The organism is Nocardia sp. NBC_01499 (assembly GCF_045040275.1).
Classification (GTDB): Bacteria; Actinomycetota; Actinomycetes; order Mycobacteriales; family Mycobacteriaceae; genus Nocardia.
This window is the reverse complement of sequence record NZ_CP109426.1, coordinates 6,551,666-6,608,356: the sequence shown is the minus strand read 5'-3', so window position 1 is coordinate 6,608,356 and position 56,691 is coordinate 6,551,666. Positions and strand designations below refer to the sequence as shown.

56 protein-coding genes and 1 pseudogene (1 of these 57 running past the window's edge) are annotated in these 56,691 nt (G+C 67.8%); 29 read left to right on the top strand and 28 right to left on the bottom strand.

The genetic code is table 11. From position 1 onward, the window contains the following. Positions 1-184, bottom strand: the 5' portion of a protein-coding gene (locus OG203_RS30195; protein WP_405160630.1) for a type B 50S ribosomal protein L31. It extends 80 nt beyond the left edge of the window; 184 of the gene's 264 nt are visible here — the first part of the coding sequence; its start codon is at positions 182-184; its stop codon lies off the left edge, out of view. Next, the gene (gene mrf / locus OG203_RS30190) at positions 181-1,494 is read right to left on the bottom strand and encodes a ribosome hibernation factor-recruiting GTPase MRF (RefSeq protein ID WP_405160629.1); all 1,314 of its coding nucleotides are present in this window, start codon (positions 1,492-1,494) and stop codon (positions 181-183) included. Before mrf ends, OG203_RS30195 begins: the two co-directional genes overlap by 4 nt. Positions 1,495-1,598: 104 nt before the next feature. Here mrf and rpmB point away from each other — a divergent pair, with 104 nt between their 5' ends. Genes rpmB through rpsR form a run of 4 tightly spaced genes read left to right on the top strand, consistent with a single transcriptional unit; the run spans position 1,599 to position 2,651 of the window. Next, positions 1,599-1,835 carry a 50S ribosomal protein L28 gene (rpmB, locus tag OG203_RS30185; protein ID WP_405160628.1) on the top strand — a complete coding sequence of 79 codons (237 nt, stop codon included), beginning with the start codon at positions 1,599-1,601 and terminating at the stop codon, positions 1,833-1,835. A gap of 13 nt (positions 1,836-1,848) precedes the next feature. Then, positions 1,849-2,019 carry a 50S ribosomal protein L33 gene (rpmG, locus tag OG203_RS30180; RefSeq protein WP_150402028.1) on the top strand — a complete coding sequence of 57 codons (171 nt, stop codon included), beginning with the start codon at positions 1,849-1,851 and terminating at the stop codon, positions 2,017-2,019. A 39-nt stretch (positions 2,020-2,058) separates the two neighbouring features. After that, positions 2,059-2,364 carry a 30S ribosomal protein S14 gene (gene rpsN, locus OG203_RS30175; RefSeq protein WP_405160627.1) on the top strand — a complete coding sequence of 102 codons (306 nt, stop codon included), beginning with the start codon at positions 2,059-2,061 and terminating at the stop codon, positions 2,362-2,364. A 32-nt stretch (positions 2,365-2,396) separates the two neighbouring features. Beyond that, positions 2,397-2,651, top strand: coding sequence for a 30S ribosomal protein S18 (gene rpsR / locus OG203_RS30170; protein ID WP_405160626.1), 255 nt, complete (start codon positions 2,397-2,399; stop codon positions 2,649-2,651). A 75-nt stretch (positions 2,652-2,726) separates the two neighbouring features. Here the strand turns inward: rpsR and OG203_RS30165 are convergent, their stop codons facing one another. Beyond that, positions 2,727-3,290, bottom strand: coding sequence for a LysM peptidoglycan-binding domain-containing protein (locus OG203_RS30165; protein ID WP_405160625.1), 564 nt, complete (start codon positions 3,288-3,290; stop codon positions 2,727-2,729). Between the two features lie 210 nt (positions 3,291-3,500). On the opposite strand from OG203_RS30165, the gene OG203_RS30160 reads away from it, so the two are divergent. Beyond that, entirely contained in the window at positions 3,501-3,962 is a 462-nt protein-coding gene (locus OG203_RS30160; protein ID WP_405160624.1) for a hypothetical protein, read from the top strand. A 12-nt stretch (positions 3,963-3,974) separates the two neighbouring features. Here the strand turns inward: OG203_RS30160 and OG203_RS30155 are convergent, their stop codons facing one another. The 11 genes and pseudogenes from OG203_RS30155 to OG203_RS30105 all read right to left on the bottom strand — a co-directional run bounded on the left by OG203_RS30155 (position 3,975) and on the right by OG203_RS30105 (position 15,704). Then, on the bottom strand, positions 3,975-4,310 hold the full coding sequence (locus tag OG203_RS30155) for a hypothetical protein (protein ID WP_405160623.1): 336 nt from the start codon (positions 4,308-4,310) through the stop codon (positions 3,975-3,977). A gap of 34 nt (positions 4,311-4,344) precedes the next feature. Further along, the gene (gene purH / locus OG203_RS30150) at positions 4,345-5,922 is read right to left on the bottom strand and encodes a bifunctional phosphoribosylaminoimidazolecarboxamide formyltransferase/IMP cyclohydrolase (protein ID WP_405160622.1); all 1,578 of its coding nucleotides are present in this window, start codon (positions 5,920-5,922) and stop codon (positions 4,345-4,347) included. Continuing rightward, complete coding sequence (gene purN, locus OG203_RS30145; RefSeq protein WP_405160621.1) at positions 5,919-6,668, bottom strand: phosphoribosylglycinamide formyltransferase; 750 nt, start codon at positions 6,666-6,668, stop codon at positions 5,919-5,921. Before purN ends, purH begins: the two co-directional genes overlap by 4 nt. A gap of 6 nt (positions 6,669-6,674) precedes the next feature. Continuing rightward, a complete protein-coding gene (locus tag OG203_RS30140; RefSeq protein ID WP_405160620.1) occupies positions 6,675-8,183 on the bottom strand; it encodes a DUF6350 family protein in 1,509 nt (502 codons plus the stop codon). A gap of 75 nt (positions 8,184-8,258) precedes the next feature. After that, positions 8,259-9,311 (bottom strand): DUF5336 domain-containing protein, encoded by a 1,053-nt coding sequence (locus OG203_RS30135; RefSeq protein WP_405160619.1) that lies wholly within the window; start codon positions 9,309-9,311, stop codon positions 8,259-8,261. Between the two features lie 241 nt (positions 9,312-9,552). Continuing rightward, positions 9,553-9,816 (bottom strand): hypothetical protein, encoded by a 264-nt coding sequence (locus OG203_RS30130; protein ID WP_405160618.1) that lies wholly within the window; start codon positions 9,814-9,816, stop codon positions 9,553-9,555. A gap of 81 nt (positions 9,817-9,897) precedes the next feature. After that, complete coding sequence (locus OG203_RS30125; protein ID WP_405160617.1) at positions 9,898-11,148, bottom strand: hypothetical protein; 1,251 nt, start codon at positions 11,146-11,148, stop codon at positions 9,898-9,900. A 547-nt stretch (positions 11,149-11,695) separates the two neighbouring features. Beyond that, positions 11,696-12,868: pseudogene (locus OG203_RS30120) on the bottom strand (BTAD domain-containing putative transcriptional regulator); the annotation flags it as partial. 213 nt (positions 12,869-13,081) lie between these two features. Further along, a complete protein-coding gene (gene sucD, locus OG203_RS30115) occupies positions 13,082-13,996 on the bottom strand; it encodes a succinate--CoA ligase subunit alpha (protein ID WP_405160616.1) in 915 nt (304 codons plus the stop codon). 11 nt (positions 13,997-14,007) lie between these two features. Next, a complete protein-coding gene (gene sucC / locus OG203_RS30110; RefSeq protein ID WP_405160615.1) occupies positions 14,008-15,174 on the bottom strand; it encodes an ADP-forming succinate--CoA ligase subunit beta in 1,167 nt (388 codons plus the stop codon). A 392-nt stretch (positions 15,175-15,566) separates the two neighbouring features. Then, positions 15,567-15,704, bottom strand: coding sequence for a hypothetical protein (locus tag OG203_RS30105; protein ID WP_405160614.1), 138 nt, complete (start codon positions 15,702-15,704; stop codon positions 15,567-15,569). Positions 15,705-15,719: 15 nt separating this feature from the next. Here OG203_RS30105 and OG203_RS30100 point away from each other — a divergent pair, with 15 nt between their 5' ends. Both OG203_RS30100 and OG203_RS30095 read left to right on the top strand, forming a co-directional pair. Beyond that, on the top strand, positions 15,720-16,946 hold the full coding sequence (locus OG203_RS30100; protein ID WP_405160613.1) for a M23 family metallopeptidase: 1,227 nt from the start codon (positions 15,720-15,722) through the stop codon (positions 16,944-16,946). Between the two features lie 288 nt (positions 16,947-17,234). Then, a complete protein-coding gene (locus tag OG203_RS30095; protein ID WP_405160612.1) occupies positions 17,235-18,614 on the top strand; it encodes a DUF1731 domain-containing protein in 1,380 nt (459 codons plus the stop codon). 101 nt (positions 18,615-18,715) lie between these two features. Here OG203_RS30095 and pcrA read toward each other — a convergent pair whose 3' ends face one another. Then, the gene (pcrA, locus tag OG203_RS30090) at positions 18,716-21,337 is read right to left on the bottom strand and encodes a DNA helicase PcrA (protein ID WP_405160611.1); all 2,622 of its coding nucleotides are present in this window, start codon (positions 21,335-21,337) and stop codon (positions 18,716-18,718) included. Between the two features lie 385 nt (positions 21,338-21,722). On the opposite strand from pcrA, the gene OG203_RS30085 reads away from it, so the two are divergent. Then, on the top strand, positions 21,723-22,016 hold the full coding sequence (locus OG203_RS30085) for a chorismate mutase (protein WP_378723176.1): 294 nt from the start codon (positions 21,723-21,725) through the stop codon (positions 22,014-22,016). A gap of 125 nt (positions 22,017-22,141) precedes the next feature. On the opposite strand, the gene OG203_RS30080 is transcribed toward OG203_RS30085, so the two are convergent. Beyond that, positions 22,142-23,596, bottom strand: a complete 1,455-nt coding sequence (locus OG203_RS30080) for an NAD-dependent succinate-semialdehyde dehydrogenase (RefSeq protein ID WP_405160610.1) — start codon at positions 23,594-23,596, stop codon at positions 22,142-22,144. Positions 23,597-23,690: 94 nt separating this feature from the next. Here OG203_RS30080 and pgi point away from each other — a divergent pair, with 94 nt between their 5' ends. Then, positions 23,691-25,328, top strand: coding sequence for a glucose-6-phosphate isomerase (gene pgi / locus OG203_RS30075; protein ID WP_405160609.1), 1,638 nt, complete (start codon positions 23,691-23,693; stop codon positions 25,326-25,328). A 6-nt stretch (positions 25,329-25,334) separates the two neighbouring features. Here the strand turns inward: pgi and OG203_RS30070 are convergent, their stop codons facing one another. Continuing rightward, a complete protein-coding gene (locus tag OG203_RS30070) occupies positions 25,335-26,015 on the bottom strand; it encodes a nucleoside/nucleotide kinase family protein (protein WP_405160608.1) in 681 nt (226 codons plus the stop codon). Between the two features lie 130 nt (positions 26,016-26,145). Here OG203_RS30070 and OG203_RS30065 point away from each other — a divergent pair, with 130 nt between their 5' ends. After that, positions 26,146-26,550 carry a nuclear transport factor 2 family protein gene (locus tag OG203_RS30065; RefSeq protein ID WP_405160607.1) on the top strand — a complete coding sequence of 135 codons (405 nt, stop codon included), beginning with the start codon at positions 26,146-26,148 and terminating at the stop codon, positions 26,548-26,550. A 71-nt stretch (positions 26,551-26,621) separates the two neighbouring features. On the opposite strand, the gene OG203_RS30060 is transcribed toward OG203_RS30065, so the two are convergent. The 3 genes from OG203_RS30060 to OG203_RS30050 form a co-directional block, all read right to left on the bottom strand. After that, the gene (locus OG203_RS30060; RefSeq protein WP_405168054.1) at positions 26,622-28,160 is read right to left on the bottom strand and encodes a M4 family metallopeptidase; all 1,539 of its coding nucleotides are present in this window, start codon (positions 28,158-28,160) and stop codon (positions 26,622-26,624) included. A 513-nt stretch (positions 28,161-28,673) separates the two neighbouring features. Beyond that, entirely contained in the window at positions 28,674-30,293 is a 1,620-nt protein-coding gene (locus tag OG203_RS30055; RefSeq protein ID WP_405160606.1) for an acyl-CoA dehydrogenase family protein, read from the bottom strand. Beyond that, entirely contained in the window at positions 30,280-30,930 is a 651-nt protein-coding gene (locus OG203_RS30050; RefSeq protein ID WP_405160605.1) for a TetR/AcrR family transcriptional regulator, read from the bottom strand. The genes OG203_RS30055 and OG203_RS30050 overlap by 14 nt, the downstream gene beginning before the upstream one ends. A 65-nt stretch (positions 30,931-30,995) precedes the next feature. Between OG203_RS30050 and OG203_RS30045 the strand changes: the two genes are divergently transcribed. Together OG203_RS30045 and OG203_RS30040 are read left to right on the top strand one after the other, a co-directional pair. Next, a complete protein-coding gene (locus OG203_RS30045; RefSeq protein ID WP_405160604.1) occupies positions 30,996-31,790 on the top strand; it encodes a crotonase/enoyl-CoA hydratase family protein in 795 nt (264 codons plus the stop codon). Positions 31,791-31,854: 64 nt separating this feature from the next. Then, positions 31,855-33,102: a hypothetical protein gene (locus OG203_RS30040; protein WP_405160603.1), complete on the top strand. Its 1,248-nt coding sequence runs from the start codon at positions 31,855-31,857 to the stop codon at positions 33,100-33,102. Positions 33,103-33,114: 12 nt separating this feature from the next. Here the strand turns inward: OG203_RS30040 and OG203_RS30035 are convergent, their stop codons facing one another. Continuing rightward, a complete protein-coding gene (locus OG203_RS30035; protein WP_405160602.1) occupies positions 33,115-34,314 on the bottom strand; it encodes a PucR family transcriptional regulator in 1,200 nt (399 codons plus the stop codon). A gap of 203 nt (positions 34,315-34,517) precedes the next feature. Between OG203_RS30035 and OG203_RS30030 the strand changes: the two genes are divergently transcribed. After that, complete coding sequence (locus OG203_RS30030; protein WP_405160601.1) at positions 34,518-35,912, top strand: lipase family protein; 1,395 nt, start codon at positions 34,518-34,520, stop codon at positions 35,910-35,912. A gap of 1 nt (position 35,913) precedes the next feature. Here the strand turns inward: OG203_RS30030 and OG203_RS30025 are convergent, their stop codons facing one another. Together OG203_RS30025 and OG203_RS30020 are read right to left on the bottom strand one after the other, a co-directional pair. Next, a complete protein-coding gene (locus tag OG203_RS30025; protein ID WP_405160600.1) occupies positions 35,914-36,774 on the bottom strand; it encodes a DUF4436 domain-containing protein in 861 nt (286 codons plus the stop codon). Positions 36,775-36,885: 111 nt separating this feature from the next. Continuing rightward, positions 36,886-37,578, bottom strand: coding sequence for a pyridoxamine 5'-phosphate oxidase family protein (locus OG203_RS30020; protein WP_405160599.1), 693 nt, complete (start codon positions 37,576-37,578; stop codon positions 36,886-36,888). Between the two features lie 80 nt (positions 37,579-37,658). Between OG203_RS30020 and OG203_RS30015 the strand changes: the two genes are divergently transcribed. The 4 genes from OG203_RS30015 to OG203_RS30000 are packed head-to-tail and all read left to right on the top strand — an operon-like array spanning position 37,659 to position 42,243. Continuing rightward, entirely contained in the window at positions 37,659-39,026 is a 1,368-nt protein-coding gene (locus tag OG203_RS30015; protein ID WP_405160598.1) for a PLP-dependent aminotransferase family protein, read from the top strand. A 10-nt stretch (positions 39,027-39,036) separates the two neighbouring features. After that, a complete protein-coding gene (locus OG203_RS30010; RefSeq protein WP_405160597.1) occupies positions 39,037-39,282 on the top strand; it encodes a DUF2630 family protein in 246 nt (81 codons plus the stop codon). Between the two features lie 5 nt (positions 39,283-39,287). After that, positions 39,288-40,724 carry a dihydrolipoyl dehydrogenase family protein gene (locus OG203_RS30005; RefSeq protein WP_405160596.1) on the top strand — a complete coding sequence of 479 codons (1,437 nt, stop codon included), beginning with the start codon at positions 39,288-39,290 and terminating at the stop codon, positions 40,722-40,724. A gap of 13 nt (positions 40,725-40,737) precedes the next feature. Next, positions 40,738-42,243 carry a carboxylesterase/lipase family protein gene (locus OG203_RS30000; RefSeq protein ID WP_405160595.1) on the top strand — a complete coding sequence of 502 codons (1,506 nt, stop codon included), beginning with the start codon at positions 40,738-40,740 and terminating at the stop codon, positions 42,241-42,243. A gap of 5 nt (positions 42,244-42,248) precedes the next feature. Here OG203_RS30000 and OG203_RS29995 read toward each other — a convergent pair whose 3' ends face one another. Both OG203_RS29995 and cobF read right to left on the bottom strand, forming a co-directional pair. Further along, positions 42,249-43,118, bottom strand: coding sequence for an Fpg/Nei family DNA glycosylase (locus OG203_RS29995; RefSeq protein WP_405160594.1), 870 nt, complete (start codon positions 43,116-43,118; stop codon positions 42,249-42,251). A gap of 40 nt (positions 43,119-43,158) precedes the next feature. Beyond that, on the bottom strand, positions 43,159-43,896 hold the full coding sequence (gene cobF, locus OG203_RS29990) for a precorrin-6A synthase (deacetylating) (RefSeq protein ID WP_405160593.1): 738 nt from the start codon (positions 43,894-43,896) through the stop codon (positions 43,159-43,161). A 43-nt stretch (positions 43,897-43,939) separates the two neighbouring features. Here cobF and OG203_RS29985 point away from each other — a divergent pair, with 43 nt between their 5' ends. The 7 genes from OG203_RS29985 to OG203_RS29955 all read left to right on the top strand — a co-directional run bounded on the left by OG203_RS29985 (position 43,940) and on the right by OG203_RS29955 (position 49,691). Then, the gene (locus OG203_RS29985; protein WP_405160592.1) at positions 43,940-44,740 is read left to right on the top strand and encodes a thymidylate synthase; all 801 of its coding nucleotides are present in this window, start codon (positions 43,940-43,942) and stop codon (positions 44,738-44,740) included. After that, positions 44,737-45,237, top strand: a complete 501-nt coding sequence (locus tag OG203_RS29980) for a dihydrofolate reductase (protein WP_405160591.1) — start codon at positions 44,737-44,739, stop codon at positions 45,235-45,237. The genes OG203_RS29985 and OG203_RS29980 overlap by 4 nt, the downstream gene beginning before the upstream one ends. Positions 45,238-45,437: 200 nt before the next feature. Continuing rightward, complete coding sequence (locus tag OG203_RS29975; protein WP_405160590.1) at positions 45,438-45,764, top strand: cupin domain-containing protein; 327 nt, start codon at positions 45,438-45,440, stop codon at positions 45,762-45,764. Between the two features lie 60 nt (positions 45,765-45,824). Then, entirely contained in the window at positions 45,825-46,844 is a 1,020-nt protein-coding gene (locus OG203_RS29970) for a Dyp-type peroxidase (RefSeq protein WP_405160589.1), read from the top strand. Beyond that, a complete protein-coding gene (locus tag OG203_RS29965) occupies positions 46,841-47,641 on the top strand; it encodes a family 1 encapsulin nanocompartment shell protein (RefSeq protein ID WP_405160588.1) in 801 nt (266 codons plus the stop codon). The genes OG203_RS29970 and OG203_RS29965 overlap by 4 nt, the downstream gene beginning before the upstream one ends. A 113-nt stretch (positions 47,642-47,754) precedes the next feature. Then, the gene (locus OG203_RS29960; protein WP_405160587.1) at positions 47,755-48,285 is read left to right on the top strand and encodes a hypothetical protein; all 531 of its coding nucleotides are present in this window, start codon (positions 47,755-47,757) and stop codon (positions 48,283-48,285) included. A 47-nt stretch (positions 48,286-48,332) separates the two neighbouring features. After that, on the top strand, positions 48,333-49,691 hold the full coding sequence (locus OG203_RS29955) for a TerD family protein (RefSeq protein ID WP_405168053.1): 1,359 nt from the start codon (positions 48,333-48,335) through the stop codon (positions 49,689-49,691). Positions 49,692-49,694: 3 nt separating this feature from the next. Here the strand turns inward: OG203_RS29955 and OG203_RS29950 are convergent, their stop codons facing one another. Beyond that, positions 49,695-50,363 (bottom strand): TetR/AcrR family transcriptional regulator, encoded by a 669-nt coding sequence (locus OG203_RS29950; RefSeq protein WP_405160586.1) that lies wholly within the window; start codon positions 50,361-50,363, stop codon positions 49,695-49,697. A 210-nt stretch (positions 50,364-50,573) separates the two neighbouring features. Here OG203_RS29950 and OG203_RS29945 point away from each other — a divergent pair, with 210 nt between their 5' ends. From OG203_RS29945 to OG203_RS29930, 4 genes are all read left to right on the top strand, one after another. Beyond that, on the top strand, positions 50,574-52,106 hold the full coding sequence (locus OG203_RS29945; protein WP_405160585.1) for an amino acid permease: 1,533 nt from the start codon (positions 50,574-50,576) through the stop codon (positions 52,104-52,106). 80 nt (positions 52,107-52,186) lie between these two features. After that, positions 52,187-52,939: a DUF1989 domain-containing protein gene (locus tag OG203_RS29940; protein ID WP_405160584.1), complete on the top strand. Its 753-nt coding sequence runs from the start codon at positions 52,187-52,189 to the stop codon at positions 52,937-52,939. Beyond that, the gene (locus OG203_RS29935; protein WP_405160583.1) at positions 52,936-53,556 is read left to right on the top strand and encodes an urea amidolyase associated protein UAAP2; all 621 of its coding nucleotides are present in this window, start codon (positions 52,936-52,938) and stop codon (positions 53,554-53,556) included. Before OG203_RS29940 ends, OG203_RS29935 begins: the two co-directional genes overlap by 4 nt. Positions 53,557-53,618: 62 nt before the next feature. Next, a complete protein-coding gene (locus OG203_RS29930) occupies positions 53,619-55,625 on the top strand; it encodes a 5-oxoprolinase/urea amidolyase family protein (protein ID WP_405168052.1) in 2,007 nt (668 codons plus the stop codon). A 101-nt stretch (positions 55,626-55,726) separates the two neighbouring features. Here OG203_RS29930 and OG203_RS29925 read toward each other — a convergent pair whose 3' ends face one another. Next, positions 55,727-55,879, bottom strand: a complete 153-nt coding sequence (locus OG203_RS29925) for a hypothetical protein (protein WP_405160582.1) — start codon at positions 55,877-55,879, stop codon at positions 55,727-55,729. 53 nt (positions 55,880-55,932) lie between these two features. Between OG203_RS29925 and OG203_RS29920 the strand changes: the two genes are divergently transcribed. Continuing rightward, positions 55,933-56,190, top strand: coding sequence for a hypothetical protein (locus OG203_RS29920; RefSeq protein WP_405160581.1), 258 nt, complete (start codon positions 55,933-55,935; stop codon positions 56,188-56,190). On the opposite strand, the gene OG203_RS29915 is transcribed toward OG203_RS29920, so the two are convergent. After that, positions 56,179-56,682 (bottom strand): MarR family winged helix-turn-helix transcriptional regulator, encoded by a 504-nt coding sequence (locus OG203_RS29915; RefSeq protein ID WP_405160580.1) that lies wholly within the window; start codon positions 56,680-56,682, stop codon positions 56,179-56,181. The two genes, OG203_RS29920 and OG203_RS29915, sit on opposite strands and share 12 nt — an antisense overlap. Between the last annotated feature and the right edge of the window lie 9 nt (positions 56,683-56,691).

Below are 56,691 nucleotides of genomic sequence, written 5' to 3'. Positions count from 1 at the left end.
GCGCGCCGGTCCAGAACGGGTGTGAGTCCGAGGTCACGTCGACGGTCAGCAGCGGGTAGGTGTTGCCGTCGGTCCACTGCACGGTGCGCGTGCTGGTCGCGGTGGACCTGGTGAAGAACCGCTTGCCCGTGCCCGCGTCCTCGAACACCACCGGGTGGTAGTCCGGATGAATTCCTGTCTTCATTTCGCTTCTCCTCTCGGGCTTTTCACGTCTTCGATCGGCAGCGTGGTGTCGGCGGTCTCGCACGGGTCGGCATGCCAGGCACCAAAAGGGTCCTCCCACTGGGCAACTCGCTCGGGTGCGCGTTCGACCAGCCGCAGCTCGTCGTCCTCGACCAGCGCCCAGTGCAGCGCCTCGCGGATCTCGTTGGGGTCGGCGTCGTGCACCAGGATCACCAGCGAGATGTCCCGGTCGCCGAACTGGTCGTCCCAGCGCAGCGCGGCCATCGCCCGTCGGTCCGGATCCGCCTGCGCCAGTTCGGCTTCCGACATCGCGGCCAGCCAGCGGCCCGCGCTGCCGACGCGCAGGCCGCCGCCCGCGGACTCCAGCCAGGTCACCTCGTCGGGCTGGGTGGCAAGCCACATGCGCCCGCGTGCGGTCACCACGCCGTCGAAAAGGACGTCGAGCGCCTCGTGCAGTCGGCCGGGATGGAACGGCCTGCTCGCGGCGAATTCCAGAAGGGCGACACCGTAATCGCTGGTGAGCGGCGGCTGTCCACGTAGCAGCGGTGCGTGTGCGTCGAACACTGTACCGCGGCGGGAGTGGGCGGGAATTCGGTTGAGCAGCGCTTCGATACGTGCCGCGGTGAGCATGTTCGGATCGTCCACCCACGCCACCGGAGCATCGGGAACGAGGCGGCCGAGCACCGCGCCGAGCTTGCCGCGATCGACGTCGCCGCCCGCGGCAGCAGGGCCCAAAGCTATTACGGCGTCGGCGAATTCGACCTGACCGACGGCCACCTGCGCCACCGTGCGCTCGTCGTCGGCGCGGGCGAGCCCGCGCTCGGCAAGGGTCTCCTCGCCGGTGGCGTCGGCGAGCCACGCACCCGCGTCCAGGAACGTCAGCACGGCATCGATGCGCACATCGCGCCCGGCCGGTCCGTCGACGCGGCCCAGAATGCCTTCCACCACAACGTGTTCGATGGCATGACAGACCGCCTCGGCCTCGAAGGCCGGATCGAGCGCGAGCACGATGCGCTCGACCGCGTCCCGCGCGGCGAGCGTGCGCAGCAGTGGGAGCAGGTCGATCCGCAGGGTGCAGGAGACGCAGCCGTGCGCGAGTTCGAGCACGTCCGATGTCTCGTAGGTCGCGCTGCGCACCGTGCGGTGCACGATGCCCTCGCGCAGCTGGCCGAGGTCGTGGTGGACGACGACGGTGCCTGGCGCGTCATTGCACAGCGCGGTCGCCGCGTGGTCGGCGCCCGCCGCGGCCGGTCCGGCGAATCCCGCGAGCACCACGACCGGTGTTCGCCGGTCGGTCTCAGATGGGAGCACTGACAGCACCCCTTTCGATAACGATTTTCATTTGCGTCAGGGCAACGGTACATTGTCGATCAGCCGTTGTCGAAAATGATTGTCATCTACCGGAGGGAGCCCGCATGTCGGCCCACTGCCAGGTCACCGGGCGCAAACCCGGGTTCGGCAAGTCCGTCTCGCACTCACACAAGCGAACGAATCGGCGCTGGGATCCCAATATCCAGCGCAAGACCTACTTCCTGCCCAGCGAGGGACGGCGCGTCACGCTGACCGTCTCGGCCAAGGGCATCAAGACCATCGACCGGGACGGGATCGAGGCGGTAGTCGCTCGGATCCGGGCCCGGGGCGACAGGATCTGACCAGGAGAAACCCATGGCGTCCAAATCGACCGAGCTGCGGCCGATCGTCAAACTGAAGTCCACCGCCGGCACCGGATACACCTACGTGACCAGGAAGAACCGCCGCAACGATCCCGACAGGATGGTGCTGCGCAAATTCGACCCCGTCGTCCGCAAGCACGTCGATTTTCGCGAGGAGCGTTGAACACGATGCCGGACAACATCTTTCCCGAGGAGCGCTGACGTGGCGAAGAAATCGAAGATAGCCCGCAACGCGCAACGCGCGGCCGTCGTCGCGCGCTACGCCGAGCGAAGGGCCGCGCTGAAAGAGCTCATCCGCAAGCCGGGCACATCGGCCACCGTGCGCGCCGAAGCCGCCGCTGAACTGCGACGACAGCCGCGCGATGCCAGTCCGGTACGATTGCGCAATCGGGACGCCGCTGACGGACGACCGCGCGGTCACCTCCGGAAGTTCGGATTGTCCCGTGTGCGTGTGCGCGAGATGGCCCATCGGGGCGAGTTGCCCGGTGTGCGCAAATCGAGCTGGTAGACAACCACCGTTCTCGTACGAAGGATCCGTATATGGCAGTCAAGCGAGCACCGTCGAAGAAGGTTCGCGCCGAGCAGGCCCGCCGTCCGAAGAAGAACCCGCTCATCGCCGCGGGCATCGAGCGGGTCGACTACAAGGACGTCAACCTGCTGCGCACGTTCATCTCCGATCGCGGCAAGATTCGCAGCCGCCGGGTCACCGGGCTCACCCCGCAGCAGCAGCGTCAGGTTGCCGTCGCGGTGAAGAACGCCCGCGAAATGGCGTTGCTCCCCTTCACCAGCCGGTAGGCGCACCACCCTTAACGAAAACGTGGGGCCCCGAATGCGTTCGGGGCCCCACGTCTTGTCTTGCGCCGCAATAGATTACGGGATGGTCAGCACCTGGCCCGGGTTGATCGCGTCCGGGTTGTCGATGCCGCTGGCATTCGCGATCTCCTGGTAGCGGTTGCCGTCACCGTAGAAGCGCTCGGCGATCGCCCAGAGGGTGTCGCCCGGCTCGACCGTGTAGGTGCGCTGCTCGGGGGCGGGCGGCGGAACCTCCTCAGCGGCAGGGGCCTCGGCGACCGGCTCCGGCTCGGGGGCCTGCAGCGGGTTGTCGGTCTTGGTGTCCGAGGCCCACAGCGCGCTGCCGTCCTTGCCGTACAGCACCACGTTGCGGTCGGCCTGCACGACCAGCCGGTCCGCGTCCTTGCCATTGGTCTCGGTGGACCAGGCCGAACCTTCGCCCTTGTACAGCACGAAGTTGCCGTCGTCCTGCAGGGTCGCGCGCTCGACACCCTGATTGTGAGTCAGGGTGGACCACACCACATTTCCGCCCGGCTCGGACAGCACGAGGTTGCCGTCGTCCTGCAACGTCAGGGTGTAAGCACCACCCTGCAGGGACTGGCCCAGTCCGAGTTCTTCACCAACGCGCAGTGTGTCGCCCACGGTTCTTCCTTTCGAAGGTTCTGAAGAGCATCCGACAATCGACGCGGGCCGAAGACACAGGCGCGCATCTAGGCCGAAGATACTGCGCTGGACCGGGCTACGTAGGGATTACGCGCATGGTTCGCGGAAAGTTCACTGTGGGGTGTGTCCTATTGCCGTGTCATGTTCTCTGTGAGATGTCGGCGGGCTTTGCCCACTAGGGTGGTCGCCATGACTCGGATGTCCGGCGGGCGTGCCGCCGCAGCTGTTGCCGTTGTGCTCGGGTGCCTCGTCGCTACGGGGTGTGGCGGGTCGGATGATGCTGGGACGCAACCGAAAACCAGCACGACCACCAGTGCCGCGCCGAGCACGCCGAGCGAGGACTCCGGCGGCAACCGCGGCAACGAGTTCACCGCCGACCCGACCATCGTCAACGCGCGCCCGATTCCGTTCACCTCGTGGACGCGGCTGGCAGACGACCGGATCGCGGTCAACTTCCAGACCGGAACGCCCGAATGCTACGGCGTGGACGCCACTGTGCGCGAAACTGATTCGACGGTCACCGTCGAGCTGCGAGCGGGCACCCGCGCCGACGCGGTCGGCCGGATGTGCACCATGAACGCCGTGTTCGGCTCGCTCGAACTGCCGCTGAAGGCACCGCTGGGCAACCGGCAGGTGCTGAGCGCAGTGTAGGGCGCGACCGCGCTACGCCGCAGGTTCGCCGACGGCGTCGGCCAGTGCCGCGAATTCGAGATAGCTGACCGCTTGCGGCGGGAAGCCGAAGGTGTCGACAGGTGCAGGTGCAGCAGGTTCGGTTCGGGTATGCCTCAGGCGTTCCGGCGCGCCTGGCACCGGGTCGGTATCGATCACGATGTCGCCCGGACTGCCGGTCGAACCAGCCTGGGCGACAACATCATTACCGGTGAACGCCCGCAGTCCGGCGGCGAAATCCGTTGCGGTGTCCCGCAATGCGGCGTGCGTGTACAACACTCGCGCCCGCACACCGAGGACCGCAGCCGGGGCCGAAACGCCGAACGCCACGTCGGCGGACCGGCGTGGCGTTCGGCGTTGTGAGTCAGTGGGCGAAGTGGCGGGATCCGGTCAGGTACAGGGTCACTCCGGCCTCGCGGGCAAGGTCGATGGTTTCCTGGTCGCGGACCGAACCGCCGGGCTGCACGATCGCGCGCACGCCCGCCTGGATGAGCTGCTGCGGGCCGTCCGGGAATGGGAAGAACGCGTCCGAGGCCGCGACCGAACCCTTGGCACGGTCACCGGCGCGCTGCACGGCCAGTTGCACCGCGTCGACCCGGTTGACCTGGCCCATGCCGACGCCGACCGAGGCGCCGTCGTGCGCCAGCAGGATCGCGTTGGACTTCACGGCACGGCAAGCGCGCCAAGCGAATTCGAGGTCGGCGAGGGTCTCGGCGTCGGCCGCGGTACCGGTGGCCAGCGTCCAGTTGGCCGGATCATCGCCCGCGGCGTCGAGCACATCGCGCTGCTGCAGCAGCGCGCCGCCGCTGATCGGGCGCAGTTCGGCGCCCGAGCGACGCGGCGGCTCGGCGATCAGGATGCGCACATTCTTCTTGCGCTGCAACACTTCCACCGCACCGTCGGCATAAGACGGCGCCACGATCACCTCGGTGAAGATCTCCGCGACCTGCTCGGCCATCTCCACGGTGACCTCGCGGTTGGCCGCGATCACGCCGCCGAACGCGCTCACCGGATCGCAGGCGTGCGCCTTGCGGTGCGCCTCGGCGATGTCGGCGCCGATCGCGATGCCACAGGGGTTGGCGTGCTTGATGATCGCCACCGTCGGCGCGGTGTGGTCATAGGCGGCGCGCCAGGCAGCGTCGGCATCGGTGTAGTTGTTGTACGACATCTCCTTGCCGTGCAACTGCCGCGCCTGCGCGAGGCCGAGGCCGCCGTCGTTGTTGGTGTACAGCGCCGCCGCCTGGTGCGGGTTCTCGCCGTAGCGCAGCATCGCGGCCCGCTCCCACGTACCGCCGAGCCAGGTCGGGAACCGCTCGCCGCTGTCCTCGACCGGCTCGGTGACGCCGGCGACGAGCACCGAGGTCATCCAGCTCGCCACCGCGACATCATAACTCGCGGTGTGCTGAAATGCCTTGGCCGCCAACGTGGTCCGTTCGGCCAGCGTGAAGCCGCCGGACTTGACCGCGTCGAGCACGTCTTCGTAGTCACCGCTGTCGACGACCACCGCCACCGACGGATGGTTCTTCGCCGCGGCCCGCACCATGGACGGTCCGCCGATGTCGATCTGCTCGACGCACTCGTCCGGGGTCGCCCCGCTGGCCACGGTCTCGGTGAACGGGTACAGGTTCACCACCACCAGCTGGAACGCGTCGACGCCGAGCTCGACCAGCTGGTCGACGTGGTCCTGCTTGCGAGTGTCGGCGAGGATGCCGGCGTGCACCCGAGGATGCAGCGTCTTCACCCGCCCATCGAGGGTCTCCGGGAACCCGGTCAGCTCCTCGACCTTGGTCACCGGGATGCCGGCGTCGGCGATCTTGCCCGCGGTCGAACCGGTCGACACCAGCTCGATGCCGGCGGCATGCAGACCGGTCGCGAGCTCGATGAGGCCCGTCTTGTCGTAGACGCTCACCAGCGCCCTCTTGATCGGCTTGCGCTCACTCACCGGAATACTCGCTCATTCGGGATAACTGCCTTTCGTCCGTCGGAAACAATGCCCCGCGTCGCGACGGCGGCGACGACCTGCGCCAGCAACCGCCTTTCGACAACCTTGATGCGCTCGTGCAGGCTGGCCTCGTCGTCGTCGGGCAGCACGGGCACCGCCTCCTGCGCGAGGATCGGCCCGGTATCGACGCCCGCGTCGACCAGGTGCACGGTCGAGCCGGTGACCCGCACCCCGTAGGCGAGCGCGTCGCGCACCCCGTGCGCGCCGGGGAAGGCGGGCAGCAGCGCGGGGTGGGTGTTGATGATTCGGCCGCCGAACCGGTCGAGGAAGGCCGGGCCGAGGATCTTCATGAACCCGGCGGAGACCACGAGATCGGGTGTGTAACCCGCGACCGCGTCGGTCAGCGCGGCATCCCAGGCGGCGCGATCGGGAAAGTCGTTCAGCGCCACCTTGAACTGCGGCACGCCCGCGGCCGCGGCGTGCTCGGTGGCCGCGCAGGTGCGGTCGACGCCGACGGCGACGATCTTCGCGGGGAAGTCGGGTGCGGCCGCCGCGTCGAGCAGCGCGCGCAGGAGCGAGCCGGTGCCGGAGGCGAGCACGACGACGGTCGCGGGGGCCGCGGCGGGTGTCCACTGGGCATGCGGGGGCGGCCCGGGGTCGGCAGCCGGCGAAGCTGGCGGGGTGGGTGAGCTCAGGGCTCTACTCCTGCGGTCGATCGGATGGCGGACGGAAGAGTTCCGCCGCATTAGAGCCTAACGGCCGTCTACCCGGTCACTTTCCGGCAGGTCCGCCTCGACCACCTCGGCATCGACGATGTCGTGTGTGGTAACCGGGTCGGGCGTGCGGACGGTGCCGATGGAGGTTTGTTCCTCGACGAGTTCGCCGTCCAGTTCGACTTCCAGGTCCGGGCCGTCGTAGTCGTTGTAGTCGTCCTCGAAGTAGTCGCGGTTCTCGGTGTGGTCGTCGGCGGCGTAGTAGTCGTCGTCTGCGTAATCGTCGTCGTAGTAATCGTCCTCGTCGTACGGGTCGGCGTAGTCGCCGGGTGCCGCACCGACCGGGACGAGGAACCAGCGCGCGAACGCCAGTCCGACGTAGCCGGGGATGGCCAACCACGCGAAGGTGACCACGGCGAACACGGGCAGGTCGACTCCGATCCTGCCGAACGTGCCGAGATCACCGCCCGCGATAGCACCGAGCAGCAGCAGCGCGACGGTGGCCAGCCCGGCCGAGCACAGCGTTGCCCACGGCGCGCCGATCCGGTCGGTGGAGCCGCGGGCGAGGTCGAGCCCGCCGAGCACGCCGACTGCGGCCGGGATCAGCAGCAGCACCGGCCACCAGCCCGCCGCCGGTCCGGTCGGCACCGCCGCCATCAGCGGCACGGCCGGAATCGAGCCGCCGACAACAGAAAACACGCCGAACGACGCGACCCCGATCTGCGCGCTGGCACCGACGAGCACGCCGATCGCCTGAACCACCAGGTTCGGCAGGTAGGCCAGCGAGAGCAGGGTCAGCCCGATCACCCCGGCGGCGTTGCCCGCGCTGTGATAGGTGTCGCCGACCCGAGGGATGTGCACGAGAAACGAGAGGACGATCAGCGCGGTGGCGCAGCCGAGCAGGCGCAGCACCGCACGACCCGCGCCGTACATGCCGGAGATCGCCCACTCGGGCAGGCTGAGTAGCGCGAACAGTTCGCGCCGGGTCCTGGTCGCGATACCGCCCACTGCCGCAACGAGATACAGGCCGCCGACCCAGGCGAACGCGGCGAGGGTGTTCGGCGGTTGCAGCGCGACGACGCCGGACGCGTCCTCGGCGACCGCGAGGCAGATGGCCGTGATCAGCAGCGGTCCGGCCAGCGCGGCACCGACGATCCAGCCGAGATCGGCACGCGTGCAATCGGGTTCGACGGCGCGGGCGCATTCCCGGCCGGCCAGCCAGACCACCAGCGCGGTCGGCAGCAAGGGAAGCAGGCCAACCGAGGTCTTGCCGATCACCAGCGGAACCTGGTGCACGCCAAGCCATCCCGCGGCGATCGCGCCCGAGGTACCGGCCAGGTTACTGCCCGAGGTCAGCAGCGTCGCGAGGACGAGAACGATGATGGCGGTGAGCGCGTAGGTCGTCGGACGCCCGGCGACCAGGACGAGGACCCTGGCCCGCTCCGGGGTCAGCGACAGAAACCCGACCTCCTCGGGCTCCTGGTGCGGCTCGGGCACACTGCGAGACCCGCCGGTCCGGCGCACAAGAGAGTTTCTGGAGGATCCCATGACAATTCAGCGTGGCAGCTCCCCCGGCGCGAGCGGGTCAGGCGCGCCGCGTAACCCGCGCCGGGGGGACGACTGCTACTTGTTGTCTTCGGACGGACGGAAGGCCTGGGTGGCGTCGGAGGACGGGTCGCCGCCCTGCTCGCCGCCGAACGGCTGACCCTGCTGTGCGCTCTGCTGGCCCGGCTGCGCGTAGTTCGACGAACCGTAGGGCGACTGCTGCGCGGAACCGAAGTGCTGCGTGGCACCCTCTTGCGGCTGCGGGGTGCTCGGCGCACCGTACGGCGAAGCCTGCTGCGGCCCACCGAAGGCCGTGGTCGGCGGCTGCTGACCGTACGCGGGCTGCTGGCCGTAGGCCTGCTGGCCCTGCTGGCCGTACGCGGGCTGGCTCGGCTGGCTCTGGCCGTACGGCGAAGCCTGCTGTGCCGCACCGTAACCGGGCTGCTGACCGTAGGGCGACTGCTGGCCGTAGGGCTGTCCCGGCTGGGCCTGGCCGTAGCCGGGCTGCTGGCCGTACGACGGCTGGCCCTGGCCGAACGCCGAGGGCTGCTGGCCGTAGCCGCTCTGCCCGAAGGCGGGGGCAGTGGCGGTGGCAGGCCGCGGTGCGGGCGCCTTGACGATGCCGGACTCGAGCAGCACCGCGCCGACCGCGACAACGGCCTGCGCGAAGGCGAGCACAAGCAGGACGTACGCGCCCCACTTCAGCTCGATGCCGTCGGAGAGGGTGAACGAGTGCAGCAGCAGCGCGAGGAAGCCGGCGACGGAGGCCGCCGCGGCCGCGCCGTTCCAGCTCTGCTTGGGCAGCACCGACAGACCGGCGAGCAGGCCGCCGAGCAGCAGGATGGCGAGCAATGCCGCGCCGCCCGCCTCGAACAGGCTCGCGGTCTGGCTACTCGCCACCCTGGCGCCGCCGAAATCGACCGCCTTGGTGCCGACGAAGGGCAGGAAACCGAGCAGGAAGTTGATCACGCCGAGCGCCGCGACACCGACCACCAGAAAGAACGGCAGCCCCTTGGCCTCGGCACCGGTAGCACTCGAACCGGAACTGGCACCACCCGCCGTAGCACCGGTGTTGGACGGGGTGGAGGGCGCGGGTGTGTTGTACCCGGAGCCCCCGGACGGGTATGACATGTCGTCGTCTCCTAGGTCGAGTCATACGTGGTCTTCAACTGCTGGATCTGCACCTGACGCTACTGCACTCCTTCGTCCAGGTCACCCTTAACCGACCGGCCGCACGACTTGATCAGCCCTTCATGTCCAGGTCGCGAGGGGTTTGCCTGCTGCAAGCACTGCCGTAACGAAGCGCTTGCTCTGGCATGAGTTCGGCCCGGAGCCGCGCGGTCGCGAACACTCCGGGTCGAGGTGGTTCCGGTCAATACCGGGGGATGAGCTGCCAGGCGCCGTAGCTGCCGACGCAGTCGAAGTTGGGCCATTCGCCGTTGTCCATGCCCTGGTTGCCGCGGGCGAGGCACTGGTATTCGTATTCGAACGGGCCGAGGTTGCCGGGGGCGGGCGGCGCCGCCGAACCGCTGTCGAAGGGGCCCGCGTACGCGGGGGCGATAGGGCCGAACAGACCCGCGACTATCAGGGCGGCGGTAGCGGCGCCCCTGGCAGCCGCGATGCGGGTGGTGGTCATGGTTGTCGCTTTCTTGTCTGGTGTGGTGTGTGCGAGAACCAGACTTCAGGCCGATCGTCTCAGCGCGGTTTCACCCGCGTCTCACGCCGAAAGACCAGGCCTGACCAGCCGATCCGTATAGCGGCGCCAGCCGAATCCGGCCGCGGCGCACTCGGCGCGGACCCCGTCGAGCAACGACCGCGCGCCCGCGTCGTCGCCTTCCGCATGCCGCAGCGTCACCGAGACCGCGCGGGCGGCCAGCAGCGGCACGCCGCCGGGTGCGGCCGCGAAGAACTCGTCGAGCAGCACCCTGGCCGCGGCGGTGTCGCCCTTGGCGAGCAGCACGTCGGCCAGGTCGACGCGGGCCAGGCCCGTCGCGTCCTCTTCGTGCGCGAGGGCGGCGCGGCAGTAGGACTCGGCCGCGTCGAGGCTGCCGGACGCCAGCGCGGCGGCGGCGCGGGTCAGGTCGTTCAGCGGCAGGATCTGCCGGTCGTCCAGCCGACGGGCGTAGCGATCGGACTCCTCGGCGGTGGCCAGTGCCTCGTCGACGCGGCCGAGCCCGAGCAGTGCCTTGGCCTGATTGCTCAGTCCGCGGGAGAGTCCGTGCTCGTCCTCGTGCGCCGCGTCCACTTCGCAGGACCGCTGATAGGCCGCGAGCGCCTCGGCGGGGTCACCCGAATACAGCAGCGCCGTGCCGAGCGCGTCGGCGAAGGACGAGCCCTGGGTGTCGCGCACGGCCAGCCGCTCCCCCTCGCGCAGTCGCTCGACGGCCTCCGGCAGCCTGCACCGCTCGATATCGACGATGCCCTGGTAGTAGCGGACGGTTTGAGCCAGTTCCGGATCGTCGAGTGGTGCGGCCAGCTCGCCCGCCTTGGCAAGTTGCACTGCGGCGGACTCCAGGTCGCCGGTCATCAACGTGTGAAAACCATAGTGGCTCAAGGCTTGTGCGAGCTCGTGCGCGGCGATGTCGGCCGAGCCGGTAAGCGCAGCGTAGTGCCGTTGCGCCTCGCGGAACCAAGCTCTGGCGAGCCAGGGCACATGCATTTCGACCGCGAGCCGCAAAGCATCGGTGGCCCTTGATGTTCCGGGCGCACGCTCCAGCGCGGCCAGGATGTTCGGCCATTCCGCGAATACCGCCGCCACCGATTCGGCGGCGGCGAAATCGTCGGGTGCGCCGATCGTGCGCACCAGGCTCAAACACCACAGCAGGTGCCCGGCGCGCAGTTCCTCGACCTCGTCCGCCTCCGTCAGCCGGGCAAGTGCGTAGTCGCGGACCGTCTCCAGCAGCACGAATCGTCTTGTCGCACCGTCGGTCTGGACGGTGACGAGGTTGCGGTTCACCAGATCCGCCATGGCGGGTGCGATATCGCCCTCGTTCGAGATCGCCGTCCGGCAGCACCGCCTCGGCCGCCTCCAGGGTGCAGCCGCCCGCGAACACCCCGAGCCTGCGCAATACCGTGCGTTCCCGCTCGGCGAGTAGCTCATGGCTCCAGTCGAGCGCGACCCGCAGGCTGGTGTGCCGACCGCCAGCGGCACCACGCGCGCCGCCGACCAACAGCCGGACCCGATCGTCGATCCGTTGTGCCAGTTGGGAAATCGTCAAGGTCCTGGTGAGACCGGCGGCCAACTCGATGCCGAGCGGCAGCCAATCCACCGCCGCGCAGATCGCCACCAGCTCGTCGCGCTCGGTCGCGGTCACCAGCCCGGCCAGCCCGGCCCGCTCGATGAACAACGCCACTCCGACACTGCGATCCAACGGACCGAGCGGGTATACCGACTCCCCCGGCACCCCCAACGGCTGCTGCGAGGTGACGAGCACACTGAATCCAGCTGCCGCCGTGACCAATTCGGCTACCGAATGCAGCACGTGCTCGGCATTGTCCAGAACCAGCACGGTGCGCTTGGTGCCGAGCGCGGCGATGATCCCCGGCAGTGGGCCGTTCGGATCGATCGACCCGTCCGATGCCAGGCCGCTCGCCTCCAATGCCGCGGCCACCGCGGGCAACACATCCGCTGCGCGGCCGAGCGGTGCCAGCTCGACAAGCACGACGGGCCTGCCGGATTGCCCTATCGACCGCGCGAGTTCGGCGGCGAGACGAGACTTTCCGCTGCCCGCGACACCGACCACCGTTGTGATTCCCGGCTCAGCGAGACGTGTTGTGAGCGTGGCGAATTCACGGCCACGACCGACGAAGCTGGTCATCGGGGCCGCTACCGGTGCTGGCCATGGTCGCGGTTCCGGTTCAGTCGCTGACTCGCTCGCCGCGACAACCGGACCGGCCCCGGCCTGGTTGGTCTCCGATGACCTGACCGGCACGGCCGATGCCCGCAACGCCGGATCATGGTCCAGGATGCGAAGTTCCAGCGCACCCGTGTCCGGCGAAGGGTCGACACCCAACTCCTCGGACAACGCCCGCCGCAGCCGCGCCAGCCGTTCCAACGCGTCGGCTTGGCGCCCCGTGCGATACAACGCCAACGCCAACAGGCACGACAGCGGCTCATGCAGCGGATGCCGCGCGACCAGCCCGGTCAGCTCGGTCACCACCTCACCGGCCGCACCGAGTTCGAGATTCGCCTCCAGCCCAGCGACGGTCAGCGAAAGCCGCCAATCATCGAGCCGCTCCCCCTCGGCCGCCGCGAACGGAATCGTGCGCAGGTCGGCCAGCGCGTGCCCACGCCACAGCGCGAGCGCCGCCCTGGCCGCGGCCGCGACGGCGGCGTAATCGCCGGTGCGCCGCGCGGCATGCAGCCGTTGCGCCGCCGCTTCCGCGGCAAGCAGATCGCTCGCCGACACCGTCGCCTGATATCCCGCCGGTGTCCGCCCGATGACGTCGGCCAACGGCCCGAGCGCGGCCCGCAGCCGCGACACCACCACGCGCAGCCGCTGCACCGGCCGTTCGACCTCGGCCCCCCACAGATCCTCGGCCAGTCGCCCATCCGGCACCGGAACACGATTCGCCAACGCCAACCGCACCAACACGGCCCGTTCCAGCGGCCGATCGACGGTCACCGCGACTCCGTCAGCCCACGCCTGCACTGGACCCAACACCAGCACATCCACGCCGATAAGCATGCCCTGTCCGGTACGTCCGCGTCTTCCCTAATCTCGATGAACCGGTTGGCATCTCAGTTCGTGTCCATGATGAAGGCCGCCTTCCGAGCCGGGGCGGCCTTCGCTCATGACAAAGGCCGCCTTCCGATTCGGAAAGCGGCCTCGGTCAAATGCGCGGATCAGGCCCGCCTCGTCCCCGCCATCACCCGCAACGGAGACGCTTCGCGCCGTTTGTCAGACCTCTACGCTTGCCTTTTCGAGGATCTCGCGAGCCAGCGCTGCGGTCTCGGACGGCGTCTTGCCGACCTTCACGCCCGCGGCCTCCAGCGCGTCCTTCTTCGCCTGGGCGGTGCCCGCCGAGCCGGAGACGATGGCGCCCGCGTGGCCCATGGTCTTGCCCTCGGGGGCGGTGAAGCCCGCGACGTAGCCGACGACCGGCTTGGTGACGTTGGCCTTGATGTAGGCCGCGGCCCGCTCCTCGGCGTCGCCACCGATCTCGCCGATCATCACGATCAGCTTGGTCTCGGGGTCCTTCTCGAACGCCTCGATGGCGTCGATGTGGGTGGTGCCGATGACCGGGTCGCCGCCGATGCCGATGGCGGTGGAGAAGCCGAAGTCACGCAGCTCGTACATCATCTGGTAGGTAAGCGTCCCGGACTTGGAGACCAGACCGACCGGGCCCTTGCCGGTGATGTTGGCCGGGGTGATGCCGACCAGCGCCTCGCCGGGGGTGATGATGCCGGGGCAGTTCGGGCCGATGATCCGGGTCTTGTTGCCCTTCTCCACGTTGTAGGCCCACGCGAACGCGGTGTCCTGCACCGGGATGCCCTCGGTGATGACCACGAGCAGCGGGATCTCCGCGTCGATGGCCTCGATGATGGCGTCCTTGGCGAACTTCGGCGGCACGAAGGCGATGGAGACGTCGGCGCCGGTCTCCTTGATGGCCTCGGCCACGGTGCCGTACACCGGCAGCTCGACCGCGTTGCCGTCCTTGTCGGTGTGCGCGACGGTGGTGCCCGCCTTGCGCGCGTTGACGCCGCCGACGACCTTGGTGCCTGCCTTCAGCATCAGTGCGGTGTGCTTGGTGCCCTCGCCGCCGGTGATGCCCTGAACGATGACCTTCGAGTCCTTGTTGAGGAAGATAGACATTTCCGGATTCCTTACTTGGCCGCTGCCAGTTCGGCGGCCTTGTCGGCGCCTTCGTCCATTGTCTGCGCAAGCGTGATCAGCGGGTGCGCGGCGTCGACCAGAATCTGGCGACCCTCGTCCACCTTGTTGCCGTCGAGACGGACGACCAGCGGCTTGTTCGCCTCGGCGCCGAGGATCTCCAGCGCCTTGACGATGCCGTTGGCGACCGCGTCACAGGCGGTGATGCCACCGAAAACGTTCACGAACACGCTCTTGACCTGCGAGTCACCCAGGATGACGTCCAGGCCCGCTGCCATCACCTCGGCCGAGGCGCCGCCACCGATGTCGAGGAAGTTGGCGGGCTTGACGCCGTTGTGGTTCTCGCCCGCGTAGGCGACCACGTCGAGGGTCGACATGACAAGACCGGCACCGTTGCCGATGATGCCGACCTCACCGTCGAGCTTGACGTAGTTGAGGTCGTTCTCCTTGGCCTTGAGCTCCAAGGGATCGGTCGCGTCCTTGTCCGCGAAGGCCTCGTGATCCGGGTGCCGGAACTCGGCGTTCTCGTCCAGGGTGACCTTGCCGTCGAGGGCGAGGATCTCGTCCTGCGGGGTGCGCACCAGCGGGTTGACCTCCACCAGGGTGGCGTCCTCCTTGACGAACACCTCCCACAGCTTCTGGATGGTCACGGCCGCGGCGTCGAGCACGTCGGCCGGAAGGTGGCCCTGCTCGGCGATCGAGCGGGCGAAAGCGAGGTCGACACCCTTGACGGCGTCGACGGCGATCTTGGCGAGGCGCTCCGGCTTGGTCGCGGCGACCTCTTCGATCTCCATGCCGCCTTCCACCGAGCACATGGCCAGGTAGGTGCGGTTGGACCGGTCGAGCAGGAAGGAGATGTAGTACTCCTCCGCGATGTCCTTGGCTTCGGCGACAAGAACCTTCTTGGTGATGTGGCCCTTGATGTCGAGGCCGAGGATGTTCTGCGCGTGCGTGAACGCGTCGTCCGGGGTGGCGGCGTACTTGACGCCACCCGCCTTGCCGCGGCCACCGGCCTTCACCTGGGCCTTGACCATCACCGGCTTGCCGATTTCCGCCGCGATGGCGCGAGCGTCCTCGGCCGTGTCCGTGACGCGGCCCTCGGACGAAGGCACTCCGTGCTTAACGAAGAGCTCCTTCGCCTGATATTCGAAGAGATCCATGTACTCACCGTCTCGTCTGCGTTGTGATGACAACGTCTTTGTTGGCGGCCCGACGTCGGAAGCGGGTCGGGTCGGACTCTAATCAGTCACATGGACGGCCAATCGGCCACGTTCATCCTAAGTGGCGCAGGTCACGGGCCGATGCGCGCGGCGGTAAAACCGCTGGCCACCGCTACTCACGAGTAGGTTGCTGACACCTCACCAGGTAGAACCGCCGAACCCACGGGACGGCTCGATCTACTACATGCCGTCGTCGACAGGCCTCGCTCGCGTCCCCAATGCACAGATGGATATTCCGTGGTGTTACCGTGATCAATCTCACATGTTTGGACAGATAGGCCGCAGCGCTTGCGGACCCTGCAATCGTTTCGTTACCGTCATTGCGGTCGATGTCACAGCACGGTCACGACTAGGAGGACGGCAAGCTTGACGCAGCACAGCACTCCGCAGATGGAGAGCCGTTCCGCAGACGACTCGTCGACGCCGCTGATCAGCTGGCATCTCGGCCCCGCGAACATCTCCCGCTCCATGATGTGGCACCGCCGATGAACTATCGCTCCGCCCTTATTCCTGAACATCGCGCACCGTCCGGACAGCGTTATCGAAACGATGACGACGCCTTCGGCGCGCAGGCTCCGCATGGCAGGCCCGCAGGCCCCTCGGTGGACCGGCAACGGAACTCGCTGTTCAACGCCGCGCCCGCAAGGCCGCAGGAGGAATACTCCGCCAGGGCGCATGAGGATTACAGCGCCGCACCGCACGCTGACTACGGCAACGCGGCACCGCAGGATTACAACGCCGGGTACCAAGGCGGCCGCGACAACTCCTGGACCGCGAACGACTCGTGGTCCCAGCAGGATTCGTGGGCACCGCAGAATTCCTGGTCCGACGGCGCCGCGTGGAACGCGGGCGACGCCTGGACCGAGCACGAGGCGCCTGAAACCGGCTCCTGGGCACCGGAAGAGTCCTGGGCACCCGACACCGAGTCGGAAACTCCGGCCACCCCCACCGTCATCCCGGGTCGCCGCGCCAACAAGCGCGGCGGCGCACACCGGCTCCCCGCACCGCCCGCCGCCCTCAAGGGACGTGCCGCGGTCGCCGCCGTAGCCGCGGGTGCCGTCGTCGCCGCCGGACAGGCCGCGTTCGCCGCACCGGACCAGCCGTCCCAGTCCGTCGACTACGAGGCCGCCGGACAGATCCATGAGATCGCCGCACAGTCGGTCAGCCTGGCCGACCCCACCGCTTCGCCGGAAGCGCCGCAGATGCTCGACCTTTCGAAGTCGGGCAAGGTCGGCGAGTTCGACGACATCCTGCAAAAGGGCCAGAAGTACGCGAACGACCTGGCCGCCCAGGAAGCCGCGAAGCTGCGCCCGCTGTTCACCAAGTTCGCCTCGGGCACCTTCACCTCCGGCTACGGCGCCCGCTGGGGCGTCCAGCACCTCGGCGTCGACATCGCGGGCCCCATCGGCACCCCGATCGTCGCCGTCGCCGACGGCACCGTCATCGAGGCGGGCCCCGCCGCGGGCTTCGGCATGTGGGTCCGGCTGCTGCACGACGACGGCACCGTCACCATCTACGGCCACATCGACACCGCAACGGTGTCCCAAGGCCAGCGCGTGATGGCGGGTGACCAGATCGCCACGATCGGCAACCGCGGCTTCTCCACCGGCCCGCACTGCCACTTCGAGGTGTGGTTGAACGGGTCCGACAAGATCGACCCACTGCCTTGGTTGGCGACACGGGGCATCAGCTTGGGCGTCGAACGCGACTAAAGCTCCCCCGCCTCCACGCCAGGGGCAGAGAGTCTTTGCGACAGAAGCGATCATGCCTTCGCAGGCATGATCGCTTCTTTGCATCGTTCCTCGCAGGCGTGGTCACACCTTCGCACGGGTGCTTGGTCCTTCACATAGCGGCAGGCGGTTGTCAGGTGTGCGAAGGATCAAGCGGGGGTGCGAAGCGCGATCGATTGTCGAGTGGCACATCTGGTCCGGGGTTGGGGCGGGCGGTAGGTGATGAGGCGCACGGTTCGGTGGGGGTGGGTGAGGACTAGCGTTTTGGGTATGGCACGTACAACGTTGTACACCCAGTTCATCGCGCTTCCAACGGAACTCGTGTGGGAAGTGGTGGCGGATCCGACACGGTGGCCGGAATGGAATCCGGGCGTCACCTCGGTTCGGCTGCACGGTCCGGTCGCGGTGGGCACTGAGGGTGATTACCTGCCTAGGGGGCGGGTCTACGAGACATTGCACGGACGGACGGCGCCGCCGTTCGTCATCAGCACGCTGGTTCCCGGGCGGGAACTGAGCATCGAGCAGCCGGAACCAGTAGGCCGGATGCGGCTGACGTGGGCGTTGACGCCGCGCGACGGCGGCACCGAGATCACCCAGCGGCTCACGTTCACCGGACCGTCGGCACCGATCGCCAGGATGGTGGTCGGGCCGCTGCTGGAGACCGACGCACGCGTCTGCTTCGCACGGCTCGCCCAGCTGGCCGGTATCAAACCCGCGGCGACCGCACTCACCGCCGTAATCGCCGGTGGCACCGGCGCATTGGGTAAACACATCGCCGCCGACCTGACCTGTCGCGGTCATCGGGTGACCATCCTCACCCGACGACGCGACCCGGGTCTGCCGTTCAACCAGGTGGAGTGGGACGGTAGGTCGGTGGGCAATTGGGTTGCCGCGCTACGCAATCCGGGCCGAACCGCGATCATAAACCTGGCGGGCAAGCTGGTCGACTGCCGACCGAGCAAGCGCAATATCGACGAATTGCGCCGCAGCCGAGTGGATTCCACCCGCGCACTGGTCGACGCAGCCGCCAGCCTGGACGCACCCATCGACTACTGGGTGCAGGCCAGCACCACCGCGATCTGGTCGGACGCGGGCGAAACCCGCTGCACCGAAACAACTCCGCTGCCGGTGGGGCTGCCGCAGATGACCGGCGTCGCCGAACCGTGGGAGCGGGCCTTCGCCGGCGCCAACGCCGCACACTCGACCATCCTGCGCACCTCGATCGTGCTCGATCCACAGGCCCCCGCGCTGAAACGCCTTGGCCAGTTGACCAAAGCGGGCCTCGGCGGCCGCGTCGGACCCGGCGACCAATGGTTCAGCTGGATTCACGTCGAAGACTGGCTGGCCATCGTGCGCGCCGCCCTAGGCCTCGACCCGCAGCTCACCCTGCCGGACGGAATCCTGGTGGCCGCCACCGACTTCCCGGTCCGCAACCGGGACCTGATGGCCGCCCTGCGCAGGCACCTGCACCGCCCACCGGCCCCACCCACCCCGGCACTCATTTTGCGGATCGGCGCAGTCTTCCTCCGCACCGATCCAGCCCTCGGCCTCACCGGCCGCCACGCCACCTCAGAAGTGCTGCGCGACAACAACTTCACCTTCCACTACCCCACCCTCAACGAAGCCCTAACCGACCTACTCCCCCGCTGACCACAGAATCCGCACCCTGACTCGGGATCCGCACCGCCTTTAGGGCCCTAATTTCGAGTGCGGATCCCGAGTCTGGGTGCGGATCTCTACCAGCCGCGCGGTTACAGCTTTACGAGTGTCCTGCTGTATTGCGGGATTAGGCGGATCTTGCCTGCGGAACCGAAGTCGATGGTGACCGTGGCCAGGGGGCCGAATCCCTCTGCGGCGATCACCTTGCCGAGGCCGTACTTGTCATCGCTGACTCGATCGCCCACGGCGAGAACGAGATTCGTGTTGTTGCGGGCCGCGGCACCAGGAGCCGGGCGACGCTGGCCACGTTCGCTGCGGACGCCTGGCCGCTGCTCGGACCAGCCGTCGCCGCGGGTCCAATCGCGTTCCATCCGGTCGTCGTCGCCGCGACGGCGGATGCCACGGGTCGCTGCGGAACCGGTCGGTTCCAGTCGTCGCCAGTCGATCAGGTGATCCGGAATCTCCTGTAGGAAGCGCGATTCCGGGTTGGAGACCGGTTGACCCCAGCCGGAGCGGACCACCGCGCGGGTCAGGTACAGCCGCTTCCTGGCCCTGGTGATGCCGACGTAGGCCAGTCGGCGTTCCTCGGCCAGCTCGGCGGGATCGCCGAGCGCTCGCATATGTGGAAACTGGCCGTCCTCCCAGCCGGTGACGAACACCACCGGGAACTCCAGGCCCTTGGCGGTGTGCAAGGTCATCATCGTCACCACGCCGGTGCCCTCGTCCGGGATCTGGTCGGTGTCGGCCACCAGCGAGACCCGCTCCAGGAACGCGGCGAGCGACCCTGGATCGGGTTCACCCTCGGCCGCCTCCGGCAACAGCCCCTCCTGCCGGGCCGCCTCCGCGTTGTTGTGCGCCTCGGAGCTGAATTCCCGTGCGACGCTGACCAGTTCGTTGAGGTTGTCCAGCCGGGCGCCGTCCTGCGGGTCATCGGAGGATTCCAGCTCGGCCCGGTAGCCGGTGCGTTCCAGCACGGCGTCGACGACATTGCCGACGTCGGGGAAGTCGAGATCCTCCTGCACGCCCGCCGCCCTGATCTCTTCCAGCAGATCGAGGAATCCGGCGATCTGCCGCTGCGCCCTGGTGTTGAGCAGCGCGACCTTGCCGTCGGCGGCGTCCCGCAGTGCCGCGGCGAAACCGATGCCACGCTGGTCGGCGTGCACGGCGACGCACGCCTCGGCCCGATCGCCGATGCCGCGGCGCGGGGTGTTCAGGATCCGGCGCACGCTCACCGCGTCCTCGGGGTTCTCCAGCACCCGCAGGTAGGCGACGATATCGCGCACCTCCTTGCGCTCGTAGAACCGGACGCCGCCGACCACCTTGTACGGCAGCCCCATCCGAATGAAGATCTCTTCCAGCGCGCGAGAGTTGTTGTTGGTCCGATAGAACACCGCGACATCGCCATAGTTGGCCTCGCCCTGATCGACCAGCTTGTCGATCTCGCGCGCCACGAACGCGGCCTCGTCGTGCTCATTGTCGGCGACGTAACCGGTGATCAGGTCGCCCTCGCCGGAATCGGTCCACAGCTTCTTGTCACGACGATTCTCGTTGCGCGAGATCACCGCGTTCGCGGCGGACAGAATGTGCTGGGTTGAGCGGTAGTTCTGTTCAAGCAGAATGGTTTCCGCGTCAGGGAAGTCGCGCTCGAATTCCTCGATATTGCGAATGGTCGCGCCGCGGAAGGCATAGATGGACTGATCCGCGTCACCGACGACGCACAGCTCGCTCGGCGGCGCCTGATCCTCGTCGCTGCTCTCCCGATGATGGCCGACCAGCTCGCGCACCAGGACGTACTGCGCGTGGTTGGTGTCCTGGTACTCGTCGACGAGTACGTGCCGGAACCGGCGCCGGTAATACTCGGCGACCTGCGGGTGGTGCTGCAGCAGCGCCACTGTCTCGCCGATCAGATCATCGAAATCCAGCGCGTTCGCCGCGCGCAACCGCCGCTGATATTCGGTGTAGACGCGGGCGACCAGGCCGGGCAGTTCGGTTTCGTCCGACTCGGCATCCGCGACCGCCTGCCGCGGTCCGATCAGCTCGTTCTTCAGATTCGAGATCGCGGTAGACAGGAGCCGCGCCGTGTATTTCTTGGTGTCGATCTCGAAGTCGCGGCTGATCATGGTGAGCAGTCGCCGCGAATCATCGGCATCGTAGATGGAGAAATTCGAATTCAGGCCGGGCAGCAGCGCGGCCTGCATGCGCAGGATGCGAACACAGCTGGAGTGGAAAGTAGAGACCCACATGTTGTTCGCACGCGGACCGACCAGTCCAATTACCCGCTCCCGCATCTCCGCAGCAGCCTTGTTGGTAAAGGTGATCGCGAGCACCTGCCCTGGGGTCACGCCACGGGCGGCGAGCAGGTAGGCGATGCGCCTGGTGAGCACGGCGGTCTTGCCGGAACCCGCGCCAGCGACGATGAGCAGCGGCGCGCCACTGTGCACAACGGCGGCGCGTTGCTGTGGGTTCAGGCCGTCGAGTAGCTGCTCGGCTTCCTCGGCGCGCCGACGCTCCCGTTCGACACGCCGCTGTTCCAGTTCGGTGCCGGACGGCGGCGGCTCGGGGACAGCGGCCCGCTGCGTTTCCCGCACCGCACGCACCTCCTCAACAGGCCTGACCGCTGCATCGGCGTTACCACCGGTGACCTGCGGTTTTTGTGTCGAATCCGGCTGCAGGGCGCGACCGGCCTGCGTCTTGGGAGCCACCGTGATGTCCATCGCCCATCCACGCTACCGGCGGGCACCGACAGAGATGAAGCCCCGGGTCGCCCTTGTGTCGGGTTGGTACCGCCCCGGCGAACACAGGGTGAACCCGCCAGGCAGGCGCCGCAATGATTCCGTGTCCGCCTTCTCAGCAGATTCACAAAACGAAATGTTTTGCATAGCTACCGGCCCGTGGCAGACTGGCGACATGATGAGTGTCCACGCGATGCGTCCGTTTCGGTTACCGACCGGATATCGTAGTCGCGGCACTTGTTTCTGAGCGCACCGTCCTTGGTGGCCAATTCGACGGCCCTACCAGGTCTGTTTCACGGTGAAAGAACCGATCGGTAACGAGCCCGGCTCACCCGCCGATCCATGTTCTGACACGAGGAGATGAATGATGAGCACCCCCGCCACGACCACCGGGTCCGACTCGGCGTTGCCGCAGAGCGACGCGGAGATCGACAAGCTCCGCAAGGAGATCGATCGCCTCGATGCCGAGATCCTCGCCGCCATCAAGCGTCGTACGGAGGTCTCCCGGATCATCGGCCGGACCAGGATGGCGTCCGGCGGGCCCCGCCTCGTGCACAACCGCGAAATGAAGGTGCTGGAGCGCTTCAGCGAACTCGGCCAGGAAGGCCACACCCTCGCCATGCTGCTGCTCCGCCTCGGCCGCGGCCGCCTCGGTCACTGACCCCCTCCCCTGTCGGCCGCTTGACGCGGCCCTAGACCCATGCGGCAAAAAAGCACGACAACCGCATCCCCAAGGCCGCCCCGGGTGTTCATCACCCCGGGGCGGTCGTTTCGTCTCCGCCTCGATCAGCTCAGGGCGATGTACTTGGTGGAGAGGTATTCCTCGATGCCCTCGGTGCCGCCTTCGCGGCCGAAGCCCGACGCCTTGACGCCGCCGAAAGGTGCTGCGGGGTCGGAGATTACGCCGCGGTTGACGCCGACCATGCCGGACTCGAGGCCCTCGGCGACGCGCAGTGCGCGGTCCAGGTCGCGGGTGTAGACGTAGCTGACCAGGCCGAACTCGGTGTCGTTCGCCGCGGCGATGCCCTCCTCCTCGGTGGCAAAGCCGACAATCGGCGCGACCGGTCCGAAGACCTCCTCGCGCAAGATCCTGGCCTGCGGCGGGATATCGCTGAGGATGGTGGCGGGATAGAACCAGCCGGGACCGCCGGGCGCCTTGCCGCCGAGCCGGACCTGCGCGCCCGCCGAGACGGCGTCCTCGACCAGTTCGCTGACCGTGTTGAGCTGTTCCTCGTTGATCAGCGGGCCGAGGGTGGTGTTCGGGTCGCTGCCAGGGCCGAGCGTCACGTCGCTGGCCATCGCCTCGACGAACTTGCTGGTGAACTCCTCGAGCACCCCGTTCTGCACGTGGAAGCGGTTGGCCGCGGTACATGCCTCGCCGCCGTTACGCAGCTTCGCCAGCATGGCGCCCTGCACGGCCGCGTCGATGTCGGCGTCGTCGAACACCACGAACGGCGCGTTGCCGCCGAGCTCCATCGACGTGCGCAGCAGCCCGTTCGCCGACTTCTCCACCAGTTTCTTGCCGACCTCGGTGGATCCGGTGAAGGTCAGCTTGCGCAGCCGAGGATCGTCGAGCAGCGGCTGGGTGACGGCGCCGGAATGGCTCGACGTGATCACCGAGAGCACCCCGTCCGGCAGGCCGGCGTCGCTGCACAGCTTGGCGAGCAGCAGCATGGTCAGCGGTGTCGCGGAGGCGGGTTTCACGATCATCGTGCAACCGGCCGCCAGCGCGGGGCCGATCTTGCGGGTGCCCATCGCGAGGGGGAAATTCCACGGGGTGATCGCCAGGCACGGCCCGACCGGCTGCTTGTGCACCATGATCCGGCCGGTGCCGGACGGCGCGTGCAGGTAGCGCCCGTGCACCCGGACAGCTTCCTCGCTGAACCAGCGGAAGAATTCCGCGCCATACTTCACCTCGTTGCGGCTCTCCGGCAGCGCCTTGCCCATTTCCAGGGTCATCAGCAGCGCGAATTCCTCGGCCCGCGCGGTGATCCGCTCGAAGACCGCGCGCAGGATCTCGCCGCGTTCCCGCGACGGCCGCGCCGCCCACTCGGCCTGCACCGCGACGGCCGCGTCGAGCGCGCGCACCGCGTCTTCCGGGGTCGCGTCGGCGACCTGGGTCAGCACCTCCCCGGTGGCCGGGTTGTGCACCGGAAAGGTGCCGCCGCCGGTGGCGGGGACGGGCCCGCCGATCCACAGCTGCGTCGGGACGGATTCGAGAACTTCGCGTTCGGACACCATGAGGCCAGCGTAGGCCGAGCCGCATCGGTTCTCACCGACGCCGCGGGGGTGTTTGCCGTGCGCTGGCGTTGAGTGGTGAGTAACCTCGGCGGACGTGAGCAGCGACATCACCGCGACGGCGGCCTGGCGGAAACTGCACGAGCACTTCGACGGGATCGCGGGGCGCCACCTGCGGGAGCTCTTCGCCGATGATCCGTCGCGTGGCCGTGCCATGACCATCGATGTGGCGGACCTGCACATCGACTTCAGCAAGCATCGCGTCAACCGGGAAACCCTGCACCTGCTCGTCGAATTGGCGCGCGCGGCCAAGGTCGCCGAGCGCAGGGACGCGATGTACCGCGGCGAGCACATCAACACCTCCGAGGACCGCGCGGTCGCGCATATCGCGTTGCGGGCGCCCGAGGGCGAGTCGCTGGTGGTGGACGGTGCCGACGCGGACGCCCAGGTGCACGAGGTGCTGCGGCGGATGGGTGAGTTCACCGACGCGGTGCGCTCCGGCGAATGGCGCGGCGCCACCGGCGAGCGCATCAGCACCGTGGTCAATATCGGCATCGGCGGCTCCGATCTCGGGCCGGTGATGGTCTATCAGGCGCTGCGGCACTACGCCGACGCCGGCGTCGCCGCGCGGTTCGTCTCGAATGTCGATCCGGCCGACCTGGTGGCCAAGCTCGACGGACTCGACCCGGCCACAACGCTTTTCATCATCGCTTCGAAAACCTTCTCGACCCTGGAGACCCTGACCAACGCGACCGCCGCCCGGCGCTGGCTGGTCGGCGCGCTCGGCGAGGACGCCGTCGCCAAGCACTTCGTCGCGGTCTCGACCAACGCCGAGAAGGTGGCGGAGTTCGGCATCGACACCGCCAATATGTTCGGCTTCTGGGACTGGGTCGGCGGGCGCTACTCGGTGGATTCCGCGATCGGCCTTTCGGTGATGGCGACCATCGGCAAGGAGCGCTTCGCCGAGTTCCTCGCCGGAATGCACGCCGTCGACCAGCATTTCGCGAACGCGCCGCTGGAGGCGAACGCGCCGGTGCTGCTCGGCCTGCTCGGCGTCTGGTACTCGAACTTCTTCGGTGCGGAATCCCGTGCGGTGCTGCCCTATTCGAACGATCTGGCCCGCTTCCCCGCCTATCTGCAGCAACTCACCATGGAGTCGAACGGTAAGTCGGTGCGCGCCGACGGCAGCCCGGTCAGCACCTCCACCGGCGAAATCTACTGGGGCGAACCGGGTACCAACGGTCAGCACGCCTTCTATCAACTGCTGCACCAGGGCACCCGACTGATCCCGGCGGACTTCATCGGATTCGCCCGTCCCACCGACGATCTGCCGACCCGCGACGGCACCGGCAGCATGCACGACCTGCTGATGAGTAACCTGTTCGCGCAGACCAAGGTGCTCGCGTTCGGCAAGACCGCCGAGGAGATCGCCGCCGAGGGCACCGACCCGAAGGTGGTGCCGCACAAGGTGATGCCGGGCAACCGGCCGAGCACCACCATTCTCGCGCCGCTGCTCACCCCGTCGGTCGTCGGCCAGTTGATCGCGCTCTACGAGCACCAGGTGTTCGTCGAAGGCACCATCTGGGGCATCGACAGCTTCGATCAGTGGGGTGTCGAACTCGGCAAGCAGCAGGCACTTGCGCTCGCGCCGCTGCTGACTTCCGCGGAAGAGCCTGAGTCGCAAGGGGACTCGTCCACCGACGCGCTCATCCGCTGGTACCGCGCCAAGAAGTAGGTCTACTCAGGAACGTAGCTCGTAGCGTCGGCCGCGTTGGCGTAGCACCAGATCGGCGCGCGTCTTCGTGGTGTCGATCAGGGCCGCGTTCAGCAGGTCGCTGTCGCGCACCTTGGTGCTGGCCGCCGCGGGGGTGCGGCCGCCGCGAATGTGGCGGCGCAGCAACCGATGCTCGATCAGCGCACGCGGTGCGTCGAGGTACCAGCACTCGTCGAGCAGCTTGCGCACCGCGGACCACTCCCGATCCCCGACATCATCGAGCAGCAGATAGTTTCCCTCGGTGAGCACGATCGTCTGCCGATCGAAGACGATGCCCGCCGGGATCGGATCGTGCACGGCGCGGTCGAAGATCGGCCATGGCACCGGCTCGCCGATCGGCGTGTCCCGAAGCCTGCGCAGGTTGTCGAGGAAGGCGGCGGTATCGAAGGTATCCGGTTCCCCTTTGCGCGCAAGGTTTCCCGAGGCCCGCAACACCTCGTTGGTCAGGTGGTAGCCGTCCATCGGCGCGATCTCGGCAATCGGCGACTCGACATTGAGCGCGTTGCGCAACCGAACCGACAGCGTTGACTTGCCCGCCCCCGGCGGTCCGACGATGCCGAGCAGATACCGGCCCGCACGACCCGCCGCATGCTCGCGCACCCGTGCCACCAGCGCGCTCAACGATGTTTCCGCATACGCCCCGTCCACCGCTGCACTGTACTGCCTGGTCGACGCTCCTCGTGGCCATCCGAGATAGCACCTCCCATGCGAAAGACGCACACCGTGCATGCGAAAGCGTCGCTTGTCGCACCGCGACAGCGCTCTTACCGTCGGCCGGGTGAGTGCGATCGAGAACAAGAAACTGCTGGAGCACATCTTCGAGCAGATGGCCGCGGGCAATACCAGCGCGCTGAGCGACGCGATGGCGGACGACTTCCGCTGGGTATTTCCCGGCGACTGGTCATGGAGCGGCACCTGGGAGCCGAAAGCTGTTGTGCTGAAAGGACTTTTGCGGCCGCTGATGGCCCAGTTCACCGAGTATCGGCTCGCCGCCGATTTCGTGATCGCGGCGGAAGATCGCGTGGTTGTCCAGGCCCGTTCGCACGCGATTACTACGCGTGGCGACCGCTATGACCAAACCTACTGTTTGCTGTTTCGCGTTACCGACGGGCAATTGACGGAGGTGGTCGAGCATTGCGATACGGCATTGGTCGAGCGGGTGCTGGAACGAATCGCGGTCTAGCGGATAAGTAGGACGTCTCACCGAGCCAGGAAGGGCGCGGTGAGACGTCCGGTTTCTACCGATAGTTGTGATTAGGTGCGGGTCTGCAGTTGCGGCAACTTGGTGGCCTTGGTGGCATTGGTCACCTGGACACAGTCGGCGGCCGTTGTGCCAGCGGTGTTGTTCCGGACATTGGTGTTGCACGCGTTCTTCAACGCGGTGGACAACGCACCGTAGTTGGAATTGGCCGACAGCAGTGTCTGCGTCGTCCAGTACAGCGCGGCGGTCTTCTCGATACCGAGACCCTTGACGGTCACGCCATTGAGGCTGCCGCCGTCGACAAGGAGTTCCGCGGTCTTGTTGCCCACTCCGCTGTTGGTGTGGACGCCGCCACTGTCGCCGCTACCGGCATACCAGTACTGCCCCTTGTAGGAGTCGGGCTGCTGGTGCGCCTTCGGGTTCTGCATATCGCGGATCACGCCGATGGAGCTGCAGGCACCGAGCTTCCAGCGATTGGCCGCGGTGTTGCACGGGTTGGCGGTGTCGACCAGGAAGGTGAGTTCGCCGAAGACGTCCGACATGGACTCGTTGATCGCGCCGGGCTCATTGCGGTAGACCAGACCGTTGGTGTTCTGGGTTACGCCGTGGGTGAGTTCGTGCGCGGTGATGTCCTCGGTGGTGAGACCCGTGCCGTAGGCCATGTAGGTGCCCGACCAGAAGGCGTTCTGGTAGGGGCATTCGGTGGTCGTGCAGAGCCGCACGGTGGCGCGCAGTGCCTTACCCTTGCCGTCCCCGGTGTCGTTGCCGATGAGGTTGGTCAGGTTCGCCACCTTGGTGTAGCGCGCGTAGAACTTCTCGGTGTTGCCAAGGTAGTCGTAGATCTTGTCGACATCGGCGATGCCGCTGGCTGGCTGGCCCTCCGACCTGGTCGCGCGGATGGTGCTGGTGCCACATCCGGCCCGGTTGGGGTCGATCCGCCGGTTCGCGTTGTCGCACACCACCCGGTTGAGGTTCTTGGTCTCACTCCAGCTGTCGATCACCTTGCCGGTGTTGTTGGCGTCGACGAAGACGACCCAGGTCGCGGGCTCGCCCTTCTTGTCGGCGCTCGTGCCGGTGATGTCGACCTTGAACGCCGGGACGGCCGTGCTCTGCGCCTCGTCCTTGGCGGCCAGCTTCGCGTCGTACCAGTAGGCCTTGGTGTCGTTCACGGCCAGCTGGTCGGGCGCCACTTTGCTCTGGTCGGCGACCTTCTTCAGCGCGGTCTGCTGTACCTGCGCGGACGGTGTGGTCGTCGCGAACTTGCCCTGCGACTTCTTCGACAATGACCCGGTCACCGAGATGAGTGAACCGTCGGCGGTCAGCGACTCCGCCGCCGATGCGCCGAACACCGGCACCTTGTCGATCTCCTGACGCAGCCGGACCGTGGACCCCTCACCAACCTGGAACACGGACTCGGCGACGAGCTCGCCAGCGGTATCGCCATCTGCGCCAAGAGCTTTCTGCGCACCGCGTGCGTGCGCCTGCGCCGCGGCGGTGGCATCGGCAGGCGTACCCGCCGGAACCGCTATCGGATCTTTGGGCACCACCTGCTGGACGACGCCTTGCTGATCGGTCGTCACTTCTTTTGGCACTGCGGACAAGTCGGAACCCGCGGGTGCGGACGGACTGGCCGGAGGTTGACCGTGCGCGCCGGGAGACGCGAACAGCATTGCCCCGGCGGCAATTAGCGCGAAGGCGGTATTTCGACCCGCCCGTTTATGTATGGGTTTCATGACCAAGTAGAACCACAGACGGGCGGTCAACTCGACTGGAGACGAGACTGGGGAATGGGGATTAACAGGCCAGGAATCTTCGAGCTATCGGCCTGCGGCGACATAAATTGTTATGCGCGAATATCTTTCAAATCCACCTACGTCAGGTGATGTAGTGCCGCGCTCAGTGAGTCACATCGATGCTGAATCGCATTGGCCTGATTTAGGAATCAGCGCAACCGACACCTAACATACTCAGCGAGAACGGCTTTCGACACGGACGATTGTTCGGGGTACGACTCCGTACCCCGAACAAAGATCAACAAATGCGCCAACCGACGCGCCAGAACCGCTGTTGCCCAATCAATTCCGAATCAAGCATGGCGAACCGGCTCAGACCAACGCGCGTGCCAAGATCGCGCCGGTGTCGACGCCGGTCGGCAGGGTGCCGAAGGCGATACCCCAATCGTCGCCGAGCCTGGTGGCACAGAAGGCGTCGGCAACCGCGGGGTGACCGTGCCGAACCAGCTGCGCGCCTTGCAGTACGAGGGCCATGAGCTCGACGATGCGGCGCGCACGGAACTCGATATCGCTGAGATCGGAGAGCTCCTTGCCGACCCGGGCGATGGCGTCGTCGAGCCGAGGGTTCGCGCCCCGCGCCAGCGAGACCTCGTTGAAGTACGCCTCGACCGTCTCCGGCTGACGACCCATGGCGCGCAACGCATCCAGCGCCGCGACATTGCCGGACCCCTCCCAGATCGACATGAGCGGCGCCTCCCGGTAGAGCCGGGGCATGCCCGATTCCTCGGCATAACCATTGCCGCCGAAGCACTCCAGCGCCTCGGCCGCGTGCGACGGCGCCCGCTTGCACACCCAGTACTTGGTGACCGCCAACGCGATGCGGCGCAGCGCCGCCTCGGCCGGGTCCGTGCTCGCGCGGTCGGTGGCGCCGGCGAGCCGCATCATCACCGTGGTCGCGGCGTCGGATTCGATCACCAAGTCCGCCAGCACATTGCGCATGGCGGGCTGGTCGATCAGCTTGGCGCCGAACGCCTCTCGGTACCTGGCATGGTGCGCGGCGAACACCACGCCGGTCCGCATGCCGGTCGCCGAGCCGATCACGCAGTCCAGCCTGGTCATGTTCACCATCTCGATGATGGTCTTGACCCCGGCGCCCTCCGCGCCGACCAGCCAGCCGGTCGCGTTCTCGTATTCGATCTCCGAGGACGCGTTCGACTTGTTGCCGAGCTTGTCCTTGAGCCGTTGGATGCGAATCGGATTGCGCGTGCCGTCCGGCAGCACCCTGGTCAGCAGGAAACAGGACAGCCCGGCGGGCGCCTGGGCCAGCGTGAGGAACATGTCCGACATCGGGGCCGAGGTGAACCACTTGTGCCCGACGATCCGATACGAGCCGTCGGGTTGTGGTGTCGCCGTGGTGGTGTTGGCGCGGACGTCGGAGCCGCCCTGCTTCTCGGTCATCGACATGCCCGCGATCAGCCCAGCCTTCGACGACGGCGCACGCAGGCCGAAATCGTAGACGCGAGAGCCGAGCAGCGGCTCGTATTTCGCCGACAGCTCGCTGTTGTGCCGCAATGCGGGCACCACGGCGTAGGTCATCGAGATGGGGCACATGTGCCCGGCCTCGACGGCACCCCAGGTGAAGAACTTCGCCGCGCGGGCGACGTGCGTGCCGGGGCGGTCGTCCAGCCACGGCGAGCCGTGCAAGCCATGCGACACAGCGACATTCATCAAATCGTGCCAGTGCGGGTGGAACTCGACCTCGTCGATCCGATTGCCGTAGCGGTCGTGGGTGTGCAGTATCGGCGGGTTCTCGTTGGCGAGGCGACCCCACTGCTGCGCCTCGGATCCGCCTGCGAGCACACCGAGTTCACGCACCTCGGCCTCGGCCCAGCCCGCACCCTCACGGTGCAGACCCTCGATCAGCGCCGGATTCCGCGAGACATCGAACGGCGCGATATCGGGTACCTGGTTGAAGACTTCATGCGTCTGCATCGGACACTCCTGTTTTCCGCCGAGCGGCTGGCCCGCTCGGCTCCGCGCGCACCCCCAGTGCGCGTAATGCGAAGGCAATGAGTTCGGGGACAACGGATTCCCCGTGTGGCGCGGCGGCAAGCGGGCCGACGAGCACCTCGCCGATCGCGCCGACCAGCGCGGCCGCGCTGTTCTTCGCGTCCTGTGCGGGCAGCTCGCCGCGTGAAACACCCTCCGCAACAGCTGATTCGAAAGCTTCGGCGAAGGCGCGGCGGAAACGCAGCCGTTCCGTGTCGACCACGGTGTCGACGGGCTCGACGAGCAGCACATAGGCCAGTTTCGGATTCTTCAGCGCGCGTCCGGCGAAGGTCTCCACCGCCGCGGTCACCCGCTCGACGGCGGTGCCGGTGGCGCTCGCGGTGGCCACCGCGGCAACCTCCCAGGCGACCACCTTGCGGAACACCGCGCTGACCAGATCGGCCTTGCCAGCGAAGTTCTTGTAGACGGTTCCGGTGGCAACGCCCGCCTCCGCCGCGACCGCGGCCATGGCGAGTCCGGCGTACCCGGACCTGGATAAAACCGTGGTCGCGGCCTGCACGATCAGGCCCGCCTGCGCATCGAGGCGGGCCTGTACCGCGGGGGTTCTTCGGTAGGCCACACAAGAAGTGAACCACGAATTCATTTCTTGCCACAAGGGGGGTTTTACGGCGTATGGTCGGGATCGTGACTGAGCGAACCGCAGACCAAGCCCCTCCCGTCGCCGTCCGAGTCGAGCGCTCCGGTCCGGTAACCACCGTGATCCTGCATCGCCCCGAAGCACGCAATGCCGTGGACGGGCCGACGGCCGCGGCGCTGGCCGACGCCTTCCGCGAGTTCGATGCCGATCCCGACGCGGCGGTGGCCGTGCTCTGGGGCGACGGCGGCACCTTCTGCGCGGGCGCCGACCTCAAAGGTCTCGGCACCGAGCGGTCCAATGTGGTCACCGAGGAGGGTGACGGCCCGATGGGGCCGACCAGGATGCGGCTGTCCAAGCCGGTGATCGCCGCCGTATCCGGTTACGCGGTCGCGGGCGGGCTCGAGCTCGCGCTGTGGTGTGATCTGCGAGTTGCCGAGCAGGACAGCGTCTTCGGCGTGTTCTGCCGCCGCTGGGGCGTGCCGCTCATCGACGGCGGCACCCTGCGCCTGCCGCGACTCATCGGCACCAGCCGCGCGATGGACATGGTGCTCACCGGCCGCCCCGTCGACGCGGCCGAGGCGCTGCAGATCGGCCTGGCCAACCGGGTCGTCCCGACCGGTGAAGCCCGCAGCGCCGCAGAGCAACTCGCCGCCGAACTGGCCGCGCTGCCGCAGGTCTGTCTGCGCTCGGACCGCATGTCGCTGCTGGAGCAGGACGGCATGGAGGAGGACGCCGCACTGCGCAACGAACTCCGCCACGGCATCACCGCGCTGACCAATGGCGCCCTCGACGGAGCTCAGCGCTTCGCTTCCGGCGAGGGTCGCCACGGCGCGCAGGCGTGAACCGGCACCACGAAACATCCACCGGCGCAATGCCGTCGGGCACGGTCGAGAGCAAGGTGTAGCGGTGCGCCCGACGGGCCGGTTGAGCGTCGTCGACGAGATTTTCCTGCGCACCCACCGCGGCCTCGGCACTCCCATTGCGCTGCAAGGCTTGTGGCGCACCGCCGAGCGCATCGACCCCGCGCTGCTGCACGAGGTGCATGCGGTGCTGCGTACGGGTCCGCTGGGGCGGCGGGTGGTTCGGCCGCGGGTGCCGGGCGCCCGGCGTTCCTGGCAGCCCAATACCCGCGCCTACCCACTCGTATTCACCGATCAGCCGCTCTCGACCGCCGCGCTCATGGCGTGGGCCGACGCGCAAGGCGCCGACCTCGACCCCGAATTCGGTCCCGGCTGGCGACTGGCCGCCACCGCGCTGGACGACGGTGGTTCCCTTGTCTCCCTTACCTGTTCGCACTCACTCGCCGACGGCCGCGCACTGGCGCTCGCGGTGGACGACGCGCTCGGCGGTGGCTCCCTGACCGCCTCGAGCTCAGCGGTATTCGAATCGGACTGGGCTGATGCGCGAAGCCAGTGGTCGATCGTATTGCGCGGCACTGCCCGAGCGTTGCGCCGAGGAATTCCCGACCAGCCACACCAGGCAATGGGCCGCGAGGCCGTGCCCGCACGCTCGCTGACGCACGGCGCGATACTGCAATGCGCCATCGCGGACTGGGATCGAGCGGCCGCCGCACAGAACGGCACCGCCAACAGTCTGTTCATCGCATTGATCGCGAACATGCTGTGGGCCAGTGGCTTCCAGCGCGAAACGATCGATGCCAGCCTTCCGGTCGACACCCGCGACGAACCACGGGTCGACAACGATCTGTCGATGACCGACATCACGATCGATCGCACCGACACCCCCTCGACAATCCGTGCGAAGTCGCGCGCGGCCTACGAGCGCCGCATGTCCAGCCCCGGCGGCATGCCCGAACAACTGCTCCAGGTGATTCCCGACCGCTGGGCCTATGCGCTGTCCAAGGGAGCCGGTGAGCGAGACATCTTGTGCTCCAACATCGGAACCCTGCCCGACACCCTGCGCACGCTTGGCCCGCATCGCTGCCTCGGTGTGGCCGCCCGCGCCATCCACCCCGGCCTGACCGCCGCGCGATTGCCGAGGACCCGACTGTCCGGCTACCTGTGCCGCATCGGCGACGACTACATCCTGTCGCTCGTCAGCCTCGATCCGTCAGCGATCGAATCATCCACCGCGCTAGCCGATTTGGCGCAGAAGGCGATGCTCACCGCCGGTTTGCCCGCGCGGACTTGGTGATACCGGCGGCGGTCATTCCATCGCGTCGATATCGCTTGCGGTGAGGGCGGCGGCGAAGAGCTGCGCATGATCGGGACGATTGGGGTCGTAACCGGTGACGGTCCCGATGCGGTTCAGCCGGTAGTTGAGCGTATTGCGATGCACGACAAGGGCAGCCGCAGCCTGCTGACGGTTGTAGTCGTTGGCGATGAGCGCACGCAACGCCTCCATCAGGTGCGGCTGGTCCCGAAGCGGGTCGAGCAGCGTCAGCAGCCAGGTGCGGGCAGGACCCGGCCGGGCGAGTTGGTATTGCAGGGCCAAATCGGCCATCCGATACACCCCGGTGGGTCGGCGCAGTTGGTAAGCGAGCCTGGCGATTTCGCCCGCTTCCGCCGCAGCAGCAGGCACGTCGTCCACTTCCGCGGCGGCCGCGAACCCGGCGACCGTCCGCATGCCGGTGCCCTGCGCGACCCGCGTGACGAAAGTGTCGAGGGTAGTGCCGAGTTCGCCCTCACCGCCCGGCACCAGCAGCACACCACCACCGCGCTCGACGATGCTGAGCACCCGGCTGGAGACCGTATCGATCTCGGTCTGCACGATGCGAAGCACCGGCCGGTTCCCGCCCGCCGAATCCGACTCCGCCACCCGGAACACCAGCACGTCGAACCCGCCGTCCAGGGCGATCCCGAACCGTTCGGCGAGCAGGTGAACGGGCTTGCCGTGCACCAGCGCCTGGGCCACCGCGCGTTTGGCTTCCCGCTGCTCCCAGTGCAGATCCTGTCGCTCCCGCAGATACGCGCCGGCGACACCGGGCGTCACCGCACCGAGGTAGCCGAGCACGTAAGGCACCGCGGCCAAGAGCTGTTCACGCTGCTCCGGTGTCGTCGCCGCGGCGGCCACCGAATTCCAGGCGGCGATCGCGCCGTGATGATAGACCGAAAGCACTGTGTCCAACGGTATCCCGGCCCTGGCCCGCCGCACCGCGATGTCGATCAGCTCGGTCAGTTCGTCCCCGCGCGGCGCGCGCCCCTCGGCCAGCGACCGCAGGAACAGCCGCAGATTCGCCTCGGCGGCTCGCGGCAGATCCCGACCGATCATGTCGGTGGACAATTCCCGATACGAAGGCACTTCACCGAGCACCCCGGCCAGCAGATCGCGGGCGACCTCGGGCAACGCTTCCCGCACATAGTCGGAGAAGTCGGCAAGCGCGCCTTGCTCAGGAGTAGCAGTCACCCGCACATTGTTTGCACAAACAAACCGTCTCGCACAATAGACAGTTCCAGCCAACATCTTTAGTGCACCCAACCAAGCTGCGATCCCGTCGAGCGCACAAACCCCCGACCGGTTTCCTTGTCGCACGAACGGTGACTCGCGCCACACCACCCTGCGACGGTGTATCGACCCGCCGGGAAACGGCGTGCACAGAAAGGGATCCGATGAGACAACGCCCGTGGGGCCGGATCATCGCCAGCACAACCGCGATCGGCATGCTGCTGTCACTGGCCACCCATTTCGTCGCGACGGCCGACCCGAAGGACGCTGCCGAGGTCCGCGTCGAGCCGACGCCCGCACTCACGCTGCCGCCGGAACTCGACGAGTTCTACCAACCCGCCGCTGGCATCGTCGCGGCCGCCGAACCGGGGCAGGTGCTGCGCGCCCGCACCATCTCACCCGCGTATTTCGGCTTCGCACAACTGAATATCGACGCCTGGCAGCTGCTCTACCGGACGACCGACAGCTTCGGCGAGGCCATCTCGACCGTCACCACCGTCTTGAAGCCGCGCGGCCAGGCACCGGAGGGCGGGCGCAAGCTGCTGTCCTATCAGATCGCCGAGGACAGCGCCGCGCAGTATTGCGCTCCGTCCTACGTCGTTCAATCCGGTGCCATCCCAGCCGATTTCGTCAACGCCGCAGAGATCCTGATACCGATCGCGGCGGGCGTCGGACAAGGGTGGACGGTCGTGCTGCCCGACTACGAAGGTCCCAATTCCGCCTATGGCGTCTCCCGGATCACCGCTCAGGCCACGCTGGACGGCATCCGCGCGGTGGAGAGTTTCGGGCCAGCCCAGCTGTCCGGAGTTGGCACGCCGACCGCCCTGTGGGGCTACTCCGGCGGCACCATACCCAGTTCGTTCGCCGCCGAGCTGAAGCAGCAGTACGCGCCGGAGCTGAACATTGTCGGCGTCGCGGCAGGCGGTGTCGCCGCGGCCGACTTCCCGGAAGCGCTGCGACACAACAACAACGGCGTCTACACCGGCCTGCTCACCGGTGTCCTCGCTGGCTTCGCGAACGAGTACCCCGAGTTCCGCCAACTGATCCGGGACCGGGTCGACCCGCTCGGACAGCTCTTGATCAACTCGAAGCTGATCCTCTGCCACTCGACCGGTTCGGCGATCGTGCCGTTCTACAACTTCTTCGGCGCCTTCCAAGGCGGCAACCCGCTGGACAACCCCGTCGTTCAACGCATGATCGCGGACAACGCACTGGGCCAAGCCATCCCGTCGATGCCGGTGTACATCTACCACGCTCAAAACGACGAGATCCTGCCCAGTGCGGGCGTCGACCGGCTGGTCGACAAGTATTGCGCCGAAGGCGCACCGAGCGTCACCTACGTGCGAGAACTGTTGGCAGAGCATATCTCCGGAGTCGCTACCCACCTCCCCGGCGCGTTCCATTGGTTGCGTGATCGATTGAACGGCGTTCCCGCACAACCAGGTTGCGCGATCAGCAGCCCGACCACCATCGTGGCTGAGCCCGAATTCACCCAGGCCGCAATGGAACTCCTCCCGACCGCGGTTCAGGCCATACTCGGCCAAACCATCGGCAGATAACTTACGTCCCCTCGCGTTCCTTCCCGATCTCGTGCCGATAACCGACCAGCACCGTGCAGATCAAGGACAGCGCCACCACCGTTTCGGCGATGAAGAAGGAGCCGAAGTCGATCACCGATCCGATGGGTGGCGCGCCGGGCACCGCGTTGCGCAGCGGGATCATCGCGAACAACACGGCAGCCATCAAGGTGTTGGCGGGCCAGATCAGGCCGCGGCGGCCCGCGAGGACATAGAACGCGGCGGTCGCCGCCGCCAACGCCAAACCGAGCATCAGGACGATGACGAAGAGGGCGAAGGTGAGTGACGCGGTCGACCTGGCGACCGTCACCGTGGCGCCGATCGCGTCACCGTACTGCTCGTCGTCCATCCTCGGCGCGATCTTGAAGAACGCGTCGAGGCTGTACAGGTTCATCACCACGGGAACGGCTTTGTCCCCGCTCTCCGCGGCCACCGCGAGGTGCGCGCGGTACTTGTCGAACGGGTAGTCGGTGATCATGCCGCCGCCACCCATGGCGATGCGGATCTCGGCGGCCGAGATCAGCTCGCCCGCCTTGACTTTGATCGGGTCCGGCTTCATGCCGGAGGTGTAAATCGTTGCGTCGGTGCGGAATCGGCCGGATTCGTCGGCCAGCGCGCCGTGCGGCGACGGCACCACCTGGACGGTCAATTCCTGCACGGCGGCATCGATCCGGATGATCGCGACCTCGACGTCGATGCGGTCCTGCGCGTCATTGGCGCCGAGGAGGTGCATCGTCTGGCCGTGATCCTTCTGCACCTGATACAGCGTCAGGCTGACCACCATCGCGACAACCACGGCGAGCACGGCCGCGAGCGCCGCGAAGGTCTTTCGGAATTTCGTCACGCGTGCCTCCGGCCCCGGTGCGGTGGTGCGAAACATGAGCAACCACCCCACCATAGGGTCCGATCAGCACACCGCCTGGCTACGTCGAGGCAAACAGATTCCGTGTCGAGCTCACCGCACCGGCGCGAGGCGCGATTCGGCGCGGTCGAGCACGTCGCTCGGCACGGTGACACCCGGCTCGAGATCGGCAGACCCGATCGGCTCGCCCCACACCTGGCGTATCGGCAGCACACCCGCCCACACACCGCCGTTCTCGATATCGGCCGGGTCGTCCTTGGGATCACCGGCGCGGACCTTCACCGAGGCCTCGGTGAGATCGAGCGCGAGCAGCATGGTGGCGGCCAATTCCTTCTTGTCCGGCAAGCGCACTCGCGACCAGGCGCCCGGCGCGGCGTGCTCGGTGATCACCTCGAGCGCGCGCAGCCGCTCCGCGCTGTCGGTGACCTCCACCGCACGCCCGTGCACCACGGCGGAACGGAAGTTCATCGAGAAGTGAAACGCCGAGCGGGCATAGACGACGCCGTCGACCAGGGTGACCGCGACCGAGACATCCCCGGCCAGCGCGGCGCGCAGATTCCCGGCACCGGTCGAACCGTGCAGGTAGAGGGTGTCGCCAGCGCGTCCGTAAATGGTCGGCAGCACCACCGGCGCGCCACCGAGCAGCACGCCGAGGTGGCAGACCAGACCGGCATCGAGGACCGCGTCCAGGTCCGCTCGCTCGCTGCGCCCTCGTTCCTTCGACCGCGTGAGCGTGCTGCGCGGGGTCGGCGAGAGCGGGGTCCTGAGGTTGGCTGAATGGGTCATATGACCAGGATCGGGTCCGGAGTGGCATTATCAAAGTGCCAATTCAAGGAAATTCGCACAGTCCATTCGTGAGGTGACCGGTGCTCGACGAACTACCCCTCGACCTCGATCGCGCGCTGCCGGAACCGCTGTCGGTGCAGGTCGCCGACGGTCTGCGGGCCGCGGCGAGCAATGGGCTGCTGCGCGGCGGCGACCGATTGCCGTCGTCGCGTTCCCTGGCCGAACGGCTCGGCGTGAGCCGCACCGTGGTGGCCGCCGCGTTCGACCAGCTGCACGCCGAGGGCTGGATCAGCGGCAAGCGCGGTTCGGGCACCTACCTGACCACCGCGCCGCCCGCCGCGCCCCCGCGCGCCCTCCCGCACAGCGGCGCTGGCGACGGTCCGCCGCTGCTCGACCTCGAACCAGGCGCGCCGTGCGCCGACGCCATCGACCGGCCGGCGTGGCGCCGCGCCTGGCGGGCCGCCGCCGACCTGTCCCCGCTGGTGCGCAAGGACCGCGCGGGCGAACAGGACTTCCGCGCGGCCATCATCGAACATCTGCTCCGCCACCGCGGACTCGGCGCCGGCAGCGAGACGGCGATCATCGCGACCGCCGGAACCAGTTCCGCCGTAGCCGAACTCGCCGCCGCACTGCTGTCGCCCGGCGACGCCATCGCCATGGAGAACCCCGGATATCAGCGGGCCGTAGGCGCTTTCGTGGCGGCCGGGGTCCGGGTGCTTCCCGTCCCCGTCGACGCGCACGGCCTGCGCGTCGACCTGCTGCCGCCGAACATCAGGGCCGTGTATTGCACACCGGCACACCAGTTTCCGCTCGGCGCACGGCTGCCTGCCGCGCGCCGGGTCGCGCTCGTCGAGCACGCGCGCCGAGCGGGACTGCTGATCATCGAGGATGACTACGACGGCGAATTGCGTTACGACACAGCACCATTGCCCTTGCTGGCGGCAATGGCGCCGGACGTGGTCGTACACCTCGGCACCACGAGCAAGATCCTCTCGCCGAGCCTCGGCGTCGGCTGGCTGGTCGCCGCGCCGGAGATCGCCGACGCGATCATCGCCTACCGGGTACGCACCGGCACCAGTCCGAGCCCGGCGGGCCAGCAGGTGTTCGTCGCGCTCGCCGCGCACGGCGACCTGGCCAGACACCTGCGCCGACTGCGCCGCGCGCTGCCGCCACGCCGGGCGCTCACCGTCACCGAGCTGCGCCGCCGCGGGCTCGACGTGCTCGGCGACGACGCCGGCTCGCACGTGGTGGTGCCGCTCCCCTCGGCCGAAGCGGAGAAAAGGAGCGTGGCGCAAGCCCGAGCGCGTGGCGTCGCCCTCGATCCGCTGGCCCGCTACCACCTCGGCCAGCAACGCCACTTCGGCGTCAATCTCGGCTACACCGCGCTGTCCTGGCCCGACCTGGCCAGGGCGGTGCCGATAGCCGCCGCGTGCCTGGCGCGGCCGTAGCATGGTCCGCATGACCGAACAGGACGTTTTGGCCCGCATCAAGGCACTCGTCGACCAGGAGCACGAGCTGCGCGCGCAGGCCGCCAAGGGCGACCTCGACCCGAAGGCGGAACGCCAGCAGCTCGCCGAGCTCGAGGTGATGCTCGACCAGGCGTGGGACCTGCTGCGGCACCGCAGGGCGCGGATCGACAAGGGCGAGTCGCCCGACGGCGCCGAACCGAGTTCGCCGTCGCAGGTCGAGGGCTACCTGCAATAGCCGCCATGCCGAATTCACCTGCCGAATACGACGTCATCGTGATCGGCGGCGGACCGGCCGGCGAGAACGCCGCCGCCTACGCCATCGCCGGGAGCGACCGCACCGCCGTGATCGTGGAACGCGAACTCGTCGGCGGCGAATGTTCCTACTGGGCCTGCATTCCGAGCAAGGCACTGCTGCGACCCGGCCATGTGCTTGCCGCCGCGCGGGCCATGGACGGAATCACCGCGGACGGTCTCGATGTCGAGGCGGTGCTGCGGCGGCGCGATTCCTTCGTCAGCGACCACGACGACGCCTCGCAGGTGAAGTGGGCCAACGACCTGCGCATCGAGGTCGTCCGCGGCACCGGGCGGCTCGTCGGTGCACGACAGGTCGAGGTCGATGGGCAGGTGTTGCGCGCGAGGCACGCGGTGGTGCTCGCCACCGGCACCAAGGCCAGCGTCCCCGACGTGCCCGGCCTGCGCGACGCGCTGCCGTGGATCTCCCGCGACGCCACCAACCTGCACGAGGTCCCCGCACGCGTGGTCATCATCGGCGGCGGCGTGGTTGCGTGCGAGGCGGCGACCTGGTTGGCCGCGCTCGGCGCGGATGTCAGCATGGTCGTGCGCGGCAAGGCGGTGCTCGCCTCGGCCGAACCGTTCGCGGGTGAGCGCGTGGTCGCGGCGCTTAAGGAAAGTGGCGTGCGTGTTCTGCTCAATACCGAACCCGTGAGCGTGCACCGGCCCGACGCCAAGGACACCGGCGAAGGACGAATCCACGGCGGCCCGGTCACCGTGCGGCTGCGCGGCGCGCAGGGCGATACCGAGCTGGAAGCCGACGAGATCATCGTGGCCGCCGGACGCACGCCGGCGACCGAGGGCCTCGGCCTGGACTCCGTCGGTCTGCAGGACGGCTATGTGCGGGTCGACGATCAGCTGACCGCGCGTGACGTGGACGGCGACTGGCTGTACTGCGTCGGCGATCTGAATCACCGTGCCGCCCTGACCCATATGGGCAAATACCAGGCCAGGGTGTGCGGCGACGTGATCGCGGCCCGTGCCGAGGGCAAGCCGCTCACCGACGCCAAGTACACCGCGAGCGCCGACCATGGACAGGTACCGCAGGTGGTGTACACCGCGCCCGAGGTCGCGTCCGTCGGACTGACCGAAGCGGCGGCAAGGGACGCGGGCCATGCCGTCGAAACCGCGGAACTCGATATCGCCGTTGCCGGTTCCTCGTTGGCGCGCAACGACTTCGCCGGCCACGCGAAGCTGGTCATCGACACCGACACCGACACACTGCTCGGCGCCACCTTCGTCGGACCGGAGATGGGCGAACAACTGCACGCGGCGACCATCGCGGTGGTCGGCAAGGTGCCGCTGGCAACCCTGTGGCACGCGGTGCCCGCCTTTCCCGCGGTGAGCGAGTTCTGGTTACGTCTATTGGAGACACGGCGCGCGTAAGTACCATTAGTGGATGGTGGCATCGACAGATATCCAGACCGCCGACGGAGTCGTTCGCGGTCGTCGTGGCCGCCGCGTACTGCGCTGGCGATCCCTCCCCTATGCGGCCGCTCCGGTGGGCGACTTGCGGTTTCGGGCACCGCGACCGGTCACGCCGTGGACCGGTGTTCGGGAGAGCACCGAGTTCGGGTTCGCCGCCATGCAGCATCGGGCCGGCGCCCGGATCGGACCGCGCCGGTATCAGCCGACCAATGAGGACTCGCTGACACTGAATGTCACCGCGCCCGTGACGCCGTCGGACAAGCCGCGCCCGGTGCTGGTATTCATCCACGGCGGCGGCTATCTCACCGGCACCTCGGCGCTCGCGCTGTACTCCGGCGGGCGGCTCGCGGTGCGCGGCGACGCCGTGCTGGTGTCGCTGAACTACCGGCTCGGCGCGTTCGGCTATGTCGATTTCGGCGAATTCTCCACGCCGGACCACGTTTTCGAGTCGAACCTAGGCTTGCGCGATCAGGTCGCCGCGCTGGAGTGGGTGCGCACCAATATCGCCGCGTTCGGCGGCGATCCGGGCAATGTCACCATCTTCGGCGAATCCGCCGGCGCGCACGCGGTACTCAGCCTACTCGCCACGCCCACCGCGAAAGGGCTTTTCCACCAAGCGATTTCGCAGAGCCCACCGGCCGACTGGGCGATGACCCCCGACGATGCGCGCCTGTTCGCCCGGCGTTGCGTCGAAAGACTCGGCACCACACCGGATCGCGCGGCCGAGGCGCTGCGCACCGCGAGCGCCAACGACATTCGGCGCGCGGTCGACCGCACCAGCAACCGGACCCTGCGGGAACGCCGCGGCCTGTTCCCGATCGCCCCGGTGGTCGACGGTGTCCTGCTACCGCAGGCGCCGATCGATGCGATCATCGACGGCAACGCCCATCGCGTGCCGCTCATCATCGGCACCAACCGGGACGAGGGCACGCTGTTCGCGAAGTTCGCGGATTCGCTGCCGACCACACCAGAGCGGCTGCGCGCCGCACTCGGCGATGATGACGCCGAATCCCGCATCGCCGCAGCGTATCCCGGCTATCCGGACGCCAAGGCGGCCGTGCGCGCCGGTGGCGACTTCGTCTTCTGGCGCCCGTCGGTCCGAGTCATGGCGGGGCACAGCCGCCACGCACCCACCTACGCCTACCGCTACGACTTCGCCCCGCGCGCGCTGCGTCTCGCTGGTATCGGCGCCACCCACGCCACCGACCTGATCCCGGCCTTCGGCGGTGCCGATACACCGTTCGGCCGGGCCATCACCGCCGCGGGCGGGCATCGCGGCCTCCAGTCCGTCAGCAACCAATTCCAGGACAACTGGCTCGCATTCGCCCGCACCGGCGCGCCACTCCCCTCCTGGCCCACCTACACCGAATCCCGCCGCACCACCCTGATCATCGATTCGCCCACCCGCCTGGAACACGATCCGGACAAGGCCAAACGCCTTGCCTGGCAAGGCATCCGGGTGCCAACCCTGACCTGACGGCCTTACTTGAGCAGCCGCGACATCCGCCGGTCGGCAAGGACCTTGCCGCCGGTCTGACAGGTCGGGCAGTACTGGAACGAACGCTCGGCGTAGGACACCTCGCGCACGGTGTCGCCGCAGACCGGGCACGGCTGGCCGGTGCGAGCGTGTACCTGCATGCCGGAACGCTTTTCGCCCTTGAGCCGGGCGGCATCCTGGCCGACCGAGCGCTGCACGGCATCGGTGAGCACCGCGCGCATCGCCGCGTACAGCTCGGAAACCTTCGCGGCCGCAAGGGTTTTCGTATTGGCGAACGGGGAAACCTTGGCGGTGTGCAGTATCTCGTCGGAGTAGGCGTTGCCGATACCGGCCAGCAGGGTCTGGTCAACGATCGCGGTCTTGATCCGCTGCGAGGTGCCGCGCAGGATCTCGGTGAACTGTTCCTCGGTCACCTCGAGGGCGTCCGGGCCGAGCCGCGCGATGCCTGGCACCAGCTTCGGGTCGTCGACGATGTAGACCGCGAGCCGCTTCTTGGTCCCCGCCTCGGTGAGATCGATGGCGGGCGTCGCACCCTCCGTGGTGAAGAAGTGCACCCGCAGCGCCAGCGGACTCTTACCGCCCGGCTTCGGCGGCGTCTGGCTCGGTTCGTCGATCCACCGCAGCCAGCCGCCCCTGGACAGGTGCGTGATCAGCCACAATCCGCCGCAGTCCATCCCGAGAAACTTGCCCCAGCGCCCGGCCCCGGTCACGTCCCGGCCGGACAGCGCGGTCACCGGCGGATCGAACGTCTTCACCGCACTGAGCGCCGCCACATCCACACGTCCCACCACAGCGCCGACCGCATGCTCCCGCAGAAACTGCGCCAACGCCTCTACTTCAGGTAGTTCGGGCACATCGTCAGGTTACCGGCCGATACCGACAAGAGCAGGGCAGTCAGCCCCGACTGAGCAGGTAGATGTCCATGATCCAGCCCTTTTCGGCGCGTAACCGGGCGCGGCGTTCGAGGATCTGCTGTTCCACCTCGCGCAGCGGGCCCTCGATCAGTGCCTCGTCCGGCATGCCGAGGTAGGCGCCCCACCAGATGTGCACGTCGTCCCCCGGAACCTCGGTGAAGGAACAGTCGCCGTCCAGCATCACCACCGCGGCATCGGTCAGCCCCTCCTCCCGCAGCCGCCTGCCGGTGGTGATGTGCACCGGTTCACCGATCCGATGCAGCACCATCCGATGTCGCGCGGCCAAGGCCTGCACGCTGGTGACACCGGGGATCACCGTGTAATCGAAGTGCACCGTCCCGCGCGCGAGCACTCGTTCGATCATCCGCAAGGTGCTGTCGTAGAGCGAGGGATCACCCCACACCAGAATCCCGCCGACCCCGTCGACCTGCGCGAACGCCTCTTCCAGCAACGCCGAGCGCCGCTCGTGCCAGTCCTCGACGACACCCTGATAGTCCGTGGGCGTCCGATCGCGCGGCGGATCCGCGATCTCCACGATCCGATACGGCCGGTCGACGTGCGCGGCCAGGATCGCGGTCCGCACCTCGACCAGCTCCCGCTTCTCGGCGCCCTTGCCGATCACGAAGAACACCTCGACCCGCCGCATCGCCTTGACGGCCTGCACCGTCACCTGGTCGGGATCGCCCGCGCCGATGCCGATCACATAGAGCTCGCGCATGCGCCGAGCTTGCCAGGCGCCGCGAAGACTAGGATCAGCAGCCGTGGCGACCGATACCCAGTACGAGGATCTGCTCCGGCTGGTGCTGGAGTCCGGCACCGAGAAGTCGGACCGCACCGGCACCGGAACGCGCAGCATCTTCGGTCATCAGCTGCGCTACGACCTCGCGGCGGGCTTCCCGCTGATCACCACGAAAAAGGTGCATCTGAAGTCGATCGTCTACGAGCTGCTCTGGTTCCTGCGCGGCGAATCCAACGTGGGCTGGCTGCAGGAGCACGGCGTGTCCATCTGGGACGAATGGGCCGACGCCGACGGCGAACTCGGCCCGGTCTACGGCGTGCAGTGGCGGTCGTGGCCGACGCCGGACGGTATGCACATCGACCAGATCTCCGAGGTGCTGCACACCCTGCGCACCAACCCCGATTCCCGCCGCATGCTCGTGTCCGCCTGGAACGTTTCCGAGCTGGACAAGATGGCGCTCGCGCCGTGCCACGCGTTCTTCCAGTTCTACGTGGCCGACGGAAAACTGTCCTGCCAGCTGTACCAGCGCAGCGCCGACCTCTTTCTCGGCGTGCCGTTCAATATCGCCAGCTACGCGCTGCTCACCCAGATGGTCGCGCAGCAGGCCGAGCTCGAGCTCGGCGATTTCATCTGGACCGGCGGCGACTGCCACATCTACGACAACCACCTCGACCAGGTCGGCGAACAGCTCACCCGCGATCCGTTCCCGTTCCCCACGCTGCACCTTCGCCCCGCGACGACGCTGTTCGATTACGCCTACGAGGACGTGGAAGTGGTCGGCTACCAGCATCATCCGGCCATCAAGGCCCCGGTGGCAGTGTGAGTCGCGGCATCGGGCTGATCTGGGCGCAGACCCTGGACGGAGTGATCGGTTTCGAGAACAAGATCCCCTGGCGCGTGCCCGAGGACCTGGCGAACTTCAAGGCCGTCACCATGGGACATCCGGTGGTGATGGGCAGGCGCACCTGGGACTCGCTTCCGCCGAAGTTCCGTCCGCTGGACGGCCGTCGCAACATCGTGGTCACCAGGCAACCGGACTGGTCCGCCGAGGGCGCCGAACGCGCCGGCTCGGTCGATGAGGCGCTCGCGCTGAGCGGATCGGACACCGTGTGGATCGCCGGTGGCGGCGAGATCTACCGCGCCGCTATGGATTTCGCCACCGACCTGCTCGTCACCGAGGTCGATACCGCCGTCGCCGGCGATGCCTACGCACCGATCGTCGGCCCCGAATGGGCAGCCGACGACAGCGAACCGTGGCTCGAATCGACATCCGGTCTGCGATACCGGATCCTGCGCTACACCCGCCGCGAATCCGACTAGTCGGCAAACTCTCCGCATCGATCATCGCAGCCGCACAACACCGTTCGATCACAGAACACCCCGCCCGCGCAAACCTGTCCCGCGACCAAGCGGGGTCGGGCATACTCCTGAGTAAGCGGGGCCGGGCTTCGTCCGTCCTAGCCCCCGAGCCGGTGCGAACAGCCCCCGCACCGGCTGTTGCCATTTGCGAAAGGCGGTCCATGGACAAGAAATCGCTGACTGCGGTTGCTCGACAACAGCTCAAGATCGCGAGCACTGCCACCAGCGGACGGAGTTCGCAAACGATCTACGGTGGTCACGCGAATGCGCTGCGGCAGACCGTGGTCGGCCTCAGCGCGGGTCAGAGCCTTGCCGAACACGACAACGCGGGCGAGGCCACCCTGCTCGTGCTCAGCGGCACGCTGACCCTGATCAGCGGCAGCAACGAATGGAAGGGTTCGACGGGCGATCTGCTCGTAGTCCCCAAGGCCAGGCACAGTGTGATGGCCGTCGACGACGTCGCGTTCCTGCTGACGGTCGCGAAGTAGTAGCAGCGGTGCCCGTGCCACCTCGTCGACGATCGCGCGCCGGGCACTAGGCTGAAGATCATGAGTGAGCCTCAGCCGATTCTCGATCCGCTCACCCCGGCCGCGATCTTCCTCGTCGCCACCATCGACGAGGGCGGCGAAGCGGTCGTGCGAGACACCCTCGCCGATGTACAAGGTCTGCGCCGCTCGGTCGGCTTCCGGATTCCGGGCGCCGGCCTGAGCTGCGTCACCTCGATCGGCTCCGCCGCCTGGGACCGCCTGTTCGCCGGACCACGGCCCGCCGAACTGCACGAACTCCCCGCATTCGTCGGCGAGCACCACCAGGCCCCGACGACGCCGGGCGACCTGCTGTTCCACATCCGGGCGCAGAACCAGGACGCCTGCTTCGAACTGGCGATGACCATCGGCGACCGGCTGGCCGGTGCGGCCACGATCGTCGACGAGACCGTCGGGTTCCGCTACTTCGAGCAGCGTGACCTGCTCGGCTTCGTGGACGGCACCGAGAACCCGGAGGGGCAGGGCGCGTACGCGGCCGCGCTGGTCGGTGACGAGGATCCCGAATTCCGTGACGGCAGTTACGTCATCGTGCAGAAGTACCTGCATCCGATGGCGGACTGGCGGGCGCTGTCGGTCGAGCAGCAGGAGAAGGTGATCGGGCGCACCAAGCTCGACGATTTCGAGCTGTCCGACGCCGACAAGCCCGCCGACTCGCACGTCGCGGTGAACACCATCGTGGACGCCGACGGCACCGAGCGCGAGATCCTGCGCGCCAACATGCCGTTCGGCAGCGTCAAGGACGGCGAATTCGGTACGTACTACATCGCTTACGCGGCGACACCGAGCGTCACCGAGTTGATGCTCAGCCGCATGTTCGTCGGCACCGAGGAGGCGGCCTACGACCGTATCCTCGATTTCTCCGTCGCGGTCACCGGCACGTCGTTCTTCGCGCCGTCCCTCGACTTCTTCGATGAACTTCCCCCGCCGCCGGACGCCTCGATCGCGACACAAGCCGTGCAGCCCAACGACATCGGCTCGGGCTCACTCGGAATCGGCACGTTGAAAAGGAGCACGCAGGCATGAACAACCTCTATCGCGAACTCGCGCCGATCACCGCCGAGGCATGGTCGGCGATCGAGGAAGAGGCGACGCGCACCTTCAAGCGGCACATCGCCGGGCGCCGCGTCGTCGACCTGTCCGGCCCGCACGGTGCCGACTACTCCGCCGTCGGCACCGGGCACACCACCCCGATCACCGCGCCAGACGAGGGCGTGCAGGCCAGGCAGCGGGTGGTCGCGCCGCTGGTCGAGCTGCGGGTGCCGTTCCGGCTCTCCCGCGAGGAAATCGACAACGTCGAACGCGGCGCGATGGACATCGACCTGGATGCGGTGAAGGACGCGGCGAAGAAGATCGCGTTCGCCGAGGACCGGGCCATCTTCGAGGGCTACCCGGCCGCGAATATCACCGGCATCCGGGCCAGTTCGACCAATCAGGCGATCGCGCTGCCCAGCGATCCGCGGCTGGTGCCCGAGTCGGTCACCCAGGCGCTCACCGCGCTGCGGCTGGCCGGCGTCGACGGACCGTACTCGGTGCTGCTGAGCGCGGAGCTGTACACGGCAGTTAGCGAGACCTCCGATCACGGGCACCCGATTCGCACCCACATCGAGCGGCTCATTCCGGAGGGCGAGATCATCTGGGCGCCCGCCATCGACGGCGCGTTCGTGCTGACCTGCCGTGGCGGCGACTTCGATCTGCGGATCGGCCAGGATCTGTCGATCGGCTATCTGTCGCACGACGCCGAGTCCGTTGAGCTGTACTTCCAGCAGAGCCTGACGTTCCTGGTGTACACCGCCGAGGCCGCGGTCGCCCTGGAGGCATGAACCAACACCTTCTGATCTCCCGCACACCGAATCGCATGTGGGAGATCAGGAGGTGTGCGGCGGTCCGGCGGGCGGTAGCGTGTGCCGCAACACGCCGGAAGTAGGTAGGTGAGATGGCAATGGTGCGGGCGGGTGTGGTGCCGACGCGGCGCGCGGCGCTGTACAGCTCCCTCGGGATCCTGGCCACCGTCGGATTGTGCGCGGCAGTCGTCACGTTCTTCGGGGTCAACCGGGTGTTCACCGGCCTGCTCGCGGGAGCCGTCGCCGGCATCGCCGTGGTGGCCGCGCTGTTCACCAGGGACGCCGTCGTGCTCACCGAGCAGATGATCTACCGGCGCACCCCGTGGACGGAATCCAGTATCGACTGGGACCGGGTTGTCGCAGGACGTTTCACCCTCGACGAGCGTTCCCGCTGGTCATTGGCGCTCGACCTGTCCGGCGGGGACGAGCGGCACGGCGAATTGGTGCTGCTCTCGATTCCGCCGGTCCTTCGCCCGGTGTCGGGCGCTTACGACCTGCGCAAGCGCGAGCAGGTCAACGAGATCCGGGCGCTGTTGCGGCGCAAGCGGATTCCGATCACCGTGCTCCCCGAAATCGCCGGCGCGCTGCAACAACACTGGGAGATCGCGCCGCCGACGCGCTGACCAGGTACCCAAGCGGCGGATTTGGCGATACGTTGGCAAGTGTGTCGATGCAGAAGGGCGCCAATGTCGCGGTGCCGATAGCCGCCGTCCGGATCGAACTGGGCTGGCAGAGCGGACCGGGCGTGCCCGACGCCGATGCCTCGGCGCTGCTGCTCGCGGCAGGGAAGGTGCGCAGCGACAACGACTTCGTCTTCTACAACCAGCCCGTGCATCCCTCCGGCGCGGTCCGGTACGAGGGCAAGCAGCAGGGGCCGACCGTGCTCGACGTGCTGTCGGCGAACCTGAGCCAGGTCGAACCGCAGATCGAGACCATCGTGATCGCGGCGTCGGCGGACGGCGGCACCTTCGGCCAATTCCACGGTCTCTATGTGCGTTTGGTTGATCCGGGTAATGGCGCCGAGGTGGCGCGGTTCGACAGCGTCGGCGCGACCACCGAGACGGCGTTCGTGCTCGGCGAGCTGTATCGACGGCAAGGGGCGTGGAAGTTCCGCGCGATCGGGCAGGGGTACGCCGCCGGATTAGCCGGTCTCGCCACCGATTACGGCATCTCGGTCGACGACGCTCCGGCGCCCGCCGCGCCGCCGCATCAGTTCACGCCGCCGCCACCGCCCGCCGCGCCGCCGCACCAGTTCACCGCGCCGCCGCCACCGGCTCCGCCCGCGCCGCAGTACGCACCACCGCAGGCACAGTTCCCGCCGCCGACGCAGTATCCGGCGCAGCCGCAGTTCCCGCCGCCGAATGCAGCTCCACCGCAACAGTTTTCGGGCGCGCCGGTCAATCTGAGCAAGATCTCGTTGACCAAGGAGGCGCCCTCGATCTCACTGACCAAGCAGGGCGCGACCGGCGGCGTGATGCGCATCAACCTGAACTGGACCAGCGCCTCCGCCGCCCCGCGCAAGTTCGGCAAGCGCAAGAACGCGGGCGGTCTCGACCTCGACCTGTGCTGCTTCTGGGAAATGACCGACGGAACGAAGGGCTCGATCGGCCCGCTCGACGGCTTCGGCTCGCTGCGCAAGGCGCCCTTCATCCAGCTCGATCAGGACGATCGGACCGGCGCCGTCGCCACCGGCGAGAACCTCGACATCAACCTCGATCACACCGCGAAGTTCCGCCGAATCCTGGTGTACGCCTCGTTGTACGACGGTGCGGACGATTTCCGTGGCGTGCACGCGACGGCCACCCTGTACCCCGTCGGCTCGCCGCCGATCGAGATGCTGGTCGACGGGTGCACCGACAACTCGCGTGAGATGGTGCTCGCGTTGATCGAGAACATCAACGGCGAGTTCGTAGTTCACCGCCAGGGCGTCTTCATTCGCCCGCCCGCCGGTCGTCCGCTGTGGGGCAAGAAGGAAGTCGACCGCGCGTACGGCTGGGGTCTCAAGTGGGGACGTAGCGCGGGAAAGTAAGGCTCAGTCGGTGTCGAGCTGATCGAGCAGCCGCCGCGCCGCGACCCGCAACGCGTCCAGATCACCGGGCCAGCCGAGCACCCGCAGCGCCGCCTCCGGGATCGTGCGCTCCGCGTCGGCGGGCGCGGCGCCCTCGTCCGAACGAATGCTGATCACCATCTCGACCAGCCGAAACGGCAGCGCCTCGGCACCGACGACATCCGCGCCACCGGCCTCGGCCAGCACCGCGCTCGCCAAAGTCTCGTAGTGCCCGCGCAGTTCGTCACGCCGCAACCGGAACGTCGCGAACCGCTCGGTGCGCAGCTCCGGAAGCAGGTACAGCGCACCGAGATTCCAGCGGGCCGCGCAGAGTTGACGGACATCGAAGCACGCGAGCGCGTACAGCCGCACCGGCGCCGGTTCCGGCACCTTCCCCAGTCGCTCGGCGAGTTCCAGTGGGGCAGCTATGGTTTCGGCAAGCAGCGCATCGAGGATGTCATCCTTGGCGGCGAAGTGGTGATAGAGCGATGCCTGACGGATGCCGACCGCGTCGGCGACCACACGGGTGGAGGTGTTCGCGTAGCCATTGGTGGTGAACAGCTCCCCGGCGGCATCCAGGATCTCGGCGCGCGGCGTCTGGCCGCGACGGCGTCGCTGCTCCACACGAGGACGGCCGGGGCCGAGGTTGGTCACAGGGCCCATTCTGGCAGGTCTGCGCCGGACCGACCCGGCACGGTCGATCCAGCGCCTGCCGGTGGAGAGGTTTCTGTCACTCGACAGAAACCTCGGCAACGCAGAAGTTACGGGGGTTACCGCAAGCGATACACGCGGGTCACCGAAAGCGCGATCGTCCCCGCAAAACTGTCATCTGATAGGTATTGGCCGCTTCGCTGAAGGACCCTCATGGCCACAACGCTCGCCCCTCCGCCCGACACCAGCCGCGACGGCGCCGATCTCGCCCGATTCGGCTACGAGCCCGTCCTACATCGCAAACTCGGCCGCTACGCCTCGTTCGCGGCGGGCTTCTCGTTCGTCTCCATCCTCACCACGATCTTCCAGTTCTTCGGCTTCGGCTATTCGTTCGGCGGTGCCGCGTTCTTCTGGACCTGGCCGATCGTGTTCGCCGGGCAGTTCCTCGTCGCGCTGAACTTCGCCGAATTGGCCGCGCGCTACCCGATTTCGGGCTGCATCTACCAGTGGTCGCGCCGTCTCGGCGGCGAGCTCGTCGGCTGGTTCGCTGGCTGGATGATGGTCATCGCGCAGATCGTCACCGCCGCGGCGGCCGCGATCGCGCTGCAGGTGGTGCTGCCGTCGATCTGGAGCGGCTTCCAGATTGTCGGCGGCGATACCGCGCTCACCTCGTCCGCCGGCGCGACGAACGCGGTGCTGCTCGGCAGCGTCCTGCTGGTGGTCACCACGGTCGTCAACGTGATCGGCATCGACCTGATGTCGCGGATCAACTCGATCGGCGTCACCGTCGAGATCGTCGGCGTGCTCGCGATCATCGCGCTGTTCTTCACCAACACCGAGCGCGGGCCCGGCGTGGTGCTGGAGACCGATCAGGCCGCGCCGGGCTCGTACTTGGCCGCGTTCCTGGTGTCCGGGCTGATGGCCGCGTACGTGATGGTCGGCTTCGATTCGGCCGGTGAGCTTTCCGAGGAGACGAAGAATCCGCGCCGGGTGGCGCCGCGCACCATCCTGACCGCGCTGTCGGTGTCCGCGCTCGGCGGCGGGCTGCTGCTGATCGGCGCGCTGATGGCCGCGCCGAGCCTGTCCGACGGCTCGATTGCCACCGAGGGCCTTGCCTATGTGCTCACCTCGAAGCTGGACAGCACGGCGGGCAAGGTGCTGCTCGGCTGTGTCGCGGTGGCGATCACGGTGTGCACCTTGGCGATTCAGACGGCGGGCTCGCGGCTGATGTTCTCGATGGCTCGGGACGGGAAGCTGCCGTTCGCCCGGCGGCTCGCCGCGGTGCACCCGCGCTTCGGCACCCCGGTGCTGCCGTCGGTCATCATCGGCGTGCTCGGCATCGGGCTGCTCGTGCTGAATCTCGGCAATGCCGCGATCTTCGCGACGTTGGCCAGCGTGTGCATCGTGACGCTGTACCTGGCTTATCTGCTGGTCACCGTGCCACTACTGGTGCGGCGGATCAAGGGCATGCCCGCCGACGAGGCCACCGAGGACGGCCTGTTCAGCTTGGGCCGCTTGGGAATTCCGGTGAACGTGCTGGCGGTGCTGTGGGGCGTCGCGATGGCGGTGAACCTGGCCTGGCCGCGCGCCGAGGTCTACACCCCCAACGGCGGTAGCTGGTGGATGCTGTGGGCCGCACCACTGTTCGTGCTGCTTGTGGTCGCCGTCGGCGTTGTCGTGCACCGGTTCGTCGTCCGAACGCCCGGCATCGCCGAAAGCCAGCCACCCGCAACGCAATCCGCCTGACCGGCTGCGCGGTGGTGGTGCCGGTCACCACCGCGCACGCATTCGTATCCGACCGGCCTTACCCGAACTAGGGGGCAACAATGACCAGTACCGCTTCCACCGCTGACGCCAGGGCGCACGCGCGATCGCAGGCCGCTACGGCCAGCACCGCGGGACCCGGGCTGCCCGAGGGCGTCGAGGCAGCGAGAATCACCTTCGCCCAGCGCATTCCGCCGAATGGCTACGCGAATGTCGTGCTCGGGCGCGGTACTCGGATCCGGCTGTCCGACCCGGCGGGTGCCGCCTGTGCGCATCTGTTGCTGCTGCGTCCCGATGCCCCGTGGGAGCGTCTGAATGTCGCTGACACAGTGAAGGTTCCGTGGCAAGCCTACCTCGGTGACGGGCATCCGCTGCTGTCCGACCAGGGCCGCATTCTGGCCACCGTGCTCGCCGATACCTCGGGCAGTCACGACACGCTGTGCGGGCCGACCGCCGAGGCACGGCAGCTGCTGCGCCTGGCCGGAGCCAAACACGGCCTGGAGCCACGCGATATCGGACCGACGGTGTCGTTCTTCCGTGGCGTACGAGTCGAATCCGATGGCGGACTGACCGCCACCGGCAGCGCCGCACCCGGTTCGTCGGTCGACCTGCTGGTGCATCTGCCGGTGATCCTGCTCGTCGCCAATGCCGCGCACCCGCTGGACGACTGCGCCGCAACGGATCTCGACGCCGTCGCCTGGGCCGCGCCGGAGGATCTCGACATCACGCACAACAGCGACCCGGAATACCAACGGGCCGTGCAGAACACCGAACGCGCCTGGACGGCCGCGCTCACGCTGGAGGTCAGGCCATGAGCACCACGTCCCAACGCACCGTCGTGCTCGACGAGACCGTCCCCGCCCGCTCCCCCTGGTCCGCGGTGGTCAAGGCGGGCGAGCGACTGGAGATCATCGACCTGCACGGTAACCAGGCGGTGGACTGTCTGCTGTATTCGGCGGCGGACCACGCCGACCGCTACAGCGCGCAGGCCACGATCGCCGCACAGCGCAACATCTTCCTCACCACCGGCAGCGTGCTGCTGACGGACGCGGGCACCGCATTGATGACGGTGCTCGCCGACGAGGTCGGCAATCACGACACCATCGCCGGCGCCTGCTCCCAGGAGTCGAACACGCTCCGCTACGGACAGCACACCCGGCACCAGCACGCCTGCGTGGAGAACTTCCTCACCGCGGCGCTGCGCTTGGGTCTCGGCAAGCGGGACCTGGTGTCGAACATCAACTGGTTCATGAACGTTCCGGTGGAGGCCGACGGGACGCTCGGCATCGTCGACGGATTGTCCGCTCCGGGAAAGAAAGTCACGTTGCGCGCGGAGATCGACACCCTCGTCCTGGTCTCCAACTGCCCGCAGATCAACAACCCCTGCAACGGTTTCGACCCAACGCCGGTGCGCATGGTGGTGTCAAAATGACCATCACTGAGCTATCCGACGGGAAAGCCGCGGCCGAACACGAATCACCGGACCCCGCACCGTTGTTCACGTCCGTCGATGTCGTCCGGCCCGGAATGCTGACGACGGTGCAGGATTGGCCGGGACGAACCGGATACTGGCATGTCGGTGTCCCACCGTCTGGGCCGATGGACGATCTGTCGTTCCGGCTCGGCAATCGGGTGCTCGGCAATGCCGAGGGTGCGGCCGGGTTGGAGTGCACCCTCGGCGGTCCCGCACTGAGGTTTTCGGCGTCCACCTGGGTGTGTGTCACCGGCGCACCGACCGACGTCATGGTGAACGGCGTTCGCGTGGAACAGTGGCGGACCATACAGATCCCGGCGGGTGGCGTGCTCGATGTCGGTGCGGTGCGCGGGCCGGGCATGCGCTGCTACGTGCTGCTCGCGGGTGGCCTCGAGTTGCCCGAATACCTCGGCAGCACGGCGACATTCACGCTCGGCCGGTTCGGCGGCAGCGAGGGCAACGCGCTGCGGGTCGGGGAAGCATTGACGCTCGGGCCACATCGCGAGCCCGTCGCGACCGCCGTCCCGATGGATGACCAGCCCGTGCTGGCCAAGCGCTGGGAGCTGGCGGTGACCGAAGGTCCGCACGGCGCACCGGAATTCTTCACGCGCGCCGACTTCGACACCATCATCGGCACCGACTACGAGGTGCACTTCAACTCCGATCGCACCGGTGTCCGGCTGATCGGACCGAAACCGGACTGGGCCCGCACCGACGGCGGCGAGGCAGGCCTGCACCCGTCCAACATCCACGACACTCCGTATTCTGTTGGTGCGCTGGACTTCACGGGCGACACTCCGATCCTGCTCGGCCCCGACGGCCCAAGTCTCGGCGGCTTCGTCTGCCCGGTCACCGTCGTCGCCGCCGATCGCTGGAAGCTCGGGCAGCTATCGCCCGGCGACGCGGTACGTTTCGTGCCGATTCGCGGCGACCGCGCCGCCTCCGTTCGAGACCTGGGTGCCGGTCGCAGAGCCGCATGGCCGACCGTACTGTCCTCCGGCGGCGACGGTGACGACGGCATTCTGCGGCGCACCGAGGTCGATGACGAGACCGGCGTGACCTATCGCCGCGCGGGCGACGACGCCGTGCTCGTCGAATACGGCACCATGACACTGGATCTCGCTCTGCGCGCCCGCGTACATGCCCTGCATCAACACCTGCTGGCCGCGGACGTGCGCGGCGTGACCGAGCTGACCCCCGGCATTCGCTCGCTACAGATCCGGATGGACCCGCACATCCTGCCCGTGCCGACCCTGCTCGATCTGCTGGCCGAGGCCGAACGGCACCTGCCCGCCGCCGACCGGCTCGTCGTCCCCAGCCGCACCGTGCACCTCCCGCTGTCCTGGGACGACCCGTCCACCCGCGAGGCCATCACCCGCTACATGCACGGCGTGCGCGCCGACGCTCCGTGGTGCCCGTGGAACATCGAGTTCATCCGCCGCATGAACGGATTGGCTTCGGTAGCAGACGTTTACGACACCGTCTTCGGTGCCGAGTACCTCGTCCTCGGCCTTGGTGACGTGTACCTCGGCGCCCCCGTCGCCACCCCGACCGATCCGCGCCATCGCCTGGTCACCACCAAGTACAACCCCGCCCGCACCTGGACGCCGCAGAACGCGGTCGGTATCGGCGGCGCCTACCTGTGCGTCTACGGCATGGAGGGCCCCGGCGGCTATCAATTCGTCGGCCGCACCACCCAGGTGTGGAACCACCACGCGGGCCCGCTCGCCGGTCGCCCCGGCGCGGACCGGCATCCCTCCGGTGACGAAACACCTTGGTTGCTGCGCTATTTCGATCGCATACGCTGGTATTCGGTCGACGCCGACGAACTGCTCGACCTGCGCGCCGATTTCACCGCAGGCAATGTCGAGGTACGGGCCGACGACGGCGAGTTCCGGCTCGCGGATTACCGAAAGTTCCTCGCCGACAACACCGAATCCATTACCGACTTCCGGACCATACAGGCGAAAGCCTTTGCCGCCGAACGGGAGTCGTGGAAGCGCACCGGCGAACTCACCGCGGGATAGGTCAGGTCGTCGTGGTCGGCAGGACCGGGCCGTTCCAGCCGCAGGGCCGTTCGCAGGTCGCGACGACCAGTGCGCCGTCGGTGCCGGGGCAAACCCCCGATTCACCAGCCGAACAGCTCAGCCATGTCGATCGAATCGTCGTCCCACGCACGTTCGATCGCCTCGCGCTCGGCGTCCGGGAGGTCGGGCGACCACCCGCAGCGGCGCCAGAAGTCTTCCCGATGTTCCTGGGAGAATGGTCTCGGTTTGTCCATGGCCTGCACCTCGCCGACTGCTCCCCTCAGTGTGGGCCCGTTCCGGCGACGACATGCCGGAACAGGGCCACGGACTTCGGGTTTCAGCGCAGGTCGCGGAAGAACTCACGGATATCGACCGTGAGCAACACCGGCTCTTCCAGCGCGGCGAAGTGACCGCCGTGAACGCTTTTCGATCGGCCATGCTGCGCTATATCGACGCCACCGTCGGCTGCCTGCGGGCCGCGGGCTTCTTCTATCAGCTGGCCGATCGCGCACTGCATCTGATCCTCGACGGACTCGAACGACTTCTCGACAAATCACCCGGCTGATGATCGCTGCTTCGCCGGCTGATCGACGCCAACCGTCGCATCGGGATTGGTGAGGTCGCGAACGGTGCGCAGCGCGGAGATCAACCCGTCGAGCTGTGCGGGCGTCAACAGCCCGGTGAACCAGCGCTCGACCGCGTCCAGATAGTCCGGCAGCACCTGCGCGAGCCGGTCCGCACCGGGGTCGGTCAGCACCGCGTACGCACTGCGCCGATCACCGGGATCGAGCTCGCGCTCGACCAGCCCAGACCGCGCCAGCCGGTCGACCAGGCGGGTGACGCCGCTGGTGGACAGCCTGGTCTGCGCGGCAAGATCGGTCATGCGCAGCCGCCGATTCGGCGAACGACTCAGGCGCATAAGCGCATTCAGATCCAGGCCGGACAGGCCGTGCGCCTTCCATACCGGCTCGAGCTTGGTGACCACACCTTCGAACGCTTCGAACAGCAGACCCATCGTGGTCAGCCGCGGGTCATCGAACAGCTCGGTCGCATCCATGGCACCAAA

Coding starts and splice junctions, on each gene's coding strand:
- rpmB (WP_405160628.1), top strand. CDS start 1,599: ATGTCGGCCCACTGCCAGGTCACCGGGCGCAAACCCGGGTTCGGCAAG.
- rpmG (WP_150402028.1), top strand. CDS start 1,849: ATGGCGTCCAAATCGACCGAGCTGCGGCCGATCGTCAAACTGAAGTCC.
- rpsR (WP_405160626.1), top strand. CDS start 2,397: ATGGCAGTCAAGCGAGCACCGTCGAAGAAGGTTCGCGCCGAGCAGGCC.
- OG203_RS30160 (WP_405160624.1), top strand. CDS start 3,501: ATGACTCGGATGTCCGGCGGGCGTGCCGCCGCAGCTGTTGCCGTTGTG.
- purN (WP_405160621.1), bottom strand. CDS start 6,668: ATGCGGCGGAACTCTTCCGTCCGCCATCCGATCGACCGCAGGAGTAGA.
- OG203_RS30140 (WP_405160620.1), bottom strand. CDS start 8,183: ATGGGATCCTCCAGAAACTCTCTTGTGCGCCGGACCGGCGGGTCTCGC.
- OG203_RS30135 (WP_405160619.1), bottom strand. CDS start 9,311: ATGTCATACCCGTCCGGGGGCTCCGGGTACAACACACCCGCGCCCTCC.
- OG203_RS30130 (WP_405160618.1), bottom strand. CDS start 9,816: ATGACCACCACCCGCATCGCGGCTGCCAGGGGCGCCGCTACCGCCGCC.
- OG203_RS30125 (WP_405160617.1), bottom strand. CDS start 11,148: ATGGCGGATCTGGTGAACCGCAACCTCGTCACCGTCCAGACCGACGGT.
- sucD (WP_405160616.1), bottom strand. CDS start 13,996: ATGTCTATCTTCCTCAACAAGGACTCGAAGGTCATCGTTCAGGGCATC.
- sucC (WP_405160615.1), bottom strand. CDS start 15,174: ATGGATCTCTTCGAATATCAGGCGAAGGAGCTCTTCGTTAAGCACGGA.
- OG203_RS30105 (WP_405160614.1), bottom strand. CDS start 15,704: ATGGAGCGGGAGATGTTCGCGGGGCCGAGATGCCAGCTGATCAGCGGC.
- OG203_RS30100 (WP_405160613.1), top strand. CDS start 15,720: ATGAACTATCGCTCCGCCCTTATTCCTGAACATCGCGCACCGTCCGGA.
- OG203_RS30095 (WP_405160612.1), top strand. CDS start 17,235: ATGGCACGTACAACGTTGTACACCCAGTTCATCGCGCTTCCAACGGAA.
- pcrA (WP_405160611.1), bottom strand. CDS start 21,337: ATGGACATCACGGTGGCTCCCAAGACGCAGGCCGGTCGCGCCCTGCAG.
- OG203_RS30085 (WP_378723176.1), top strand. CDS start 21,723: ATGAGCACCCCCGCCACGACCACCGGGTCCGACTCGGCGTTGCCGCAG.
- OG203_RS30080 (WP_405160610.1), bottom strand. CDS start 23,596: ATGGTGTCCGAACGCGAAGTTCTCGAATCCGTCCCGACGCAGCTGTGG.
- OG203_RS30055 (WP_405160606.1), bottom strand. CDS start 30,293: ATGCAGACGCATGAAGTCTTCAACCAGGTACCCGATATCGCGCCGTTC.
- OG203_RS30030 (WP_405160601.1), top strand. CDS start 34,518: ATGAGACAACGCCCGTGGGGCCGGATCATCGCCAGCACAACCGCGATC.
- OG203_RS30020 (WP_405160599.1), bottom strand. CDS start 37,578: ATGACCCATTCAGCCAACCTCAGGACCCCGCTCTCGCCGACCCCGCGC.
- OG203_RS30010 (WP_405160597.1), top strand. CDS start 39,037: ATGACCGAACAGGACGTTTTGGCCCGCATCAAGGCACTCGTCGACCAG.
- OG203_RS30005 (WP_405160596.1), top strand. CDS start 39,288: ATGCCGAATTCACCTGCCGAATACGACGTCATCGTGATCGGCGGCGGA.
- OG203_RS30000 (WP_405160595.1), top strand. CDS start 40,738: ATGGTGGCATCGACAGATATCCAGACCGCCGACGGAGTCGTTCGCGGT.
- cobF (WP_405160593.1), bottom strand. CDS start 43,896: ATGCGCGAGCTCTATGTGATCGGCATCGGCGCGGGCGATCCCGACCAG.
- OG203_RS29975 (WP_405160590.1), top strand. CDS start 45,438: ATGGACAAGAAATCGCTGACTGCGGTTGCTCGACAACAGCTCAAGATC.
- OG203_RS29970 (WP_405160589.1), top strand. CDS start 45,825: ATGAGTGAGCCTCAGCCGATTCTCGATCCGCTCACCCCGGCCGCGATC.
- OG203_RS29965 (WP_405160588.1), top strand. CDS start 46,841: ATGAACAACCTCTATCGCGAACTCGCGCCGATCACCGCCGAGGCATGG.
- OG203_RS29960 (WP_405160587.1), top strand. CDS start 47,755: ATGGCAATGGTGCGGGCGGGTGTGGTGCCGACGCGGCGCGCGGCGCTG.
- OG203_RS29955 (WP_405168053.1), top strand. CDS start 48,333: ATGCAGAAGGGCGCCAATGTCGCGGTGCCGATAGCCGCCGTCCGGATC.
- OG203_RS29945 (WP_405160585.1), top strand. CDS start 50,574: ATGGCCACAACGCTCGCCCCTCCGCCCGACACCAGCCGCGACGGCGCC.
- OG203_RS29940 (WP_405160584.1), top strand. CDS start 52,187: ATGACCAGTACCGCTTCCACCGCTGACGCCAGGGCGCACGCGCGATCG.
- OG203_RS29935 (WP_405160583.1), top strand. CDS start 52,936: ATGAGCACCACGTCCCAACGCACCGTCGTGCTCGACGAGACCGTCCCC.
- OG203_RS29925 (WP_405160582.1), bottom strand. CDS start 55,879: ATGGACAAACCGAGACCATTCTCCCAGGAACATCGGGAAGACTTCTGG.
- OG203_RS29920 (WP_405160581.1), top strand. CDS start 55,933: ATGCCGGAACAGGGCCACGGACTTCGGGTTTCAGCGCAGGTCGCGGAA.
- OG203_RS29915 (WP_405160580.1), bottom strand. CDS start 56,682: ATGGATGCGACCGAGCTGTTCGATGACCCGCGGCTGACCACGATGGGT.